Origin of the sequence: Methyloversatilis universalis FAM5 (assembly GCF_000214035.2) — a bacterium.
Classification (GTDB): domain Bacteria; phylum Pseudomonadota; class Gammaproteobacteria; order Burkholderiales; family Rhodocyclaceae; genus Methyloversatilis; species Methyloversatilis universalis.
This window is the reverse complement of sequence record NZ_AFHG01000028.1, coordinates 57,077-113,850: the sequence shown is the minus strand read 5'-3', so window position 1 is coordinate 113,850 and position 56,774 is coordinate 57,077. Positions and strand designations below refer to the sequence as shown.

At 68.5% G+C, this 56,774-nt stretch carries 54 protein-coding genes (2 of these 54 running past the window's edge); 35 read left to right on the top strand and 19 right to left on the bottom strand.

Going from position 1 to position 56,774, the window contains the following annotated elements; genetic code table 11:
* The 8 genes from murG to METUNV1_RS00640 form a co-directional block, all read left to right on the top strand.
* Positions 1-922: the 3' portion of an undecaprenyldiphospho-muramoylpentapeptide beta-N-acetylglucosaminyltransferase gene (murG, locus tag METUNV1_RS00675; RefSeq protein ID WP_008057826.1), read on the top strand. The gene continues 149 nt to the left of window position 1, outside the view; 922 of the gene's 1,071 nt are visible here — the last part of the coding sequence; its start codon lies off the left edge, out of view; its stop codon occupies positions 920-922.
* Positions 919-2,316, top strand: a complete 1,398-nt coding sequence (gene murC, locus METUNV1_RS00670) for a UDP-N-acetylmuramate--L-alanine ligase (protein WP_008057824.1) — start codon at positions 919-921, stop codon at positions 2,314-2,316. Before murG ends, murC begins: the two co-directional genes overlap by 4 nt.
* A complete protein-coding gene (locus tag METUNV1_RS00665; protein ID WP_008057822.1) occupies positions 2,313-3,239 on the top strand; it encodes a D-alanine--D-alanine ligase in 927 nt (308 codons plus the stop codon). Before murC ends, METUNV1_RS00665 begins: the two co-directional genes overlap by 4 nt.
* A complete protein-coding gene (locus METUNV1_RS00660; RefSeq protein ID WP_008057820.1) occupies positions 3,232-4,029 on the top strand; it encodes a cell division protein FtsQ/DivIB in 798 nt (265 codons plus the stop codon). Before METUNV1_RS00665 ends, METUNV1_RS00660 begins: the two co-directional genes overlap by 8 nt.
* Positions 4,026-5,255 (top strand): cell division protein FtsA, encoded by a 1,230-nt coding sequence (gene ftsA, locus METUNV1_RS00655; RefSeq protein ID WP_008057817.1) that lies wholly within the window; start codon positions 4,026-4,028, stop codon positions 5,253-5,255. Before METUNV1_RS00660 ends, ftsA begins: the two co-directional genes overlap by 4 nt.
* Positions 5,256-5,406: 151 nt before the next feature.
* Positions 5,407-6,570: a cell division protein FtsZ gene (gene ftsZ, locus METUNV1_RS00650; protein WP_008057815.1), complete on the top strand. Its 1,164-nt coding sequence runs from the start codon at positions 5,407-5,409 to the stop codon at positions 6,568-6,570.
* Positions 6,571-6,689: 119 nt separating this feature from the next.
* On the top strand, positions 6,690-7,634 hold the full coding sequence (gene lpxC, locus METUNV1_RS00645; protein WP_008057813.1) for a UDP-3-O-acyl-N-acetylglucosamine deacetylase: 945 nt from the start codon (positions 6,690-6,692) through the stop codon (positions 7,632-7,634).
* Positions 7,635-7,643: 9 nt separating this feature from the next.
* Positions 7,644-7,826, top strand: coding sequence for a hypothetical protein (locus tag METUNV1_RS00640; RefSeq protein WP_008057811.1), 183 nt, complete (start codon positions 7,644-7,646; stop codon positions 7,824-7,826).
* 27 nt (positions 7,827-7,853) lie between these two features.
* Here METUNV1_RS00640 and METUNV1_RS00635 read toward each other — a convergent pair whose 3' ends face one another.
* Positions 7,854-8,291: a DciA family protein gene (locus METUNV1_RS00635; RefSeq protein ID WP_008057810.1), complete on the bottom strand. Its 438-nt coding sequence runs from the start codon at positions 8,289-8,291 to the stop codon at positions 7,854-7,856.
* Positions 8,292-8,313: 22 nt separating this feature from the next.
* On the opposite strand from METUNV1_RS00635, the gene METUNV1_RS00630 reads away from it, so the two are divergent.
* From METUNV1_RS00630 to METUNV1_RS00620, 3 genes are all read left to right on the top strand, one after another.
* Positions 8,314-9,279, top strand: a complete 966-nt coding sequence (locus METUNV1_RS00630; RefSeq protein ID WP_008057807.1) for a M23 family metallopeptidase — start codon at positions 8,314-8,316, stop codon at positions 9,277-9,279.
* Between the two features lie 193 nt (positions 9,280-9,472).
* Entirely contained in the window at positions 9,473-12,202 is a 2,730-nt protein-coding gene (gene secA / locus METUNV1_RS00625) for a preprotein translocase subunit SecA (protein ID WP_008057804.1), read from the top strand.
* A gap of 79 nt (positions 12,203-12,281) precedes the next feature.
* Complete coding sequence (locus tag METUNV1_RS00620; RefSeq protein ID WP_008057802.1) at positions 12,282-13,490, top strand: aminotransferase class I/II-fold pyridoxal phosphate-dependent enzyme; 1,209 nt, start codon at positions 12,282-12,284, stop codon at positions 13,488-13,490.
* 10 nt (positions 13,491-13,500) lie between these two features.
* Here the strand turns inward: METUNV1_RS00620 and METUNV1_RS00615 are convergent, their stop codons facing one another.
* The 4 genes from METUNV1_RS00615 to rsmI form a co-directional block, all read right to left on the bottom strand.
* Positions 13,501-14,196 carry a DUF3025 domain-containing protein gene (locus tag METUNV1_RS00615; RefSeq protein WP_008057798.1) on the bottom strand — a complete coding sequence of 232 codons (696 nt, stop codon included), beginning with the start codon at positions 14,194-14,196 and terminating at the stop codon, positions 13,501-13,503.
* Positions 14,197-14,291: 95 nt separating this feature from the next.
* Complete coding sequence (locus METUNV1_RS00610; RefSeq protein WP_008057796.1) at positions 14,292-14,723, bottom strand: hypothetical protein; 432 nt, start codon at positions 14,721-14,723, stop codon at positions 14,292-14,294.
* Positions 14,724-14,739: 16 nt separating this feature from the next.
* A complete protein-coding gene (pyrC, locus tag METUNV1_RS00605; RefSeq protein WP_008057793.1) occupies positions 14,740-15,783 on the bottom strand; it encodes a dihydroorotase in 1,044 nt (347 codons plus the stop codon).
* Between the two features lie 106 nt (positions 15,784-15,889).
* Positions 15,890-16,735, bottom strand: coding sequence for a 16S rRNA (cytidine(1402)-2'-O)-methyltransferase (rsmI, locus tag METUNV1_RS00600; protein ID WP_008057791.1), 846 nt, complete (start codon positions 16,733-16,735; stop codon positions 15,890-15,892).
* A 128-nt stretch (positions 16,736-16,863) separates the two neighbouring features.
* On the opposite strand from rsmI, the gene METUNV1_RS00595 reads away from it, so the two are divergent.
* The 4 genes from METUNV1_RS00595 (at position 16,864) to METUNV1_RS00580 (ending at position 18,999) form a co-directional block, all read left to right on the top strand.
* Complete coding sequence (locus METUNV1_RS00595) at positions 16,864-17,238, top strand: YraN family protein (protein WP_008057789.1); 375 nt, start codon at positions 16,864-16,866, stop codon at positions 17,236-17,238.
* The gene (locus tag METUNV1_RS00590) at positions 17,222-17,596 is read left to right on the top strand and encodes an HIRAN domain-containing protein (RefSeq protein WP_008057787.1); all 375 of its coding nucleotides are present in this window, start codon (positions 17,222-17,224) and stop codon (positions 17,594-17,596) included. Before METUNV1_RS00595 ends, METUNV1_RS00590 begins: the two co-directional genes overlap by 17 nt.
* A gap of 159 nt (positions 17,597-17,755) precedes the next feature.
* Positions 17,756-18,346, top strand: coding sequence for a phosphoheptose isomerase (locus METUNV1_RS00585; protein WP_008057784.1), 591 nt, complete (start codon positions 17,756-17,758; stop codon positions 18,344-18,346).
* The gene (locus METUNV1_RS00580) at positions 18,343-18,999 is read left to right on the top strand and encodes a BON domain-containing protein (RefSeq protein WP_085983280.1); all 657 of its coding nucleotides are present in this window, start codon (positions 18,343-18,345) and stop codon (positions 18,997-18,999) included. Before METUNV1_RS00585 ends, METUNV1_RS00580 begins: the two co-directional genes overlap by 4 nt.
* 11 nt (positions 19,000-19,010) lie before the next feature.
* On the opposite strand, the gene METUNV1_RS00575 is transcribed toward METUNV1_RS00580, so the two are convergent.
* From METUNV1_RS00575 to crcB, 4 genes are all read right to left on the bottom strand, one after another.
* The gene (locus METUNV1_RS00575) at positions 19,011-19,436 is read right to left on the bottom strand and encodes a nuclear transport factor 2 family protein (RefSeq protein WP_008057780.1); all 426 of its coding nucleotides are present in this window, start codon (positions 19,434-19,436) and stop codon (positions 19,011-19,013) included.
* Positions 19,437-19,542: 106 nt separating this feature from the next.
* Complete coding sequence (locus METUNV1_RS20070; protein WP_008057778.1) at positions 19,543-21,156, bottom strand: calcium-binding protein; 1,614 nt, start codon at positions 21,154-21,156, stop codon at positions 19,543-19,545.
* Between the two features lie 149 nt (positions 21,157-21,305).
* On the bottom strand, positions 21,306-25,460 hold the full coding sequence (gene hrpA / locus METUNV1_RS00565; protein ID WP_008057776.1) for an ATP-dependent RNA helicase HrpA: 4,155 nt from the start codon (positions 25,458-25,460) through the stop codon (positions 21,306-21,308).
* 121 nt (positions 25,461-25,581) lie between these two features.
* A complete protein-coding gene (gene crcB, locus METUNV1_RS00560; RefSeq protein ID WP_008057774.1) occupies positions 25,582-25,959 on the bottom strand; it encodes a fluoride efflux transporter CrcB in 378 nt (125 codons plus the stop codon).
* A gap of 269 nt (positions 25,960-26,228) precedes the next feature.
* On the opposite strand from crcB, the gene METUNV1_RS00555 reads away from it, so the two are divergent.
* The 10 genes from METUNV1_RS00555 (at position 26,229) to METUNV1_RS00510 (ending at position 35,195) form a co-directional block, all read left to right on the top strand.
* Positions 26,229-26,738, top strand: coding sequence for a sigma-70 family RNA polymerase sigma factor (locus METUNV1_RS00555; RefSeq protein WP_008057772.1), 510 nt, complete (start codon positions 26,229-26,231; stop codon positions 26,736-26,738).
* On the top strand, positions 26,735-27,508 hold the full coding sequence (locus METUNV1_RS00550) for a DUF3379 family protein (protein WP_008057770.1): 774 nt from the start codon (positions 26,735-26,737) through the stop codon (positions 27,506-27,508). Before METUNV1_RS00555 ends, METUNV1_RS00550 begins: the two co-directional genes overlap by 4 nt.
* 92 nt (positions 27,509-27,600) lie before the next feature.
* On the top strand, positions 27,601-30,915 hold the full coding sequence (locus METUNV1_RS00545) for a DEAD/DEAH box helicase (RefSeq protein ID WP_008057769.1): 3,315 nt from the start codon (positions 27,601-27,603) through the stop codon (positions 30,913-30,915).
* A gap of 272 nt (positions 30,916-31,187) precedes the next feature.
* A complete protein-coding gene (locus tag METUNV1_RS00540) occupies positions 31,188-31,856 on the top strand; it encodes a hypothetical protein (protein ID WP_232416283.1) in 669 nt (222 codons plus the stop codon).
* 147 nt (positions 31,857-32,003) lie between these two features.
* The gene (locus METUNV1_RS00535) at positions 32,004-32,639 is read left to right on the top strand and encodes an FMN-dependent NADH-azoreductase (RefSeq protein ID WP_008057765.1); all 636 of its coding nucleotides are present in this window, start codon (positions 32,004-32,006) and stop codon (positions 32,637-32,639) included.
* A gap of 105 nt (positions 32,640-32,744) precedes the next feature.
* Positions 32,745-33,152 (top strand): VOC family protein, encoded by a 408-nt coding sequence (locus METUNV1_RS00530; RefSeq protein ID WP_008057762.1) that lies wholly within the window; start codon positions 32,745-32,747, stop codon positions 33,150-33,152.
* Positions 33,153-33,259: 107 nt separating this feature from the next.
* Complete coding sequence (locus METUNV1_RS00525) at positions 33,260-33,832, top strand: hypothetical protein (protein WP_008057760.1); 573 nt, start codon at positions 33,260-33,262, stop codon at positions 33,830-33,832.
* A 27-nt stretch (positions 33,833-33,859) separates the two neighbouring features.
* A complete protein-coding gene (locus METUNV1_RS00520; RefSeq protein WP_008057758.1) occupies positions 33,860-34,207 on the top strand; it encodes a GFA family protein in 348 nt (115 codons plus the stop codon).
* Between the two features lie 2 nt (positions 34,208-34,209).
* Complete coding sequence (locus tag METUNV1_RS00515) at positions 34,210-34,632, top strand: VOC family protein (protein WP_008057756.1); 423 nt, start codon at positions 34,210-34,212, stop codon at positions 34,630-34,632.
* Positions 34,629-35,195 carry a peroxiredoxin gene (locus METUNV1_RS00510; protein ID WP_008057755.1) on the top strand — a complete coding sequence of 189 codons (567 nt, stop codon included), beginning with the start codon at positions 34,629-34,631 and terminating at the stop codon, positions 35,193-35,195. Before METUNV1_RS00515 ends, METUNV1_RS00510 begins: the two co-directional genes overlap by 4 nt.
* Before the next feature lie 12 nt (positions 35,196-35,207).
* On the opposite strand, the gene METUNV1_RS00505 is transcribed toward METUNV1_RS00510, so the two are convergent.
* Positions 35,208-36,959 (bottom strand): histidine kinase, encoded by a 1,752-nt coding sequence (locus tag METUNV1_RS00505; RefSeq protein ID WP_008057753.1) that lies wholly within the window; start codon positions 36,957-36,959, stop codon positions 35,208-35,210.
* A 242-nt stretch (positions 36,960-37,201) separates the two neighbouring features.
* Between METUNV1_RS00505 and METUNV1_RS00500 the strand changes: the two genes are divergently transcribed.
* Entirely contained in the window at positions 37,202-37,906 is a 705-nt protein-coding gene (locus tag METUNV1_RS00500; RefSeq protein ID WP_008057751.1) for a prepilin-type N-terminal cleavage/methylation domain-containing protein, read from the top strand.
* A gap of 54 nt (positions 37,907-37,960) precedes the next feature.
* Here METUNV1_RS00500 and METUNV1_RS00495 read toward each other — a convergent pair whose 3' ends face one another.
* The gene (locus METUNV1_RS00495; RefSeq protein ID WP_008057742.1) at positions 37,961-39,955 is read right to left on the bottom strand and encodes a monovalent cation:proton antiporter family protein; all 1,995 of its coding nucleotides are present in this window, start codon (positions 39,953-39,955) and stop codon (positions 37,961-37,963) included.
* A gap of 180 nt (positions 39,956-40,135) precedes the next feature.
* Between METUNV1_RS00495 and METUNV1_RS00490 the strand changes: the two genes are divergently transcribed.
* The 6 genes from METUNV1_RS00490 (at position 40,136) to METUNV1_RS00465 (ending at position 44,320) form a co-directional block, all read left to right on the top strand.
* Complete coding sequence (locus tag METUNV1_RS00490; protein ID WP_008057740.1) at positions 40,136-41,125, top strand: KpsF/GutQ family sugar-phosphate isomerase; 990 nt, start codon at positions 40,136-40,138, stop codon at positions 41,123-41,125.
* The gene (locus METUNV1_RS00485) at positions 41,122-41,652 is read left to right on the top strand and encodes a KdsC family phosphatase (RefSeq protein ID WP_008057739.1); all 531 of its coding nucleotides are present in this window, start codon (positions 41,122-41,124) and stop codon (positions 41,650-41,652) included. The genes METUNV1_RS00490 and METUNV1_RS00485 overlap by 4 nt, the downstream gene beginning before the upstream one ends.
* Positions 41,649-42,230: an LPS export ABC transporter periplasmic protein LptC gene (lptC, locus tag METUNV1_RS00480; RefSeq protein ID WP_008057737.1), complete on the top strand. Its 582-nt coding sequence runs from the start codon at positions 41,649-41,651 to the stop codon at positions 42,228-42,230. Before METUNV1_RS00485 ends, lptC begins: the two co-directional genes overlap by 4 nt.
* The gene (lptA, locus tag METUNV1_RS00475; RefSeq protein WP_008057735.1) at positions 42,227-42,784 is read left to right on the top strand and encodes a lipopolysaccharide transport periplasmic protein LptA; all 558 of its coding nucleotides are present in this window, start codon (positions 42,227-42,229) and stop codon (positions 42,782-42,784) included. The genes lptC and lptA overlap by 4 nt, the downstream gene beginning before the upstream one ends.
* 136 nt (positions 42,785-42,920) lie before the next feature.
* Positions 42,921-42,995, top strand: a complete 75-nt coding sequence (pqqA, locus tag METUNV1_RS00470; RefSeq protein ID WP_008060142.1) for a pyrroloquinoline quinone precursor peptide PqqA — start codon at positions 42,921-42,923, stop codon at positions 42,993-42,995.
* A 182-nt stretch (positions 42,996-43,177) separates the two neighbouring features.
* The gene (locus METUNV1_RS00465; RefSeq protein ID WP_008057733.1) at positions 43,178-44,320 is read left to right on the top strand and encodes a response regulator; all 1,143 of its coding nucleotides are present in this window, start codon (positions 43,178-43,180) and stop codon (positions 44,318-44,320) included.
* Positions 44,321-44,327: 7 nt separating this feature from the next.
* Here METUNV1_RS00465 and METUNV1_RS00460 read toward each other — a convergent pair whose 3' ends face one another.
* The gene (locus METUNV1_RS00460) at positions 44,328-48,344 is read right to left on the bottom strand and encodes a response regulator (protein WP_008057732.1); all 4,017 of its coding nucleotides are present in this window, start codon (positions 48,342-48,344) and stop codon (positions 44,328-44,330) included.
* 180 nt (positions 48,345-48,524) lie between these two features.
* Between METUNV1_RS00460 and METUNV1_RS00455 the strand changes: the two genes are divergently transcribed.
* Both METUNV1_RS00455 and METUNV1_RS00450 read left to right on the top strand, forming a co-directional pair.
* Positions 48,525-49,394: an MBL fold metallo-hydrolase gene (locus METUNV1_RS00455; protein ID WP_008057731.1), complete on the top strand. Its 870-nt coding sequence runs from the start codon at positions 48,525-48,527 to the stop codon at positions 49,392-49,394.
* A 20-nt stretch (positions 49,395-49,414) separates the two neighbouring features.
* Positions 49,415-51,160, top strand: coding sequence for a SulP family inorganic anion transporter (locus tag METUNV1_RS00450; RefSeq protein ID WP_008057729.1), 1,746 nt, complete (start codon positions 49,415-49,417; stop codon positions 51,158-51,160).
* On the opposite strand, the gene METUNV1_RS00445 is transcribed toward METUNV1_RS00450, so the two are convergent.
* Positions 51,120-52,205, bottom strand: a complete 1,086-nt coding sequence (locus tag METUNV1_RS00445; RefSeq protein WP_008057727.1) for an ankyrin repeat domain-containing protein — start codon at positions 52,203-52,205, stop codon at positions 51,120-51,122. The two genes, METUNV1_RS00450 and METUNV1_RS00445, sit on opposite strands and share 41 nt — an antisense overlap.
* A gap of 179 nt (positions 52,206-52,384) precedes the next feature.
* Here METUNV1_RS00445 and METUNV1_RS00440 point away from each other — a divergent pair, with 179 nt between their 5' ends.
* On the top strand, positions 52,385-52,909 hold the full coding sequence (locus tag METUNV1_RS00440; RefSeq protein WP_008057725.1) for an energy transducer TonB: 525 nt from the start codon (positions 52,385-52,387) through the stop codon (positions 52,907-52,909).
* Positions 52,910-52,932: 23 nt separating this feature from the next.
* Here the strand turns inward: METUNV1_RS00440 and METUNV1_RS00435 are convergent, their stop codons facing one another.
* The 6 genes from METUNV1_RS00435 to METUNV1_RS00410 all read right to left on the bottom strand — a co-directional run.
* On the bottom strand, positions 52,933-53,103 hold the full coding sequence (locus tag METUNV1_RS00435) for a DNA gyrase inhibitor YacG (protein ID WP_008057723.1): 171 nt from the start codon (positions 53,101-53,103) through the stop codon (positions 52,933-52,935).
* Positions 53,104-53,129: 26 nt separating this feature from the next.
* Positions 53,130-53,885 (bottom strand): cell division protein ZapD, encoded by a 756-nt coding sequence (gene zapD, locus METUNV1_RS00430; RefSeq protein WP_008057722.1) that lies wholly within the window; start codon positions 53,883-53,885, stop codon positions 53,130-53,132.
* Positions 53,886-54,015: 130 nt separating this feature from the next.
* Positions 54,016-54,627: a dephospho-CoA kinase gene (gene coaE / locus METUNV1_RS00425; protein WP_008057720.1), complete on the bottom strand. Its 612-nt coding sequence runs from the start codon at positions 54,625-54,627 to the stop codon at positions 54,016-54,018.
* On the bottom strand, positions 54,624-55,301 hold the full coding sequence (locus METUNV1_RS00420; protein ID WP_008057718.1) for an SPOR domain-containing protein: 678 nt from the start codon (positions 55,299-55,301) through the stop codon (positions 54,624-54,626). The genes coaE and METUNV1_RS00420 overlap by 4 nt, the downstream gene beginning before the upstream one ends.
* A gap of 44 nt (positions 55,302-55,345) precedes the next feature.
* Positions 55,346-56,059 (bottom strand): type III pantothenate kinase, encoded by a 714-nt coding sequence (locus tag METUNV1_RS00415; protein ID WP_008057716.1) that lies wholly within the window; start codon positions 56,057-56,059, stop codon positions 55,346-55,348.
* 1 nt (position 56,060) lies between these two features.
* Positions 56,061-56,774 carry the 3' portion of a biotin--[acetyl-CoA-carboxylase] ligase gene (locus tag METUNV1_RS00410; RefSeq protein WP_008057715.1) on the bottom strand. It continues 90 nt past the right edge of the window, so only the last 714 of its 804 coding nucleotides appear in the window; the start codon falls outside the window, past its right edge — the gene reads right to left on this strand; it ends in the stop codon at positions 56,061-56,063.

Sequence of the window (56,774 nt, the reverse complement as noted above, 5' to 3'; positions counted from 1 at the left end):
CTACGAGCTGCAGTCCATCCGCTTCGGCGCACTGCGCGGCAAGGGGCTGCTGCGCAAGCTCATGCTGCCGCTCAATCTGCTGCGCGGCTTCTGGCAGGCGCTGGGCGTACTCGGCCGCGTCAGGCCGGACGTGGTGCTGGGTCTGGGTGGTTATGTCACCTTCCCCGGCGGCATGATGGCCGCGCTGCGCGGCACCCCGCTGGTGCTGCACGAACAGAACTCGATCGCCGGTCTCGCCAATCGCGTGCTGGCCGGCGTGGCCGACCGGGTGCTCGGCGGCTTCCCGGACGCGCTGCCGAAAGCGCACTGGACCGGCAACCCGGTACGCGCCGACATCGCCGCACTGCCCGATCCGGCTGTGCGCCTTGCCGGACGCAACGGCCCGCTGCGCATTCTGGTGGTGGGCGGCAGCTTGGGCGCGCAGGTGCTGAACGACACGGTGCCGCAGGCCCTGGCACGGATTCCGGAAGGCGAGCGCCCGCAGGTGATCCACCAGGCCGGCGAACGCAATATGCCGGCGCTGCAGGCGGCCTATGCCGCCGCCGGCGTGGACGGCACGCTGCAGCCCTTCATCCAGGACATGGCCGGCGCGTATGCGCAGGCGGATCTGGTCATCTGCCGGGCCGGCGCGCTGACCGTGGCCGAACTGGCCGCCGCCGGCGTCGCCTCGGTGCTGGTGCCGCTGCCGCACGCGGTCGACGACCACCAGACCGGCAACGCGCGCTTCCTGTCCGACGCCAGCGCCGCGGTGCTGATGCCGCAGTCGTCGCTGAACGCGGACGCGCTGGCCACCCTCATCCGCTCGCTCGACCGCACCCGCCTGCTCGACATGGCACAGCGTGCCCGTGCGCTGGCCCGCCCCGGCGCAACCGCCGAAGTGGCCGACATCTGCGCAGCTCTCGCGCGAGGAAAACAGACATGAAGCACAAGATCAGCCACATCCATTTCATCGGTATCGGCGGCGCCGGCATGAGCGGCATCGCCGAAGTGCTGCTGAACCAGGGCTACGTGGTCAGCGGCTCCGATCTCGCGGACAACGCGGTCACCCGCCGGCTGGCCGCACTCGGCGCACGCGTGGTGCAGGGCCACAGCGCCGACAACATCGCCGACGCCGACGCGGTGGTCACCTCGACCGCGGTGAGCGCCGACAACCCGGAAGTGGTGCGTGCGCGCGAACGGCGCATCCCCATCGTGCCGCGCGCCCAGATGCTGGCCGAACTGATGCGCATCAAGCAGGGCGTCGCGGTGGCTGGCACCCACGGCAAGACCACCACCACCTCGCTGATCGCCAGCTGCCTGGCGGAAGGAGGGCTGGATCCGACCTTCGTGATCGGCGGCCGGCTCAATTCGGCCGGCGCCAACGCGCGGCTGGGCAGCGGCGAATTCCTGGTGGCGGAGGCGGACGAATCGGACGCGTCCTTCCTGTTCCTGTCGCCGGTGGTGTCGGTGGTGACCAATATCGACGCCGACCACATGGACACCTATGGCCATGATTTCGGCAAGCTCAAGCAGGCCTTCGTCGACTTCCTGAACCGCCTGCCCTTCTACGGCGTGGCGGTGCTGTGTACCGACGACGCCAACGTGCGGGAGATCATGCCGCAGGTACCGAAGCAGATCATCCGCTACGGCCTGAATGCCGATGCCCAGGTGCGCGCCGAGAATGTGCGGCCGGACGGCACCCGCATGCTGTTCGACGCGGTGCGCGTGAACGGCACCACCACCCGCATCCCGGTCGAACTGAACCTGCCCGGCCTGCACAACGTGCGCAACGCGCTGGCCGCCATCGCGGTGGCCAACGAAGTCGGCGTGCCGGACGACGCCATCGTGCGCGCACTGGCCGAATTCAAGGGCGTGGGCCGCCGCTTCACCCGGCACGGCGACATCGCGCTGCCTGCCGGCGGCCACTTCACGCTGGTCGACGACTACGGCCACCACCCGGTCGAAATGGCCGCCACGCTGGACGCGGCCCGCGGCGCCTACCCCGGCCGCCGCATCGTGCTGGCCTTTCAGCCGCACCGGTACACGCGCACCCGCGACTGCTTCGAGGATTTCGTACGCGTGCTGTCGGGTGCCGACGCCGTGGTGCTGACCGAGGTCTATGCCGCTGGCGAAGCGCCCATCGTCGCGGCCGACGGCCGAGCGCTGGCGCGCGCGCTGCGCGTGGCCGGCAAGGTTGAACCGGTGTTCGTAGAGGATATCGGCGACCTGCCGCAGACCCTGCTCGACACGGTGCGCGACGGTGACGTCGTGCTCGGCATGGGTGCCGGTTCCATCGGGCAGCTGCCCTCCAAATTCGCACAGGACATCCAGAAATGAGTACCCACGATACCGCCGCACTCGGCAAGGTCGCCGTGCTGTTCGGCGGTGCTTCCGCCGAACGCGAAATTTCCATCATGTCCGGCAGCGCGGTACTCGCCGCGCTGAAGGAACAGGGCGTCGACGCCCACGCCTTCGATCCGGCCGAACGCGATCTGTGGGAACTGAAGCGCGACGGCTACGACCGCGCCTTCATCGCACTGCACGGCCGCGGCGGCGAGGACGGCACGCTGCAGGGTGCGCTCGAATGCATGGGCATTCCCTACACCGGCAGCGGCGTGATGGCGTCGGCCATCGGCATGGACAAGTGGCGCACCAAGATGGTCTGGCTGTCCGCTGGTCTGCCGACCCCGCGCTACAAGCTGCTGCATGCCGGCAGCGATTTCGCCGCCGTGGCGAACGATCTGGGCCTGCCGCTGTTCGTGAAGCCCGCCCGCGAAGGATCCAGCGTCGGTGCGACCAAGGTCACCCGCGCCGAAGATCTCGCGGCCGCCTACGAAAAGGCCGCCCGCTGCGATCCGCTTGTGCTGGCCGAACAGTTCATCGCCGGCCGCGAACTGACCGCGCCCTTCCTCGGCGACATGGCACTGCCGCTGATCCGCATCGAAGCGCCCCAGGGCAACTACGACTACCAGAACAAGTACTTCACCGACGATGTGAAGTACCACTGCCCGAGCGGTCTGGACGCAGACCTCGAACAGGAGATACAGGAACTGGTCATGCGCGCCGCGCGCCTGATCGACTGTCGTGGCTGGGGCCGCGCAGACCTGATGCTGGACGACGCCGGACGCCCCTGGCTGCTGGAAATCAACACCTCGCCCGGCATGACTTCGCACTCGCTGGTGCCGATGGCCGCACGCGCGGTCGGCATCGAATTCGGCGAACTGTGCCTGCGCATCCTGGAGTCGGCCCGCCTTGGCTAAACGCCCGTCAGCCCGCAACAAGGCTACGCAGCGCCGTGAAGACGGCCTGTGGGACAGCCCGCGCGCGCTGAACATGATCGCCGACGCCATCCTGCTGCTGGCGAGCGGTGCCATCGGCTACGCCCTGGTCATCCTGTTCACCCGGATGCCGGTGCTGCCGCTGCAGGCCATCACGCTCACCCACGCGCCGGCCAACCTGAGCAGTGCCCAGATCGAGGACGCCGCGCGCCGCGCGGTGACCGGCAGTTTCCTGACCACCGACATCGAACGCGCCCGCACCGTGTTCGAAGGCCTTCCCTGGGTGCGTCACGCCACGGTGCGCCGGGTGTGGCCCGGTTCGCTCGAGATCGAACTGGAGGAGCACGTCGCGGTGGCGCGCTGGTGGGCGCCGGAGAACGCGCCGGCGCGCATGGTGAATGCGCAGGGCGAACTGTTCCTGGCCGATCACCAGAATGCACTGCCGCTGTTCGTCGGGCCGGACGAAAGCGCCGCCACCATGCTGTCGCGCCACCTGGAATGGAGCGATCTGCTCGCACCCACCGGCCGCCAGATACAGAAGATGGTGCTGTCGCGCCGCGAAGCCTGGCAGCTGGTGCTGGACGACGGCACCCGGCTCGAACTGGGCCGCGAGGACGACAAGCAGCCAATCACCGGGCGTCTCGCCCGCTACGTGAATACCCAGCCGGAAGTGATGCGGCGCGGCGTGCAGAAGCTGATCTACGCCGACCTCCGCTACCCCAACGGCTACGCAATACGCATGAGCAGCACTGAACACCAGGACAAACCATGACCAGAGACAGCAAGGACCTCATCGTCGGCCTCGACATCGGCACGTCAAAGATTTCCGCGGTCGTCGCCCAGCTCACGCCGGAGGGCCGGCTCGACATCCTCGGCCTCGCGGCGCAGGAGTCGCAGGGTCTGAAGAAGGGCGTGGTGGTCAATATCGACGCCACCGTGGATTCGATCTCGCGCGTGATCCAGGAAGTCGAGCTGATGGCCAACTGCAAGGTGCACGAAGTGTTCACCGGCATCGCCGGCAGCCACATCCGCAGCTTCAACTCGAATGGCGTCGTCGCGATCAAAGACAAGGAGGTCACCCGGCTCGACCTCGAACGCGTGGTCGAAACCGCGCGTGCCATGCCCATCCCGGCCGATCAGGAAATCCTGCATACGCTGACCCAGGAATTCATCATCGACGGCCAGGACGGCGTGCGCGAACCGATAGGCATGAGCGGCAAGCGGCTCGAAGTGCGCGTGCACATCGTGACCGGTGCGGTGTCGGCAGCACAGAACATCATCAAGTGCGTGCGCCGCTGCGGGCTTGAAGTGGTCGACCTCGTGCTGCAGCCGCTGGCATCCAGCCAGGCAACGCTGTCCGAGGACGAGAAGGATCTGGGCGTCTGCCTGATCGACATCGGCGGCGGCACCACCGACATCGCCATCTTCACCCAGGGCGCGATCCGTCACACCGCGGTCATCCCGATCGCCGGCGACCAGATCACCAACGACATCGCGATGGCGCTGCGCACGCCGACCGCCGAGGCGGAAGACATCAAGCTGCGCTACGGCGTGGCGATGTCCGCGCTGGCCGACGCCGAGGACATGATCGAAGTGCCCGGCATCGGCGATCGCGGCCCGCGCCGCATGTCACGCCAGGCGCTGGCCGACGTGATCGAGCCGCGCGTGTCCGAACTGTTCGAGCTGGTGCAGGCCGAACTGCGCCGCAGCGGCTACGAGGAACTGCTGTCGTCCGGCGTGGTGCTGACCGGTGGCAGCGCCATCATGCGCGGCATGGCGGATCTGGCGGAAGACGTGTTCCACCTGCCCTCGCGCGTAGGCCTGCCCGACTACAGCGGAAACCTCTCGGATGTGGTGCGTCACCCGCGTTACGCGACCTCCATCGGCCTGATCATGGAAGGCGCCGCGCAACGTCGCCGGGGCCAGGTGGCACGCGAAACCCGCAACGTCCGTCAGGTGCTCGCCAACATGAGGTCGTGGTTCGAAAGAAATTTCTGATTTTCAGGACGCAAACAGCATCAACGGCATGCGTTGCACTAAGTTTAGTCGTATACTTGCGCGCGATCACTAAATCTAGTGGTGGCGCGCGTTTTGTAGCCGCAGGGGCTCTCGGGCCCCGAGGCGTTCGTGGAAAACAGGAGGGCGGGTAATGTTCGAGATTCTCGACAAGGAGCCGGTGGGCGCAGTGATCAAGGTGATCGGCGTCGGCGGGGCCGGTGGCAATGCGGTCGATCACATGATCCGTGAAGGTGTGAACGGCGTCGAATTCATCGCCGCCAACACCGACGGCATGGCGCTGAACCGCAATCTCGCTCCGGTCAAGATCCAGCTCGGCAAGAACGGCCGTGGCGCTGGCGCCAAGCCGGAAGTGGGTCGCACCGCCGCCGAGGAATACCGCGAACACCTGGCCGACCAGATGCGCGGCGCGGAAATGGTGTTCATCACCGCCGGCATGGGCGGCGGCACCGGCACCGGTGCAGCCCCCATCGTCGCCGAAGTGGCCAAGGAAATGGGCATCCTGACCGTGGCCGTGGTGACCAAGCCCTTCGACTACGAAAACCGCATGCGCGCCGCCGAAGCCGGCATCGAGGAACTCGCCCGCCACGTCGATTCCCTGATTGTCGTGCTGAACGAGAAACTGATGGAAGTGCTGGGCGAGGACGCCAGCCTGGAAGACGGTTTCAAGGCCGCAGACAACGTGCTGCGCAACGCGGTGGGCGGCATTGCCGAAATCATCAACATCCCGGGTCTGGTGAACGTCGACTTCCAGGACGTGCGCACCGTGATGGGTGAAATGGGCCGTGCCATGATGGGTTCGGCCGAAGCCGCCGGCATGGACCGCGCCCGCATCGCCGCTGAACAGGCCGTCGCCAGCCCGCTGCTCGAAGGCGTGGAACTGTCCGGCGCGCGTGGCGTGCTGGTGAATATCACCGCCAGCCGCTCGCTGAAGATGAAGGAAGTGAAGGACGCGATGGAAACCGTGCGCGCCTTCGCCGCCGAAGGCGCCCACGTCATCTTCGGCACCGTGTTCGACGATTCGATGGAAGACCGTCTGCGCGTCACCGTGGTCGCCACCGGCCTCGGCGCACCGCGCGCGATGAGCAGCAAGCCGCCGATGACCATCATCCGTACCGGCACCGACGACGTCGCGATGCCGGCGGCCGCCACCGGTACCGACTACTCGCATCTGGACATCCCGGCGGTCATGCGCGGCCGCGGTGGCCGTACCGCCTCCTCCGCGGTCGAAGCCATGCGCGCCAATGGCGTCGAAACGCTGGACATCCCGGCCTTCCTGCGCAAGCAGGCAGACTGAGCACGCTCTGCAGCATCCGTCCGGTCACCCCGCCCGACCGGACGGATACGCCCTGTTACACGGGCATGACGCGAAGGTGAGATAATCGTGAATATCCGCTTTCAGCCGTCGTTCCAGCCATGATCCGGCAACGCACCCTCCGCTCCATCGTCCGCGCCACCGGCGTCGGTCTTCATTCCGGCCTCAAGGTCAATCTCGAACTGCGCCCCGCGCCGGTCGATACCGGCATCGTGTTCCGTCGCGTGGACCTGACGCCGCCGGTCGAACTGCGCGCGGATGCCCATGCGGTCGGTGACACCCGCCTCGCCTCCTGCATTGGCCGAGAAGGCGCCACCATTTCCACGGTCGAGCATCTGATGTCGGCACTGGCAGGCCTGGGCGTGGATAACGTGTTCGTCGATGTCGACGCCCCCGAGCTGCCCATCATGGACGGCTCGGCGTCGACCTTCGTCTATCTGATCCAGCAGGCCGGCATCGTCGAACAGCAGGCCGCCAAGAAATTCGTGCGCGTGCTGAAGACGGTCGAGGTGAAGGACGGCGACAAGTGGGCGCGGCTCGACCCGTACGAAGGGTTCAGCCTCGAGTTCTCGATCGAGTTCCGCCACCCGGCGATCGAACGCACCGGCACCCGGGTGAAGGTGGATTTCGCGCACCAGTCCTATATCGACGACGTGGCGCGCGCACGCACCTTCGGGTTCATGCACGAGGTCGAGTACCTGCGCCAGAACGGGCTGGCCCAGGGCGGCAGCCTGGACAACGCCATCGTGATGGACGAGTACCGCGTGCTCAACAGCGACGGCCTGCGCTACGCGGATGAATTCGTGAAGCACAAGGTGCTGGATGCCATCGGCGACCTCTACATCCTCGGCCACCCGCTGCTGGCGGCCTTCACCGCGCACAAGTCGGGCCACGCGCTGAACAATGCGCTGCTGCACGCACTGCTGGCCGAACAGGGTGCGTGGGAGTGGGCCAGTTTCGATCAACCGGCCGCGACGCCATCGGCGGTATCGCACCAGTACCAGCCGCTGATCGACGACAGCGGGTCTGCACCTGCGTTCGCCTGAGCACCGCGCGTGCTAATCGTCCGGCTGATCGGGGTACTGCTGATCATCGCGGTCGGCGCCTGCTTCCTCGCCTTCGTGCTGACCGGTGACCGCCGCTATCTGGCGTTCGCCTGGCGGCTGATCCGCTACGCGGTGATCGCGGTGCTCGGCTTCTTCGCCCTGCTGGCGCTCGAACGCGTCATCGTCCTCTAGCGCGTCCGCGCACCCGCCTCGCGCCGCTCACACCTTCTTCGCGCGCTCGATCAGATGTTCGATCGCCTGCCTGAGCGCGCTGTCCGCCTGCAGGGATGACAGCCCCGCCTGCAGACCGCGACGGGCCTGCTCGCTCACCGGTCTGGCCACCACCGGCGCAGGAACCCGTGGCGGATCAAACGCTTGCACCTTCACCCTGACTTCGGTAACCTCCCCCGCACTTTCCTGCAGCGCGATCCGGGCGCTGGGCAGCAACTGCTTCAGCCGGTGAGCAACAGCGCCCGACGAGGCGCTGACCACCACAACACCCTGCTTCACATTGATCACTCGACTGACTTTCGTCAGCTCGGGCGGCAGAAATTTTTCATACGCCCTCTGCACGCGGGCAATCAGCCTCACATGTGCAGACAGGGTAGCCAGTGCGTCCTGCGCGTCGAGATGATGGTGCAGCGGGCGTGCGGACATAAGAAGATTCTTGGGAGCGGATGTGCAGATTATTCTGGTTTCCGACCGCCTGACAACGGCCAAGGCCATCACGATACGGCCCTGGCACCTGTTCGGCGCACTGTTTGCCTTCACAACGCTGGTCCTGCTGCTCGCATCGGCCTTTTCCTTCATCACGCTGAAGCACGCCAGCAGCCTGCGTCTGCCGGTGATCGACGAAATGATCACCGCCGCCCGGGTGCAGGAAACCGAGCGCAGCGAACAGTTCGTCCGTGAAAACCTGAACACGATGGCGATCAAGCTGGGCCAGATGCAGGCGCAGCTGATACAGCTGGACACCCTGGGCAGCCGGCTGGCCAAGCTGGCCGGCGTGAAGCCACCCGAACCGGTCACAGACCGCCCGCTGCCCGGACGCGGCGGCCCGCTGATCACGCCGGAAACGCTTTCGGCCACCGAGCTGGAAGCGCAGATGAAACACTTCTCTGACCTGCTGGCCCAGCAGGACGACTATCTGGGCGTGATCGAGTCGGAACTGCTGCTGGACCAGGCCACGCTGTCGCTGGTGCCGTCCACGCTGCCGGTCACCGGCGGCACCTGGAACGCATCCGGCTTCGGCTGGCGCATCGACCCCTTCAACGGTTCACGCGCAATGCATGAAGGCGTGGATTTCGTCGCTGACGTCGGCACCCCCATCATCGCCGCCGCCGCGGGCGTGGTGATCGATGCCAGTTTCCACCCCCAGTACGGCAATGTGGTCGAGATCGACCACGGCCGCGAACTGACCACCCGCTACGCGCACGCCAGCAAGCTGCACGTGAAGCCGGGCATGGTGGTACGCCGCGGCCAGAAGATTGCCGAAGTGGGCAGCACCGGCCGGTCGACCGGCCCACACCTGCATTTCGAAGTGCGGGTCAAGGACGTCGCCCAGAACCCAAACCGCTTCCTCGAACTGGCCCGCAAGGCGCTGCCGCCGGGCGCCCGCACCGAAACCGCCAGCCGTCAGCCCTGACGGGGCGGGTGCCGTCCGCAGGCCGCCCGGCCGGGAACCCGGGCCGCCGCCTCCAGTCCTTTCCTGCAGCCGGCGACTTCGTCACGCAACACCGCCGGCGCAAGCTGGTCACCGGACCGGGCCGCTCCGGCCCGCATGCTAGAATCCGCGACTTTTCCGCCATCGGTTCGCCCGCCACAGGCCTCTGTCTTCGATGATTGCTTCCCTGTTCACCAAGATCTTCGGCAGCCGTAACGACCGCCTGCTGAAAAAGTATCGTCCGGTCATCGCGCGCATCAACGCGCTGGAATCCGAACTGTCCGGACTGAGCGATGAAGCGCTGGCCGGCAAGACCGCGGAATTCAGGCAGCGCCTGGCCAACGGCCAGACGCTGGACGACCTGCTGCCGGAAGCGTTCGCCGTCGTACGCGAAGCGAGCAAGCGGGTGCATGGCATGCGTCACTTCGACGTGCAGCTGGTGGGCGGCATCATGCTGCACACCGGCAAGATCGCGGAGATGCGCACCGGCGAAGGCAAGACGCTGACCGCGACGCTGCCGGTCTACCTGAACGCGCTGGCCGGCAAGGGCGTGCATGTGGTGACGGTGAACGACTACCTCGCCAGCCGCGACGCCGAACAGATGGGCAAGCTGTACGGCTTCCTCGGCATGAGCACCGGCGTGAACCTGTCGCGCATGCCGCACGACGAAAAGCAGGCCGCCTACGCCGCCGACATCACCTACGGCACCAACAACGAATTCGGCTTCGACTACCTGCGCGACAACATGGTCTATTCGACCGGTGAGCGGGTGCAGCGCGGCCAGCACTACGCCATCGTCGACGAGGTGGACTCCATCCTGATCGACGAGGCGCGCACGCCGCTCATCATTTCCGGCCAGGCGGACGATCACACCGATCTGTACGTGAAGCTCAACGCGGTCGCGCCCCTGCTCACCCGCTGCGAGAAGGAAGACGGTCCGGGCGACTACTGGGTGGACGAAAAGGCGCACACCGTGCTGCTGACCGAAGCCGGTCACGAGCACGCGGAAGAGATTCTGGTCCAGCACGGCCTGCTCGAAGCCGGCCGCAGCCTGTACGAGCCGGCCAACATCACGCTGGTGCACTTCCTGTACGCCAGCCTGCGTGCGCACAACCTGTATTTCCGCGACCAGCAGTACGTGGTGCAGAACGGCGAAATCATCATCGTCGACGAATTCACCGGCCGCTTGATGCCGGGCCGCCGCTGGTCCGACGGCCTGCACCAGGCGGTGGAGGCGAAGGAAGGCGTGCAGATCCAGGCCGAGAACCAGACCTTGGCCTCGATCACCTTCCAGAACTACTTCCGCATGTACGGCAAGCTGGCCGGCATGACCGGTACGGCCGATACCGAAGCCTACGAATTCCACCAGATCTACGGTCTGGAAACCGTAGTGATCCCGACCCACCGGCCCATGGTGCGGAAGGACAACAACGATCTGGTCTATCGCACCGCGAAGGAAAAGTACGCCGCGGTCATCGCCGACATCAAGGACTGCCACGAGCGCGGACAGCCGGTGCTGGTGGGCACCACCTCGATCGAGAGCTCGGAGCTGCTGTCCAATCTGCTGAACCAGGAAAAGCTGCCGCACCAGGTGCTGAACGCCAAGCAGCATGAACGCGAGGCGGACATCGTCGCACAGGCCGGACGGCCGGGCGTCATCACCATTGCCACCAACATGGCCGGCCGCGGCACCGACATCGTACTCGGCGGCAACGTCGAGAAGCAGGTGCAGGCGCTGGAACGCGACGACAGCATGGGCGAGGCGGACCGCGCCGCGCGCATCGAGAAGCTGCGCAGCGAATGGTCCTCGCTGCACGAACAGGTGGTGAAGGCCGGCGGCCTGCACATCATCGGTACCGAACGCCACGAGTCGCGCCGCATCGACAACCAGCTGCGCGGCCGTTCCGGCCGTCAGGGCGACCCGGGTTCGTCGCGCTTCTACCTGTCGCTGGAAGATCCGCTGATGCGCATCTTCGGTGGCGAGCGCCTGAACGCCATCATGATCCGTCTCAAGATGCCGGAAGGCGAGGCGATCGAGCACGCGATGGTGAACCGCTCGCTGGAGTCGGCGCAGCGCAAGGTCGAACAGCGCAACTTCGACATCCGCAAGCAGCTGCTCGAGTACGACGACGTCGCCAACGACCAGCGCAAGGTGATCTACGAACAGCGCAACGCGCTGCTCGAAGCCGAAAACATTTCGGAAACCATCAGCGCGATGCGCCACAGCGTGCTGGAAGACACCTTCCGCCAGTACGTGCCGGCGGAAAGCGTCGAGGAACAGTGGGACCTGGCCGGTGCGCAAGCCGCCTTCATGTCCGAGTTCCGCATCGACACGCCGTTCGCTGAATGGATCGCGGCCGAGCCCAACCTCGCCGACGACGATCTGCTGAAGCGCGCGCAGGACCTGTCGGACGACCAGTACGCGGTCAAGGTGGCGCTGGTCGGTGCTGAATCCTTCGGCCAGTTCGAGCGCAACGTGATGCTGCAGAGCCTGGACAGCCACTGGCGCGAGCACCTGGCTGCGCTGGACCACCTGCGTCAGGGCATCCACCTGCGCGGCTACGCACAGAAGAACCCGAAGCAGGAGTACAAGCGCGAAGCCTTCGAACTGTTCGAAGGCCTGCTCGATCAGGTGCGCATCGAGGTCACCCGCGTGCTGGTGAATGTCGAGATCCGTTCGCAGGAGCAGATCGAGGAAAGCGAACCGACGCCGCCGCAGCTCGACAACATGCGTTTCACCCACGCCGATTTCGATCCGTCCATGGCACGCGACGACGTGGATCCGCTGGCGCCGCCGGCGGGCGACAACGCTCCGGCGCAGAGCGGTCCCAAGGTCGGCCGCAACGACCCCTGCCCCTGCGGCTCGGGCAAGAAGTACAAGCAGTGCCACGGCCGCCTCGCCTGAGGCAGTCCTGCACTTCGGGGCGGCCTCAGGGCCGCCCTTGTTGTTTCCGCCGCCCGTACGGCCACAGGAGCCTTCCGACATGAGTACCGGCCAGCCTGCGCCCCTCTCCTTTGCGGTGTCCCGGCGCGCCCGCGACGTCGCGCCCTTTTTCGCGATGGAAATCGGCAAGCAGGCGGCCGCGCTCGACGCGCAGGGTCAGCGGGTGATCCGGCTCAATATCGGCGAACCGGACGAAGGTGCGCCGCCGGCGGCGCTGGCCGCGCTGCGCGCGCAGCTGGACGGCCAGGCGCTGCCCTACACCGACGCGCTCGGCCTGCCCGCCCTGCGCGGCGCCATCGCCGGCTTCTACCGGCAGATGCACGGCGTCGAGCTCGATCCGGGCCGGGTGGTGGTGACTGCGGGCGCCTCGGCCGCGCTGCTGCTGCTCACCGCAGCGCTGGTCGATCCGGGTGACGAAGTCATCGTGGGCGACCCCTCCTACCCCTGCAACCGCCAGTTCCTGACCAGCTTCGGCGCCGACATCCGGCTGGTACCCACCGACGCGGCCAGCCGCTTCCAGCTCGACGCCGCCGCGGTGGCCGCGCACTGGAGCCCACGCACCCGCGGCGTCATGCTGGCCACGCCGTCCAACCCGACCGGTACCTCGATCGCGCCGGCGGAACTGGACGCGATCTGCGCGCTCACCCGCGCCCGCGGCGCCTGGTGCATCGCCGACGAGATCTACCTCAACCTGCAGCAGGACGACGCGCAGGGCCGCGCGCCGCAGACCGCGCTGGCGCGCAATGCCGAGGTCTGCGTGATCAACAGCTTCTCGAAGTATTTCGGCATGACCGGCTGGCGGCTGGGCTGGTCCGTGCTGCCGGAGGCGCTGGTGCCGGCGGTCGAGCGGCTGGCGCAGAACTACTACATCTGTCCGCCGACCACTGCCCAGATTGCCGCGCTGGCCTGTTTCACGCCGGAATCGCTGGCGGTGTGCGAACAGCGCCGCGCCGGCTTCGCGCAGCGCCGGGCGTGGGTCACCCGCGGCCTGACCGACATCGGCCTGCCGCCGGCGGTCGCGCCGGACGGCGCCTTCTACGCCTGGTTCGACGTGAGCGAGACCGGCCTGTCCGCATGGGACTTCTGCCAGCAGGCGCTGCAGCAGGTTCAGGTCGCCCTCACCCCCGGCCGCGACTTCAGCGTGCTGGAGCCGGAGCGCTATGTCCGCCTGTCCTGCGCCGCCTCAGTCGAGGATCTGGATGAAGGGCTGGCGCGGCTGGGCCGCTTCGTCGCCGGCCTGCACGGCTGAAACCGGGCGCTCAGGCGCGCGCCGGGCGGAACTGCCGGGTATCGTCGAAATAGGCGGGATCGAGATTGTCCGGCGTCATGCCGGGCAGGCCCAGCACCGGCAGCGGCTTCAGATCGCGCGGTGTGGCTGGCCACTGTCCGGCTTCGATGCGGGACGCCAGCCAGCGGTCGAAGGCCGCGACATTGGCGAGCACATCGGCGGCGCCGCCCGGCAGCTCGTCCACGTGCAGATGGAGCACCTTGGCGCACAGACCGACGTGCGGCGCACGCGCCTTGTCCATCAGCGCATGCCCGATCACGTGCAGCCGGGCCCGTTCGAGCGCGGCGCGACGCTGATGCATGGCTTCCCGCCAGCGGTGGCCACGCAAAGCATCGATCAGCGCCGCATCGTCGCTCACCAGCACCAGACCGTCCTCATCGAACTGGGTCAGCGCGTCGCGCACCGGGCCGCGCTCGCCGGCCGGGCGCAGCGCGATCTCGGCGCAGTGGCGGGCATTCATCGCTGCCTTGATGCGCGGGTAGCGCAGCCATACCAGCGCGTTGAACAGGTCGTGCCAGCAGGCGTCGCGGGTGGGCACCCGCCCGAAGGCGGCGATGCGCGCCTCGTAGCCGCCGGGCTCGCCCGGCGCATCGGCGGTGAAGGTGAGCGGGATGCCGGCAGGGTTCAGCGGCCGGCCCACGGTCGCGGCCAGCCGGTCGATGCACACCGCGTCGGGCGGACCGTCCGCCGGCAGGCGCTGCAGCAGGGCATGGACACCCTCATGCAGCGGGCTGGTGCCGACGAGGTCGGCGAGCGACGGCGTCAGGATGGGTCGGCGTCCTTCTTGACCGGCACGAAGGTGAATTCTTCGCCCTTCTTGCGGAAGGTGCCGATCGGCGCCGGCTCGGTGGCCGGCTTTTCGATCACCGCGAACACGCAGTCATTGGTATTCACCGCATACCAGCGGCTCGACCCCTGACGCAGCACGTAGCGGTTCGGCTCACCGCCGTCGAATACGGTCACCACCGCGGTATTCAGGCGCGCCGGCTTCATGTCGAAACGGCGCTGGCAGGTCGGCATGCGCGACACCACCACCGCCATCTCGTACTGGTCGCTCCAGAAATACGGCCTTTCGCGGTTGATGATGAGGGCGTGTTCCTTGCCCTCGATCATCCAGGCGGCGGTATCGATCTCGCAGCCCGCCAGCAGGGCGGCGAGCGGCAGCAGAAGCAGCTTGCGCAGGTGTCGTGTCATGGGTGGACGGCCGGAGTCATTCGAGGCGCCAGGCCACGCGCTCACCTGCGCGCAGCGGCACCAGCACATCACCATCGGCAAATTCCTGTTCCGCCTTGACCTCCCACGACTCGCGCACCAGCGTGATCTGCGACGCATTGCGCGGCAGGCCGTACCAGTCCGGGCCGTTGAAGCTGGCGAACGCTTCCAGCCGGTCGAGCGCACCTGCGGCATCGAACGCTTCGGCATACAGCTCGATGCCGGCGTGCGAGGTGTAGCAGCCGGCGCAGCCGCAGGCGGCTTCCTTGGCGCCCTTGGCGTGCGGCGCCGAATCGGTGCCGAGGAAGAAGCGGCGGTTGCCCGACGTGACCGCGGCCACCAGCGCCTGGCGATGCACTTCGCGCTTGAGCACCGGCAGGCAGTAGTGATGCGGCCGCACGCCGCCGGCGAAGATGGCATTGCGGTTCATCAGCAGGTGATGGGCGGTGACGGTGGCGGCGATGTTGTCACCGGCCGCGGCGACGAATTCGGCGGCGTCCTGGGTCGTGATGTGCTCGAACACCACGCGCAGCGCCGGGTGACGGGCCAGCAGCGGGCGCAGCACCCGTTCGATGAACACCGCCTCGCGGTCGAACACATCGACGTCGCCGTCGGTCACTTCACCGTGAATGAGCAGCGGCAGGCCACGCTCGGCCATGCGGGCGATGGTGGCGTCGCAGCGCGCGACGTCGGTCACGCCGGAATCGGAATTGGTGGTGGCGCCGGCCGGATAGAGCTTCACCGCTTTCACGAAACCGGATTCGATCGCGCGGTCGATCTCGTCCGGCGCGGTATTGTCGGTCAGGTAAAGCGTCATCAGCGGCTCGAAGGCCGGCAGGCCCGGCGTGGCGGCGTGGGCCGCCAGGATGCGGTCGCGGTAGGCGGCGGCCAGCGCCACCGTGGTGACCGGCGGCCGCAGATTCGGCATCACGATGGCGCGCGCGAAGCGGCGCGCGGTGTCCGGCAGCACCGCTGCGAGCGCGGCGCCATCACGCAGATGCAGGTGCCAGTCGTCGGGGCGGGTGAGGGTCAGTCGGTTCAAGGGCGTTCCAATCCAGTCATCAAGGCAGGCCGGCAGCGCGCCGGCGGATGCAGCCGCTGATTATCCCGCATAGTCGGCCGCCCGCCCAACCGGGCCGCCGTCCGGATCAGTCGTCGTCCTCGTCCTGTGGCGCATCGACCGCGTGTGCCATCGCGTGGTCGTACAGCAGCTTGCGCGGCGCCCCGGTGATCGCCTGGGCCAGCTTCACCGCGCGGCTGGGCGGCAATTCATCCAGCAGCAGATCCAGGGTGCGGCGCGCCTCCGCGTCCAGCCCCTCCTCCGGCTGCGCGCCGGCCAGCAGCAGCACGAACTCGCCGCGCTGACGGTTGGTATCGGCCGCCAGCCAGGCCGGCGCCTCGGCCACCGGCAGGCGCACGATCTGTTCGAACAGCTTGGTCAGTTCGCGCGCAATCACCAGCTCGCGCTCGGGCTGCATGACCGCGGCGATGTCGGCCACGCAGTCGACGATGCGGTGCGGCGCTTCGTAGAACACCAGCGCGCAGTCCTCGCCGCGCAGCGCTTCCAGCGTCTTGCGGCGGGCGGCGGACTTGACCGGCAGGAAGCCGACGAAGCGGAACTGGGCATCCAGCAGGCCGCTGGCCGACAGCGCCACCACCGCAGCACTCGGGCCGCTGATCGGTACCACGCGATAGCCGGCCTCCTGCACCGCGCGCACCACGCGGGCGCCCGGGTCGGACACCGCCGGCGTACCCGCATCCGACACCAGCGCCACCCGCTTGCCGTCGGCCAGCGCGGCGATCAGCCGCTCTGCGCCGGCGCGTTCGTTGTGCTCATGCACCGCCACCAGTTGCGCGCCGAGACCGAGATGGCTGGCCAGACGCGCGGTTTCGCGGGTGTCCTCGCAGGCGATCAGATCAGCGGCACGCAAGGCCGCGATGGCACGCGACGACAGCTCTCCCAGGTGACCGATGGGCGTGCCGACGACATACAATGACATTGTCTTGAACTCTGACCGGGAATCTTCATGACCGGAAGCGGAAGGGGCGTGCGTGCTCATCGTCGTGCGGGCTGCGGGCGGGCCGTCATTCTGAGCGCCGCAGCCCGCGGCCACAAGCCGGCATGAAAGCGGCGACCGATCCCAGAGCCGCCCGCGGTGCGGCCGCCGAGGCGCTGGCCGCCCGCTTCCTGCAGGCACAGGGCCTGACCGTGATCGGCCGCAACCTGCGCTGGAAGGACGGCGAACTCGATCTGGTGTGCGAGCACGGCGACACGCTGGTGTTCGTCGAGGTACGCATGCGCGGCAACGACCGCTACGGCGGCGCGGCCGCAAGCGTGGGGGCGGCCAAGCAGGCACGGGTGATCCGCGCCGCGCAGCACTGGCTGGCCGCGCAGGGGCGGCGCATGCAGGCCCGGCCTGCGCGTTTCGACGTGATCGCGATGCGCACGCTGGACGCGCAGGGCATCGAATGGATACGCGATGCGTTCGGTCTGTAGCGTCTGCGCCCTGCTGCTCCTGTGCGCGGGCGCGCAGGCGGACGGCCTGCGCATGCTGGCCCAGCGCTCGCCGCTGGCCGGCGCACAGTTCCACCGGCTGGCCGAGGTGTGGCCGCAGCTGTCGGTCGGCGACCCGCTGACGCTGGAGCGCGAGCCGGACAACCGGCACGACCGCCGGGCCGTGAAGGTGCTGTGGCGCGGCATCATGATCGGCTACCTGCCGCGGGCCGCAAACTTCGAGGCGGCCGACGAGATGGATGCCGGCGCGCGCCTCAGTGCGCGCATCGGCCGGCTGGCGCCCGACCCGGACCCGTGGAAGCGGCTGCGGGTGGATGTCTGGGTGGAGCTGGCGCGCTGAGCGCGCGGGGAGCGGGGCTCGCGAGCCCCGGGTGCAGCCAGCGCTTCCCGGGCGCGTCAATTGCAAGCGCAGGTATCCGTCTGCAAGCAGTCTTCACAAAACCGGCCCGCGCAGCCGATCTTGGTACACTGCCGGCCACAGACAACGCTGCGAGCGCCCATGAATCTGGTTTCACGCATTTCAGAACATTTCATCGACAGCGCGCAGACCAAGCTTTCATCCACCGAAGTGCTCGCCGCGCCGATCGCCGACGCGGTCGAGGCCATGGTTGAAAGCCTGATGGCGACCGGCAAGATCCTGGCCTGCGGCAATGGCGGCTCGGCCGCCGATGCCCAGCACTTCGCGGCCGAACTGGTCGGGCGCTACGAGCGCGAGCGGCCTGAACTGGCGGCCATTGCGCTCACCGTCGACAGTTCCATCCTGACCGCGATCGCCAACGACTACGCCTTCGAACAGGTATTCGCCAAGCAGGTGCGCGCGCTGGGCCAGCCGCAGGACGTGCTGCTCGCCATTTCCACCTCCGGCAACTCCGCCAACGTGATCGCCGCGGTCAATGCCGCGCACGAGCGCGAAATGCGGGTGGTGGCACTGACCGGCCGTGGCGGTGGCCGCATTGCGGAACTGCTGACCGATCGCGACATCCACATCTGCGTACCGGCCGAGCGCACTGCGCGCATCCAGGAAGTCCACCTGCTGACGCTGCACTGCCTGTGCGACGGCATCGATTGCATGCTACTGGGAACCGAATGATGACCAAAACCCGCAAGAGCCCCGCCCTCACCCGCCCGCTGCTGATCGCCGCACTGATCGGCCTCACCGTCCCCGCGCTGCAGGGCTGTTTCCCGGTGGTGGCCGCCGGCGCCGGCACCGCGGTCATGTCGGCGCTGGATCGCCGCACCAGCGGCACCCAGGTCGAGGACGAAGGCATAGAACTGCGCGCCGGCAATCGCCTGCGCGAAAAGCTCGGCAGTCGCGCCAACGTGAGCGTGACCAGCTACAACCGCAACGTGCTGCTGACCGGTCAGGTCGCCGACGAGGCCACCCGTGCGGAAGCGGCGGCCATCGTGGCCGAGGTGCCGAACGTGCGGGGCATCAGCAATGAAACCGAGATCGCCGGCGTGTCCTCGCTGACCCAGCGTTCCAACGACGCGCTGATCACCTCCAAGGTGAAGGCGCGCATCCTCGATTCGCAGCGGGTCAAGGCCAACCATGTCAAGGTGGTGACCGAAATGAGCAAGGTCTATCTGATGGGCCTGCTGACCGAGACCGAGGCGAAGGCCGCGAAGGAAGTCACCGCTTCGACCTCCGGCGTGCGCAAGGTGGTGGCGATCTTCGAAATCGTCAGCCCGGAAGAAGCGCGCCGTCTGGACGCCGCCAGCGGCAACAACAGCCCGAAGCAGTAATCCGGCCCACGCTATCCGGCGGCCAGACGCCGCCGGATAGCGCGCAGCACGCTGCCGATAAGCGGCAGCTTCTCGTACAGTTCCTGCGCCGCATCCCAGTAGTCCCGGTGGTCGGTCACGCGGCCCTGGGCATCGAACAGCAGACGGGTCGCGCCGACGATGGCCTGCGGCCGCCCCCGCATCTCGAAGTGCATCACCCATTCCAGCCAGGCGGTGTCCGCCACGCACTGCGAGGACGTGACCTCGAAGCGCGGCGCGTCGACCTGGCTGTACATGTGGCTGAAGATGCGCGCCACGGCGGCACGCCCGCGCACGTCATTGAACGGGTCGCGGAAGCGCGCGTCGTCTGCGTAGAGCGCAGCCAGATCCGGCACGCGCGCGGGTTCCAGCGAGGTGTATGCCTCGATCAGCCTGTCCAGCGCCGCCTGTGCCGCCATGTCCTGTCCCGTCCGTTGGATGCCGGCCCGCAGCATACGTGCGCGCCATGAAAAAAGGCGACCCGCGGAACGGGTCGCCCTTCGGACCGGCCGGACGCGGTCGGGTTCAGAGCACCATATCGGTCTCGCTCAGTGTGGTCACGCCCACCAGTTCGATCTGGAACTCGGCATCCACGTCGGCATCGCTGCTCAGGTAGAGCGAACCGTTCGAGAACCACGCCGTACCCGTCTGGTCGCCGGCCAGCGGCACATCGGTCAGGAAGGTGAACGCCTGATCGCCGTCGAGCGCATTGCCGTTTGCGTCGATGGCCGACAGGTCAATGCGGTCCAGTGACAGTCTGCTGAAATCGAAAATCTGGTCGCGACCGGCACCGAGACCGAGGTCATCAAAGCTTTCGAACGCGAAAGTGTCCGCGCCGCGCCCGCCGTAGAGGTCATCCGCCCCCACACCGCCGATCAGCCGGTCATTGCCGAGCCCGCCGTTCAGCACGTCATTGCCCAGGCCGCCATCGAGCACGTTGGAGCCGCGACCGCCGACCAGCACGTCGTTGCCGCTGCCGCCGATGGCGTTCTCGATGTTCTTCAGTTCGTCCTTGCCGATGTCCGCACCGGCTGCGACGTTCTTCAGCAGATTCACCGACACCGCGGAAACGGCCGCCGAATAATCCACCGTATCGATGCCCGCACCGCCGTCGTAGACATCCTTGCTGACGCCGACATCGACGATCACGTCGTCGCCGTTGCCGCCATACACCGCATCCTTGCCGTAGCCGGAGTAAAGGACGTCGTTACCGTCGCCACCGGTCACCTTGTCGTTGCCGTTACCGTCGTAAATGGTGTCGTCGCCAGCGCCGCCGTCGATCACGTCGTTGCCGTCCTGGCCTTCGATGCGATCGTTGCCTGCACCGCCGACCAGACGATCGTTACCGGCACCGCCGAACAGCAGGTCATCGCCGTCACCGCCGAAGAGCGCGTCGTTGCCCAGCCCCCCGTACAGGTCGTCATTGCCTGCCCCACCCTCGACCACGTCATTGCCCTCAAGCCCTTCCAGATGGTCGTTGCCGTCATCTCCGATCACCCGGTCGTTGCCGAGGCCTCCGTACAGCCGGTCATCCCCCTGTCCGCCGCTGAGGTAGTCATTGCCGGCATCGCCGAAGAAGGCGTCGTCTCCGGACGTGCCGTAGAAGTTGTCGCGATATACCCCGCCACTCTGGATCGGGCCGCCGGTGGCCGGACCATAGGTCTCTGACACCTTGGCATAGAAGCCGTCGCCGTCGAGATCGGCGAATACCGTGGTTTCGACGCGACCGTTCTCGACCTCGGTCTTCACCACCTGCCCGTTCACCACCGAATACTGTTCGTTGGCGTCTATCGATTTCTGGCGCAGCACGCCACGTTCGAGTTCGAACACCGCGGTCACGTCGCTACCGACGACGGTGAACTGGTACTGGCCGGTGCTGATGGCCGGACCGCTGCCCGCAGCGCGGGCATAGGTTTCGGAAATCCGGCTGAAGAATCCGTCGCCATCCGCATCGGCGAACACCTTGGTTTCAGTGATGCCGCGGGAGGTTTCGACCTTGGTCACCTGATGGGTGAGCGCGTTGTAGGTCCAGGTCTCGTTGGCATCCATCCGTTCAAGTTCGAGCCGGCCGTTGCGCGCGACTTCATAAACGCGGGTGACCGCGCCGTTCTCGATGACGAATTTGTACTGGTCGCTCATGCAGGTTTTCTCCGCTGGTTATGAACCGGGGCCGTGCCGTCCCGGTATGCACTACACGCTGCGGAGAATACCTGAGCAGAGCTCTTTTTGTGGAAATTTTTCCCACAAACTGAATCTGAATGTTGCCGAGTGCACGGCGCCCCTGGCGATCAGCCGGTCTGCCGCGAAGCCCACACTTTCTGCAGCCGCTTGACCGACACCGGCACCGGTGTGCGCAGTTCCTGCGCGAACAGGTTCACCCGCAGTTCTTCGAGCAGCCAGCGGAATTCGTCGAGGAAGGGATCGGTCACGCCCGCACGCGCGCGGGCGATGCGTTCGCGTTCCCAGGGCGTGGCCAGTGACTGCCAGTCGGCCATCGCGCGGGCGTCGCGCGCGGGGTCGCTGCGCAGCTTGTCGATGCGCAGCCCCATCGCCTTCAGGTAGCGCGGAAAATGGGTGAGCCGCTCGAACGGCGTCCGTTCGACGAAATGCCGGGTCACCAGCGCATCGAGCTGGGCGCGCATGTCGGCGCCCGCATCCGGATGGGCCTTCAGCGCGACCAGCCGCTTGTTCAGCGCGCTGTATTCGGCCAGCACGCTGCCCGCGAGACGGCCGATTTCCTGCGCCACCAGCGAAATGCGCGGGCGCGCCTCGTCGCGCCGCGCCGCGAAGCTCGCGGCATCAGCCGGCCACGGCTCCATCATGCAGCAGCGCTCTATCGTGGCGGCCACCAGCTGGGTGCGCAGTTCGGCTTCGGTACCGAGATGCATGAATTGCATGGCCATGTCGCGCAGGCCGGGCAGGCTTTTCTCGATGAACTTGACCTGCTCCCGCAGTTCCAGCACGAACAGTCGGCGCAGGCCGCGGCGATGCACTTCGTGCGCGGCTTCCGGCGTGTCGAACACGCGCACGCTGACCGCGTCGCCGTCGTCCTGCAGTGCCGGGAAACCGATCACCATGCGGCCGGCCACCTCGACTTCCATCAGTTCCGGCAGTTCGCCGAACGCCCAGCTGGTGTAGCGGCCCTCGCCGCCCGATGCCTTTTCGGCAGAGGCGGCCGGCAGATCAGCCGCAGCCGGGGCGGGCCCGGCCTTGGCCTTCCTGCCGCCGCGCTCGGGCACCGGCGACTTCGCGACCGCGTCGCGCGCGCCGAGGGCGGCCAGGGCATCGGCCATGCTGCCGCGGGCGGCGCGCGCGTCCGGCGCGACCTTTGCTGCCGGCGTGGGGATCGGCGCCGGCGTGGCCGCCTTCACCGGCTCAGCCCCCGGCGCCCTCGCTGCCGGAGGCTGCGCGGCGGGCAGCGCGATGCGCGCCTGTTCGAAGCGGCGCGCCACCTCGTCCTTGAGCCGGGTGCGCAGTTCGGCCAGATTGCGCGACTGGCCGAGCACGCGGCCGTGCTCGTCGATCACCCGCACATTCATGATCAGGTGAGCCGGCAGGTTCTCGGCACGTATCGCGTCCGGCGGCAGCTTGAGACCGACATACACCTCGATCGCCCGCGCCAGCGCCTTCACCAGCGGCTCGGCATGGTCGTGTTCCTGGCCCAGGAATTCCTCGACGAAACCGCTGATCGGCTGGATGCGGTGGCGCAGCTTGGGCGGAATCGTCTTCGCCAGCTGCACCACCTTTTCCTCGATCAGTCCGGGCACCAGCCAGTCCAGCCGCGCGACCGGAATCTGGTTCAGCAGGGTGAGCGGCACGGTGAGCGTGACGCCGTCGTCCGCGGCATTCGGTTCATGCCGGTACTCCAGCTTCAGCTTCTGCCCCAGCAGGTCCATCTTCGCCGGGAAGCGTTCGCTGCTGACCCCGGCCGCCTCATGCCGCATCAGCTGCTCGCGCGTCAGGTACAGCCGCTTCGGGTTCTCGCGCTCGGCGTCGCGGCGCCAGCGTTCCAGGCTGCGCAGGTCGATCACGTCGGCCGGCAGGATGGAATCGTAGAAGGCCTCGATCAGCGATTCGTCAACCAGCAGATCCTGCCGCCGCTGCTTTTCCTCCAGCCGCTCGATCTGCGCGACCAGATCGAGGTTGTGCTGCAGGAACTTCATCTGCTTCAGCGCGATGTCGCTGACGTCGCCATTGACCAGCGCCTCGCGGATCAGCAGCTGGCGCGCCAGCGCCGGGTCGGTGCGGCCGTACTGCACCGCGCGCTTGGCGTACAGCGTGATACCGTGGATGACGCCGCGCTCCCAGGCCACGGTTTCGCCGCGGCTCTTCGACCAGTGCGGTTCATAGGTCGAGCGACGGATCAGATGGGCGCCCACCTCCTCCACCCACTCCGGCTCGATGCGGGCGAGGCAGCGTGCGAACAGCCGCGTCGTCTCGACCAGTTCGCCGCACATGATCCACTTCGCGCTCTTCTTCGCCAGCGACGAGCCCGGGTGCGGCCAGAACTTGATGCCGCGCGCGCCCAGATAGGGCGGTTCGCCGGCGCGTGCGTCCTCGATGCGCTGGCCCAGATTGCCGAGCAGGCCAGTGAGCAGCGCACGGTGCAGCGCCTCGACCGCGGCCGGCTGTTCGTTCTCCTTCCAGTCGTGCTCGGCACACAGCGTGTGCAGCTGGGTATGCACGTCGCGCCACTCGCGCATGCGCATCCAGTTCAGGAAGTTGTCGCGGCACCAGGCACGCTGCTTGGCCTGCGACTGGTGATGCCACACCTCGTCGAAGGCCGACCACGCCTTCAGGTACCACAGGAATTCGCTGCGCTCGTCGGCGAACTTCGCGTGCGCCTGGTCGGCGGTACCGGCCCGCTCTTCCGGTCGTTCGCGCGGATCCTGCACCGACAGGCCGGCGGTGATGATGAGCACTTCCTTCAGCGCCGAATGGTTGCGGGCTGCCAGAATCATGCGACCGATGCGCGGGTCCAGCGGCAGCCTGGCCAGTTCGCGGCCCAGCGTGGTGAGCCGGCGCTCCTCGTCTACCGCGCCCAGCTCCTGCAGCAGCTGGTAGCCGTCGGCAATCGCGCGCGGTGCCGGCTTGTCGATGAAGGGAAATTCCTCGACGTCGGTCAGCCCCAGCGCCTTCATACGCAGGATGACGCCGGCCAGCGACGAACGCAGGATTTCCGGGTCGGTGTGCGCGGTGCGCTGGTTGAAGTCGTCTTCGTCGTACAGCCGGAAGCACACGCCGCTGGACACCCGGCCGCAGCGGCCGGCGCGCTGTTTCGCCGCGGACTGTGCGACCGGTTCGACCTGCAGCTGTTCGACCTTGTTGCGGTAGCTGTAGCGCTTGACCCGCGCCAGACCGGTGTCGACCACGTAGCGGATGCCGGGCACCGTCAGCGAGGTTTCGGCGACGTTGGTCGACAGGATGACCCGGCGCCCGTTCGAGCCCTGGAACACGCGCGACTGTTCCTGCGCCGACTGGCGCGCGAACAGCGTCAGGATGTCCGGCTTCACGCCGGGCAGCCGGGTGTGGTGCTTGCGCAGCGTTTCCGCGCACTCGCGGATTTCCCGCTCGCCCGGCAGGAACACCAGCACGTCGCCCGGTCCGCAGGAGAAGGCTTCATCGACCGCATCGGCCACCGCGTCGTACAGGTCGCGTTCCTTGTTGGCGTCGAACGGCCGCCAGCGCATCTCGATCGGATACAGCCGGCCGCTCACCTCGATCACCGGCGCCGCCCTGCCGTTCTGCGCGAAGTGGTTCGCGAAGCGTTCGGCGTCCAGCGTTGCCGACGTGACGATCACCTTGAGGTCGGGCCGGCGCGGCAGCAGCTGGCGCAGGTAACCGAGCAGGAAATCGATGTTCAGGCTGCGTTCGTGCGCCTCATCGATGATGAGCGTGTCGTAGGCCGACAGCCAGCGGTCGTGCTGCGTCTCCGCCAGCAGGATGCCGTCGGTCATCAGCTTGATGCGGCTGTCTTCCGAGGTGCGGTCGGTGAAGCGGATGGCGAAGCCCACTTCACGGCCCAGCGGCACGTTCAGTTCCTTCGCCACGCGGTCGGCGGTGGCGCGCGCGGCGATGCGTCGCGGCTGGGTGTGACCGATCAGCCCGCGCGCACCGCGCCCCAGTTCCAGACACAGCTTGGGCAGCTGCGTTGTCTTGCCGGAGCCGGTTTCGCCGCACACGATGACCACCTGATGCGCCTGCAGCGCCGCGGCGATCTCGTCGCGCCGCGCCGACACCGGCAGTTCTTCCGGATAGTCGACCTTGGGCGCCGACGCACGGCGCGCCGACACCCGGGCCTGCGACGCCGCGATGCGTTCAGCCAGCTTCGCCGGCCACTTGTCCGGCGCCCGCATGCCGGGCGCCAGATCGCGCAGCGCGCGCGCAATGCCGCCGGCTTCGCGGCTCATGCAGGTTTCGAGAAGGGAATCGATGTCGGTCATGGGGAAGATGCAGGGACAGACGCAGGATGCAGGACACAAGCCGCAAGGAATGTCCTCGCCAGCCTCACCTGCACCCGGCTTTGAATCTTGTCGCTTGTAACGTGAATCTCGCCCGGTGGCCTCAGCCCGCCAGACGGTGCCAGGCCCACCAGCCGAGCGCAGTCAGCGCCAGCGAGCCGAGCACGTGGATCGCCACCGTCACCAGCGCCCAGCCGGTGTCGCCGCGTTCGAACAGCGCGAACACCTCGCCGGAAAAGCTGGAAAAGGTGGTCAGCCCGCCAAGGAAGCCGGTGGTGGCCAGCAGCCGCAGATGCACCGGCAGGTCCGGCACGGTCTGCATCAGCCCCAGCGCCACGCCCATCAGCAGGCCGCCGATCAGGTTGGCCGCCAGCGTGCCGAGCGGAAAACCGGCAAACAGCGGGTTGAGCGCCAGCGACAGGCCCCAGCGCAGCCAGGCACCGATGGCCGCACCGACGCCGACCGCGATGAAGTTCTGCATGTCGCGCCACCGAATTCGTTCGAGGCCCGCATTGTAGTGGCAGAGCGGCGCGGCGACAGGGTGACCAGGGCGGATGTGGCGGTGTCCGGCGACCGGATCAGGCCCACGTCAGACCCGGGCCCGGCGCGGCGAGGTCGCCGCGGCCACACCTGGCGTCCGGCCCGGTAAGCGGCTCGGCGGCAGGAAAGACACGCCGGCGGCTTCGCCAATGTAAGGTTGGAGCCCCTCCCCCGGTCTGAAGGGGTGTCAGCGCTCAAACGGGAAAACCGGTGATCCTCGGATTCAATGCACGCAGGAGTTTCGAACAGGCGGTACGGGCCTTCAGCCCGGACCTGTACCGTTTCGCCTGGTGGCTGTGCCGCGACCGCTTCGTCGCCGAAGACCTGGTGCAGGAGGCCTTCGCCCGCGCCTGGAAGTCGTGGGACAACCTGAAGGACGCCGGCGCCACCAAGAGCTGGCTCATCACCATCGTGCGGCGCGAACACGCCCGCCTGTACGAACGCAAGCAGTTCGATTTCGTCGATGCCGAACTGGAAGACCTGCAGATCGCAGCCGAGCACGCGCCGATCGAACTGTTCGAAATGGAAAACCTGCTCGACAGCCTGCCACTCACGCTGCGCGAGCCGCTGGTGCTGCAGGCGCTGGGCGGCTTTTCATGCGCCGAAATCGCCGACATGCTGGACACCACCGAAGGCGCGGTCATGACCCGCCTCACCCGCGCGCGCCAGACGCTGCGCGGAGCGCTGACCGCCCAACCGGCCCGGAGAGCCGAATCATGAGCCGCCCCGAACACCCCGCTGCCGCGTTCAACTGCATCGACTTCCGCCGGGAAAAGCTGGCCGACCCGCGCCGCCTGTCGGAAGCGGCCGAAGAGCACCTGATCGGCTGCGCGGCCTGCCAGGCCTTCTCGCGCCGGATCAATGCCGGCGAACGCACGCTGCAGCAGGCCGTGGCGGTCGAGGTGCCGGAGGGGCTGGCTGACCGCATCCTGGCCGGCAGCCGCAGCCGGGTCGCGCAGCCGCTCAAGCTGTGGGCGCTGGCCGCCAGCGTGGTCGCGAGCGTGGGCATCGGCGTGCAGTACGCCTACCGCACGCCGGGCCAGCAGAACATCGAACTGGCGGTCGAACACGTGATGCACGAGCCGGAGGCGCTGATGAGCAGCCGCCAGATCGAGCCGCAGCGCGTGGCCCAGGTGCTGGAAAGCTTCGGTGCAGAGGTGAAGCTGCCGCTGACCGCGGTGCGCTACGTGAAGCTGTGCCCGGTGCCCGGCGGCACCGGCTGGCACATCGTGTTCGACACCGGCCACGGTCCGGCCACGCTGCTGCTGATGCCGCAGAGCCGCGAACGCGCGGCGGCCACCCGCATCATCACCGCCTCCTACCGCAATATGGGCGTGCACGTGGAACCGGGCGGCCAGGGCGTGTTCGCGGTGGTGGCAGCGGACGAAACGCGTGCGCGCGCCGCTGCCGACATGCTGCACCGGCACGTGAGCTGGGGACCGGCCGCCGCGCTGGCCGACGAAGAACACGTTCGGCCGCCGCGCAGCTGATCCACAGCGGCGCCGGCGCATCGTCACGGCAGCACCGGGACGCAGGGTTTACAATCCTGCGTCCGTTTTTTGCCCGCCGTGCACCACCGACGATGGAACTGACCCGCCTGCTGTCCCAGCTCGACACCCGCATGCTGGGCGAGCTGTTTTCCGAGGACACGCTGGCCAGCGGCAACCAGTACGTATCGCGGGTAGGCGAAATCGAGGTGCAGGGTCCGACGCTGCGCGCGCAGGTGCGCGGATCGCGGCCCCAGCCCTATCAGGTCAGCGTGCGGCTGGAGCGGCGCGAATACTTCGGCGAACGCACGCTGGAAATCGCCAGCCGCTGCTCCTGCCCGGTCGGCAACCGCTGCAAGCACGCAGTCGGGCTGCTGCTGGCGGCCAAGAAGCAGGGCGAACTGATCGAGCGCCCGCGGCCGGACGTGCTGCGCTGGGCGCAGGGCCTGCAGAAGCGGCTGGCCGAACAGGCGAACAGCGCACCGCGCCGCCGCGCGGCACCGAAGGAGGAAATCGCCTATCTGGTCACCCCGCGCGGCACCCAGCCGGCCGACCTGCGGCTGCTCAAGGCACGGCCGAGCCGCGACGGCACGCCGGGCGCGGACAGCCAGCCCTGGTTCAACTTCGAACAGGCGCTGCTCAAGCCGCCCGCCTTCGTGCAGGACAGCGATCTGCCGGTGTTCCGCACGCTGCGCGATGCGATACGCAAGCGCGCGGTGAGCGCCTTCGTGCCGTTCGAACTGCGCGGCGCGGAAGGGCTCGCGGTGCTGAGGGCGGCGCTCGACAGCGGCCGCTGCTTCGTGCGCGCCGACGACAGCCACGATCAGGCCCGCGCGCTGAAAACCGGTGAGCCGCGTGCCGGCCAGCTGGAATGGCAGACCGAAAAGCTGGGCGTACGTGCCCTGCTCGCCTGCACGCCGCCGGCCGACTGGACGCTGCCGACCGACCCGCCCTGGTATCTCGACGTGAGCCGCGGTCAGGCCGGCGAAATCACCCACCCGGCGCGCGAGGCGGTGCAGGCGGTGCTCGAACTGCCGCTGCTCAACAGCGCCGAACTGCCGCTGGTGGCCGAGGCACTGTCGCAGGCTGCCCCGGCCCTGCCCTCGCCGCTGGGCCGCGACGCCGCCAGCCTGCCGCTGGTCGAGGACACGCTGCGACCGGTGCTGCGTCTGGCCAGCCTGCCGGTGTGGCACGTGAAGCCGCACCGCCGCTACGACAAGGCGCTCGGCCACGCGCTGTACGACATCGCCACCGTCACGCTGCAGTACGGCCAGGCGAAATTCGCCGCCACCGACAGCTCTGACCTCGCCACGCTGCCCAACGGTCGCGCGGTGCGGGTGAAACGCGACGTCGCGGCAGAACAGGCGGCGCTGGCATTGCTCGGCGAAGTCGGCTTCGCGCCGGTGCAGGCGCGCTGGCTGCAGATGTACGAATCGCTGCCGGTGGGCGCGCTCGGGCTGGAAAGCGAAGAGGCCTGGGCACGCTTCTTCGGCGACGCCGCCGGCCGGCTCACCCGCGCCGGCTGGCAGATCGACTGCCCGCCGGACTTCCGCCACCGCGTGCTGGTGGTGGATGAGTGGCACGCCGAACTGGACGAGAACGAGAACGGCTGGCTGGATCTGTCGCTGGGCATCGAGGTCGGCGGCCGCCGGCTCGATCTGGCGCCGCTGCTGCATGCGCTGTTCAAGCGCGACGGCCGCTGGCTGGACCCGGTCGCGCTCGACCGCATGCGCGACGAGGACACCACCGATCTGTTCACCGCCGACGGCGAGCGCATCCTGGTGCAGACCGGCCGCATCAAGCCGCTCGCGCGCACCCTGGTCGACCTGTTCGACCAGCCGGAAGGCGGCCCGCTGAAGGTGTCGCGCATGGACGCGCCGCGTCTGGCCGACACGCTGGACGCGAAATGGACGCGCGCCGGCTTCCGCTCGATCGAACAGTGGGTGGACCGGCTGCGCGGCATGCAGCAGGTGCAGCCGGTCGAGCCGCCGGCGGGCTTCGGCATCGAACTGCGCCCTTACCAGCGCGAAGGCCTGGCCTGGCTGCAGCATCTGCGCGCGCACGACCTCGGCGGCATCCTGGCCGACGACATGGGCCTGGGCAAGACCGCGCAGACCCTGGCCCATCTGCTGACCGAGAAACGCGCCGGCCGTCTGGACCGCCCGGCGCTGGTGGTGCTGCCGACCTCGCTGGTGTTCAACTGGCAGCGCGAAGCCGCCCGCTTCGCCCCCGAGCTGCGGGTGCTCAAGCTGCACGGACCGGATCGCGCCAAACTGTTCGAGCGCATCTCTGAGCACGACGTCTGCCTCACCACCTATCCGCTGCTGTGGCGCGACCACGAAAAGCTGGCCGCGCACGACTACCACCTGCTCATCCTCGACGAGGCGCAGACGGTGAAGAACGCGGGCAGTCAGGCGGCGCGCGCGGTGCGCCTGCTGCGCGCCCGCCACCGGCTGTGCCTGACCGGCACGCCGCTGGAAAACCATCTGGGCGAACTGTGGGCGCAGTTCGACTTCCTGCTGCCCGGCTTTCTCGGCGAACAGAAGGAGTTCACCCGCGGCTGGCGCACGCCGATCGAGAAGCACGGCGACCCGATCCGCCGCGAACTGCTGGCGCGCCGCGTGGCGCCTTTCATCCTGCGCCGGCGCAAGGACGACGTCGCCGCCGATCTGCCGCCGAAGACCGAGGTGGTGCGTACGGTCGAACTGACCGGCCGCCAGCGCGACCTGTACGAAACGGTGCGGGTGGCGATGGACAAGCGGGTGCGCGAAGAGATCGCGAACCGCGGTTTCGCACGCGCGCGCATCGTCATCCTCGACGCCCTGCTCAAGCTGCGTCAGGTGTGCTGCGACCCGCGCCTGCTCAAGACCGATGCCGCCGCCCGCGTGAAGGAACGCGCCAAGCTCGAACTGCTGATGGACATGCTGGAAAGCCTGCTGGCCGAAGGCCGCAAGGTGCTGGTGTTCTCGCAGTTCACCGGCATGCTCGACCTGATCCACGAACAGCTGGTCGAAGCCGGCATCGGCTGCGTCATGCTCACCGGCGACACGCAGAACCGCGAGGCCGTCGTGCGCCGCTTCCAGGAAGGCACGGTGCCGGTGTTCCTGATCAGCCTGAAAGCCGGCGGCGTCGGCCTCAACCTCACCGCCGCCGACACCGTCATCCACTACGACCCCTGGTGGAACCCCGCCGCCGAAAACCAGGCCAGCGACCGCGCCCACCGCATCGGTCAGGACAAGCCGGTATTCGTCTACAAGCTCATCGTCGCCGGCAGCATCGAAGAACGCATCGTCGCCCTGCAGGAAAAGAAGGCCGCCCTGGCCGAAGGCATCCTCGGCAACGACGAAGCCGCGCTGGAGAAATTCGGCGAGAACGATCTGGCGGCGCTGCTGGAGCCGCTGGCGGAGTAGGTCTCCGAAAGTTCAGCGCTGTGACCTCCCGGTTCATGCGTACGGAGTACGATCGACCGGAAGGTAAAACAGCGCGCATCCCATTATTTACAGGACGCGCGGGCCAGGCTTCCGGGCAGCCCAGGAGGTCATCCGGATACCCACGCTGGACCATCGCTGCACGGATGCCTTGAGCATGACTGCTCGGACAAACGGCTGATGGCGACAGCCCGGTCGATATCCGATCATGCGGCGCCATTCATATGACATACCTTCGAACGATCCTTGCGCGGATGCACGAATCCGCAAGTCCTGATTCGTTCCATCGCACCTTGATGTTCGGACGCCAGCATTCTCCTGTCACGCCCCAGAAAGGATTGGGATTGAAAAAAACTCTCTATGCCGCTCTCCTGTTACTGGCCTCATCCAGCGTGAGCGCAGCGCCGGTCAGGTGGGAACTCGTGGATTTCCGGTTCAGTGACGCGGCGACGGCCTATGGGTCGTTCACGTACGACAGCGACACCGATACCTTTCACGACATCGACATCTTCACCAGCGATGGTCCGACACAGGCCGGACGTCACTATGTGTCCACGGCAGGCACATGGGGCCTGCATGCGTCCAAGGGCACCCTGGCTTTCAGCGACAGCACCGGGCCGGATTTCACCGGTGCAGGCTGGTTCCGGATGGAGATCTACGTTCACTTCAACGCGTTGCCGGGGACCATCGCCGAACAGTGGTTTCCAGTCGGCGCCGAGAGCTTCTGCATGAACGAGTCGTGCTGGTCGGCAGCAAGTGAAGACATCGCTCCGGGCAAATCACGCCGGCTTACGGCGGGCTACCTGGTCGCGGCAGCGCCCGTCCCGGAGCCTGCGCCATTCGTACTCGGCGCTGCGGGCCTACTGGTCATCGCCGCGCGTGTCGCTTCGCGCAGGCGGCGCATCCAGCCCTGCCAGCCTTGACCGGCCTGTTGCGAAAAAGCGGCTGGCCGTTCGATCGGCCAGCGCTGCCCGGAGCAGCCGTGCGCCCGAAGCGCGCCAGGCACCGGCCGTCTTTGAACCGCTACACTCGGGCTCCCCGACCTGTGGTCATCCCGTCCGGAGCCCTCCATGCCCCACCTCCTCCACATCGAATCCTCCCCACGCAAGCAGCGCTCGGCCTCGATCGAGGTTGCGCACGCCTTCATCGACGCCTGGCAGGCGGCGCATCCGGACGGCACGGTGGATGTGCTGGACGTGTGGTCCGAACCTCTGCCCGAATTCGACGGCGCCGCGCTGGACGCGAAGTACGCCGGCCTGGCCGGCACGCCGCTGACCGACGCGCAGGCGACGGCGTGGGCGCAGATCCGCGCGCTGGCGGCGCGCATCCAGAAGGCGGACCGGCTGCTGATCAGCGCGCCGATGTGGAACTACTCGATTCCCTACAAGCTGAAACAACTGATCGACGTGGTGTCGCAGAAGGACCTGCTGTTCACCTTCGACGAGCGCGGCCAGCTCGGCACGCTCGGCCACTGCAAAGCGGTGCTGGTGCTGGCGCGCGGCGTGGAGGTGGGCGACGCGCCGGACGCGCTGAAGTCGTCGGAGTGGGACCTGCAGCGCCAGTATCTCGACCTGTGGCTGCGCATGGTGGGCATCACCGAGGTCGAACATGTGATCGTGCAGAAGACGCTGTACGGCCCCGAGGTGGACGCCGGCTCGCGCGCCGAGGCAGCGGCCCGGGCACGGGCGCTGGCCGCCCACTACTGAGCTGCCGGGGCGGACCGCGACAGCGCACTGTCGATCCAACGCCGCCTGCTTCGTCGTGCACGCAGCGCGGCGGATGTACCGCCGCCCCTTGCGAGGAGACACCCCGTGCCACAGCAGATCTACATCAACCTTCCGGTCAAGGACCTCGCACGCGCGAGGGCCTTCTACAGCGCGCTCGGCTTCACGCTGAACCCGCAGTTCTCGAACGACGACGCGATCTGCATGGTGGTGTCGGACACCATCCATCTGATGCTGCTGACCGAGCCCTTCTTCGCCGGCTTCACCGGCAAGCCGATCGCCGACGCCACCAAAACCACCGAAGTGCTGCTCTGCCTGTCGCGCGACAGCCGCGCGGCGGTGGATGAGCTGGTGGCCAAGGCCCGGGCGGCCGGCGGCGCGGTGCCACGACCGCCGCAGGACTACGGCTTCATGTACGGCCACGGCTTCGAAGACCCGGACGGCCACATCTGGGAACTGTCGTTCATGGACATGAGCGCCGCGCCGCCTCACTGAGCGCGCGCGCCGGACGCGAACTGGACGGTACAGACCGGCCGCCGCATGACATGCGGGACCGCTACACTGGGCGCTTCTCCGCCGCAAGGCGGATTCCGGACACCTCCATGCGCACGCTCCGCCTGACCGGCCGCCTCCTGTTCATCTGTCTGTTCGCCACGCTGCTGGCCGGCCGGGCCGACGCCGCACCGCCCGGCGCCAGCCCCGAAGAACTGACCCGCGCCTATTTCAACGCGCTGAAGCTGATGGGCTTCGGCGCGATCGCGCCCTACACCCATCCGGTCGAGCGCTCGCGCTTCAAGGCCATGATGCTGCCCTTCTACGTGGAAGAGGCGCGGGCCGGCCAGGTCGAGCTGCTGCACATGACCTTCGGGCAGGACGCCACGCTGGGCGAGGTGCAGGCAGCCGACCCCTACGTGTTCATGAACAACTTCTTCCGTTCGCTCGAACAGCGCATGCCCGCCAACGTGCAGTTCGAGCGCATCGAGGTGCTGGGGACGGTGGCCGAAGGCGAAACGGTGCATGTACTGGCCCGCGTGACCGTCGCCACCGACGGCGTCACCTTCACCAAGCTTGAAGTGCTGTCGCTGCGCCGCTACGAGGGCGAGTGGATGGTGATGCTGGCTGCGCAGTACGAAGGGCTGGCGCAGGCGCTGGGCGCCCGCCGCAACGCGCGCTGAGGCGCGACCCAACAGGAGGAACACACGATGACATCCACCGGAAGCTGCCACTGCGGCCGCATCGCCTTCGAGGTCGAGGGCGCGCCCGACGCGCTGACCGCCTGCAACTGTTCGATCTGTCGCCGCAAGGGCACGCTCATGTGGTTCGTGCCGCGCGACGCGCTCAGGCTGAAGACGCCGGCCGCCGACATGGCGACCTACACCTTCAACAAGCACGTAATCCGCCACCACTTCTGCCCGGTGTGCGGCATCCACCCGTTCGGCGAGGGCCGTCTGCCCAACGGCGCCGAAATGGCCGCGATCAATGTGCGCTGTCTCGACGGCGTGGACATCGACGCGCTGCCGGTGCGGCATTACGACGGACAGGCGCTGTAGCGGTGAAACCCTGCGTTTCGCTCATCACGCTGGGCGTGGACGATCTGCAACGCGCGCTGGCCTTCTATCGTGACGGGCTGGGCTGGCCGACCGAAGGCATCGTCGGCCGCGAATTCGAGCACGGCGCGGTCGCCTTCTTCGATCTGCAGCCGGGGCTTCGGCTGGCGCTGTGGCCTCGCGCAAGCCTCGGCCACGACATCGGTGTCACGCCGGGCGCGCCGGACCCGACCGGCTTTTCGCTGGCGCACAACCTGGGCTCGAAGACCGCGGTGGACGCGGTGATGGCGCAGGCCCTGGCCGCCGGCGCCCGGATCGTGAAACCCGCCGCCGACACTTTCTGGGGTGGCTATGCCGGCTGTTTTGCCGACCCGGACGGCCACCTGTGGGAAGTGGCGTGGAACCCGGCATGGAACACGACCCCATGAACACGCTCCTGACCGCGCTGCCGGCCGACCTGCCGATGCCGGTGGACGACGGCGCCGCCGCCCATCTTGAGGGCCTCGCCCTGCCGGCTGTCGATCTGCCGGCGACCGACGGCCGTACCGTAAGGCTGTCGGCACTGCCCGGGCTGCAGGTGATCTATATCTACCCGATGACCGGCCGCCCGGGCCTGCCGCTGCCCGAGGGCTGGGACGCCCTGCCGGGGGCGCGCGGCTGCACGCCTCAGTCCTGCGCCTTCCGCGACCACCACGCGGAACTCGCCGCGCTGGATGCCGGCGTGTTCGGACTGAGTACCCAGGACAGCGCCTGGCAGAGCGAAGCGGCAGAGCGCCTGCATCTGCCCTTCCCGCTGCTCAGCGACCGCCCGCTGGCACTGCGCGATGCGCTTGCGCTGCCGGTGTTCGAGGCGGGCGGGCAGGTGCTTTACCGCCGCCTCACGCTGATCGTCGAGGACGGTCGCATCGTGAAGGTGTTCTACCCGGTGTTTCCGCCTGACCGCAATGCGGGCGACGTGATCGCCTGGCTGCATGCTGCCGGCCGCGGCTGAGCGCGGCCCACATCAGTGCTGTGCGTCGCTGCGCCGGGCGCTTGCGGCGGCCGGCACCAGCGCGAAACGCACGCAGCCCACCCGGTTCAGGTCCAGCGCCAGCAGGTAGCCGGCCGCCTCAGCGAGCCGGGCGGACTGGTAGAGGCCCACGCCGAGACCGGTGGCGGAGGCCACCGGTTCGCGCAGCAGACGGGCTTCGAGTTCCGGCGGCACCGGACTGCCGTCGTCCTCGACCGACAGCCGCTCGCCGCCCAGACGCAGCACGATGGCGATGTCCGGCTCGGTCAGCCGCTTCTGCAGCGCGTTCGCGATCAGGTTTTCCGCCACCGCGGTGTACAGCGCGCCGGGCAGCCACTGATCCGGATCGGTCGCACCCTCGACCGCCACGCCCTGGCCGGCGAAGCGGGCGGACATGGCGAGCAGCCATTCGGGCGCCGGCATCCACTCACCGTCGGCCGGCGTCGGCCGGCGCAGCTTGTCCAGCGTCGCTTCCAGCCGTGCGGTGATGACCGGCAGCTGACGGGACAGCAGCGCATTGGCGCGCGCCGCGTCCTCCGGGCCGTCGGCTTCCTGCAGCGCGTAGCACAGGGTGTTCAGCGACTGCAGCAGGTTCTTCACGTCATGAGTCAGTCGGGCACCGGTGTCGTGGATGGCCGACAGATAGCTCAGCCGGCGCAGTTCCTCGGCGCGCAGCCGCGCCTGATAGAACTGACCGAGCAGCTGAACCAGCAGGTTGAAGTGCCACACCAGCCCGCCGGACAGCGGGCGCTCGGTGTACAGCGCCAGCGCCAGCAGCGGATGTTCGAACTCATAGCGCTGGGTGCCGCGCTCGCCGAAGTGGCCTTCGTGCGTCGGGCCGTCACCGCCACGGGTGCGCCATTCGCCCCCGGCCACCAGCGGCAGCGCCAGCAGACGGTTGGCAGCGCGGGCGACGAAATCCTCCGGCCGGCCGTCGCGCTCGGACAGCGCGGCCAGACTTTCCAGCCAGCGCTCGTAGGGCAGCGCGAGCGACAGCACATAGCGGGTGAAGGCCACGCCCAGCCCGCCGAAACCGCCACGCGGATTCCACGCCCAGCTGAGCAGCAGCAGCATGGCGGCCAGCACGCCCAGGGTGCCGAGCAGCGCCCGCAGGTAGTCGACGCCGGACAGCAGCATGGCGGCCAGCGTGCCGAGCGCCAGCACCGCCAGCAGCAGCAGCACGAACAGCCCGGACACGAAATCGAGCACGTCGCGGTCACGGTCGGCGCGTTCGTGGCCGGACACACCCAGCATGACGGTCAGCGCCAGCGGCGACAGCCACAGGCCCAGCGGATCGATGCCCGCCGGCACCGACAGGCCGGGCGGCAGCGCGCGCGGCAGCGCCACGGTGAACAGTGCGGTAATCAGGTAGGCCAGCGCGCCCAGGTAATAGACACGCGGCCCGCGCGAGGTGGAGTAGAACACCTTGCCGCCGATCAGCCCGGCCAGCAGCAGCATCCACAGACTGAGCACGCGCGGCCCGTAGAACACCAGCAGCGCCAGCACCACCACGGCCAGCGCGGCCAGCCCGCGCGCTTCGACGCGGCTCTGGGCACCCACCAGCGGCTGCCACATGAGCAGCAGGCCGACATGGACCAGCAGCAGCACGCGGCCGAAGCTCACGTCTTCGCCCACCCACAGCAGGGCATGCAGGCTGGCCAGCACCGCCAGCAGCAGCCAGGGGCGCACCGCGCTCAGCCAGTTCAGCAGCCGGGTCAGACGGGCTGAGGTGATCGGAACGTTCATGCGGCGCCCCCGACCGGGCGGGCCGCGCTATGCAGATGACCGGATCGTGACAAAGCTGTCGAAAAGCGGTCACACCGGGACGGCGACGCCGGACCCGGTGTCGGCCTATGACCAAGGTCATAGGCCATGACCGCCTCCAGCATGGAAAAAAATCGTTTCCGATTCAGCAAGATGCGCGGCACCGGTCAAAAGCGCCCAAAACCGGCACGGAACATGCAGGTAAAGCGGCAAGGAGACTATTCATGAAATCCACGCAACAAGGCTTCACCCTGGTCGAAATCGCCATCGTATTGGTCATTATCGGTCTGCTGCTCGGCGGCGTGCTCAAGGGCCAGGAACTGATCAACAGTGCCAAGGCGAAAAGTCTGGTGAACGACTTCCGCACCATTTCCACTGCGATCTACGCCTATCAGGACCGCTTCCGCTTCATGCCCGGCGACGATCCTTCGGCCGGCCAGCACGTGGGCGGCAGCAACGCCAGTAGCCCGGACACCGAAGCGCGCGGCAACGGCCGCATCGGCGGCAGCTGGAATTCGACCACCGCCACCGACGAATCCTTTCTGGTGTGGCAGCACCTGCGCATGGCCAATCTGCTGACCGGCACCACCAGCACCAGCGACACCACCAATTACTTTCCGCGCAATGCGGACAACGGCCGCATCGGCATCACCGGCGCGGCACCGATCACGCCGGCCACCGGCTCCGCCACCTCCAACCCGTCGGCCTCGCTGCCGATGACCGGCGCCTTCTTCATCTGTTCGGACGGCATTTCTGCCCGTCTGGCGCGCCAGGTCGATTCGACCATGGACGATGGCGCCACCAATACCGGCAACGTGCGTGCGATGTCGCAGACAGACGGCGCGGGTGCGGCCACCGGCACCGCCGTCGAAATCACACCTGCCCTGGAAGCCGAAGGCCGTCTCTACACGGTCTGCGTCGCGTTCTGATCGACGCCTGACCGCAGGCGGGGCGCACAGCCGCCCCGCCGGTGTTTCCTTCCCTTACCCCCGCTTCAGCAGCCCCGCCTCGCCTTTCAGCAGCCGCGACTCCGCCTTCGCCAGTTCGGCCGGTTCGCCCAGCAGCACCACCACATCGCCGCTTTCGAACGCCAGATCGGAACTGGGCTCCAGCGCCCGGATGCCGCGCCGGCGGATCGCGCTCACCTCGACCCGCACGTCCTCGAAGCGGAATTCGTCGATGCGGTGACCGATGGCCCAGGCGCCGGGCGCCAGCGGGACCGAGTGCAGCCGCTTGTGCTGCGCTTCGCTGACCGCCTCTTCCGCCAGATGCTCGGCGCCGCGATACAGGCCGCGCAGCAGGTGATAGCGGTCACCGCGGAGCTGGCGGATGCGCTTGAGCACCCGGTTCAGCGGCACGCCCAGCAGCACCAGCGCGTGGGTGGCCAGCATCAGCGACGACTCCAGCGATTCCGGCACCACCTCGGTGGCGCCGGCGGTCGACAGCTTGTCGTAGTCGCGCTCGTCGAAGGTCCGCACCACCACCGGCACGTCCGGCCGGAGATCGTTGGCGAGGTGGATCACCCGCATCGCCGCGTCGGTATCGACAAAGGTGACCACCACGATGGACGCGCGCGCGATGCCGGCAGCGATCAGCGTTTCGCGCTTGCCGGCGTCGCCGAACACCACGGTTTCACCGGCCGCCGCCGCCTCGCGCACCCGTTCGGGGTCCAGGTCGAGTGCGATGAAGGTGATGCCCTCGTTCTCCAGGAAACGGCCGAGGTACTGGCCGTTGCGGCCGTAGCCGCACACGATGGCGTGGCTGTCGGTGGCCAGGGTCTGGGCGGCGATCGAGGTGAGCTGCATCGAACGCAGCAGCCATTCGGACGGCACCAGCCGCAGCACGATGCGGTCGGCGTAGTGGGCGATGATGGGCGCGGTCAGCAGCGTGAGCAGCAGCGCGGCCAGCACGATCTGCAGGATGCGGTCCGGAATCAGGTTGGCGGCGTCGGCCAGCGCGATCAGCACGAAGCCGAACTCGCCGCCGGCGCACAGCCAAAGCCCCACCCGCAGCGCATTGCCGGGCGACGATCCGAACAGCCGCGACGCGCCGGCCGCGACCACGAACTTGCCGATCAGGATGAACAGCACGGTCACCAGCACGAAGAACAGGTCGGAAAACACCAGGGCCAGATCCAGCTTCATGCCGATGGTGACGAAGAACAGCCCGAGCAGCACGTCGCGGAAGGGCTTGATGTCCTCTTCCACCTGGTAGCGGTACTGGGTTTCCGAAATGAGCATGCCGGCGAGGAAGGCGCCGAGCGCCAGCGACAGCCCGGCCAGTTCGGTCGCGAACGCCATGCCCAGCGTCACCAGCAGCACGTTGAGCATGAACAGTTCGGGCGACTTGCGCATGGCCACGATGTGGAACCAGCGCTGCATCAGCCGCGGGCCGAGGTAGAGGATGACGGTGAGCGCGACTGTGGCCTTGACCGCCGCCAGCGCCAGCGCCTCCATGCTTTCTTCCGCGCCCAGCGCCAGCACCGGAATGACCACCAGGAAGGGCACCACCGCCAGATCCTGGAACAGCAGCACGCCCACCACCTGCCGGCCGTGGGCGGAATCCAGCTCGAGCCGCTCGACCAGCAGCTTGATCAGCACCGCTGTGGACGACATCGCGATCGCCCCGCCCACCGCGACCGCCCCCTTGAAGCCAAGGCCGAACAGCCAGGCGAAACTGACCACGCCGAGCACGGTGAAGGCGACCTGGGCAGCGCCAAGGCCGAACACCAGCCGCTTCATCGAGAACAGCTTGGGCAGCGAGAACTCCAGCCCGATCGAGAACATCAGGAACACGATGCCGTATTCGGCAAAGTGGCGCGCCTCGTCGGTGTCCGGGATGAAAGCCAGTGCGTGCGGCCCGGCGAGCGCGCCGACCAGCAGGTAACCGAGAATGGGAGGCAGCCCGACGCTGCGGAACAGGCCGACCACCAGCACCGAAGCGGTAAGCAGAAGAAGAACCAGCTCGAGGGCAGACATGGTGGCTTTGGGTTCGGTCCGGCCCCGCATCCCGGAGCGGCCGCCTGTCGGAGCAGGTTGTTATAATCCGGGCCGATCATAACCGATCGCCCCTGCGCCCGTAGTACGGGCGACTGACGGCGCCCGACCATTCCCGCCAGCGCGCACGCTGCCTTTCATCCCGACCTCCCCGCCCCGCGCATGACACACGCCGCCCCGACCGACAGCCCCACCCTGCTTGCCAGCGCCCGCCGCGTGCTCGATATCGAGGCGCGCGCACTCGACACGCTGTCGGCGCGGCTGGGCGAGGAATTCGCCCGCGCGGTGCGCCTCATTCTGGACAGTCCCGGCCGGGTCGTGGTGACCGGGCTGGGCAAGTCCGGCCACATCGCGCGCAAGATCGCGGCCACCATGGCCAGCACCGGCACGCCGGCCTATTTCGTCCATGCGGCCGAAGCGCTGCACGGCGACCTCGGCATGATCCACCGCGACGACGTGGTGATCGCGCTGTCGAATTCGGGTGAAACCGCCGAGCTGCTGGCGGTGGTCCCGCTGGTGCGCCGCCAGGGTGGCAGCACCATCGCGATGACCGGCAAGCCGGCCTCCACGCTGGCCACGCTGGCCGACGTGCATCTGGACGCCGGTGTCGAGTTCGAGGCCTGTTCGCTCAATCTCGCGCCGACCGCCAGCACCACCTGCGCGCTCGCGCTGGGCGACGCGCTGGCCGTGGCGCTGCTGGAGGCGCGCGGCTTCCGCGAAGACGACTTCGCCCGCAGCCACCCGGGCGGCGCGCTCGGCCGCCGCCTGCTCACCCATGTGCGCGACGTGATGCGGCCGCGCGAGGCGGTACCTGCCGTGACCGCCGCCTCCACCGTGACCGAGGCGCTGCTGCAGGTCACCCGTGGCGGCATGGGCATGACCGTGGTGCTCGACGCGAACGGCGCGGTGGCCGGCGTGTTCACCGACGGTGACCTGCGCCGCGCGATCGACCGGCTGGGCGACGTGCGCGCGGTGCCGGTGGCCGACGTGATGAGCCGCCATCCGAAATCGATACCGGCCCACAGGCTGGCCGCCGAGGCGGCCGACCTGATGGAAACCCAGCGCGTCAGCCAGCTGCTGGTGACCGACGAACACGGCGCGCTGGCCGGCGCGCTGACCATGCACGACCTGATGCAGGCCAAGGTGATATGAGCGAAAGCACGGTACTGGAGGCCGCCCGCAGGGTGCGCCTGATGGGATTCGACGTCGACGGCGTGATGACTGACGGCACCATCTGGTTCGGGCCCGAGGGCGATTCGCTCAAGGGCTTCAATACGCTGGACGGCCACGGCCTGAAGATGCTGGCCGGCGCCGGTGTCGAGGTGGTCATCATTTCCGGCCGCTCGTCGCCGGCGGTGCGCCACCGTGCCGCCAACCTCGGCATCACCACCGCGCTGCTCGGCGTCGAGAACAAGCGCGAGGCGATGCGCGAACTGGCCGCAGCCCGCGGGCTGGACATGGACGAATGCGGCTACATGGGCGACGACATCGTCGACCTGCAGGTGCTGCGCGCCTGCGGCTTCTCGGCCGCGCCCGCCAACGGCCACTTCTTCGTGCGCCAGCATGTCGCCTGGGTGGCCGAAGCCGACGGTGGCCGCGGCGCGGTGCGCGAGGTGTGCGAGTACCTGCTCGACGCCCGCGGCGCGCTCGACGACCTGCTGCAGGACTGCCTGCGTTGAACCTTCAGCGTCATGTGCAGCAGGCGCTGCCGCTGCTCATCCTCATCCTGCTGGCCGGCCTGACCGTATGGCTGGAGCGCGCCACGCGCGTGGAAGACAGGCCGTCGTCCGGCAAGCTCAGGCACGACCCGGACGTGATCGTCGACAACTTCACGCTGCGCCGCTTCGACGAGAAGGGCGAAGTGCAGCACACGCTGAACGGCACGCAGCTGCGTCACTTTCCGGACGACGACAGCACCGAGCTGGACGCCCCCAGCCTGGTGTATCGCGGCAAGGTGTCACCGACCCGGATCACGGCCGACCGCGCGCTGCTGACCAAGGACGGCAAGGAAGCCATCCTGCGCGACAATGTGCGGGTGCGGCGCGAAGCCGGCCCGTCCAACCCGGAAATGACGCTGGACACCACGCTGCTCTATGTCTACCCGGATGACGAGATCGCGAAGACCGACCAGCCGGTGAAGATGACCCATGGAAAATCGGTGGCGAACGGCGTCGGCCTGTTCGCCGACCGCGTCAAACAGACCTACGTGCTCGAATCGCGCGTCAAAGCCACCATCGAAAGAAGCCGCCGCCCATGACCCCGCGCACCGCACTGAAGGGCCTCTGCGCCCTGCACCTTCTGGCCGCTGCCGCCCTCCCGCTGCCGGCGCTGGCCGAGCGCGCCGACCGCGAAAAACCGGTCAACCTCGAAGCCGACAAGGTGACGGTCGATGACCGCACGCGCACCCACGTGTTCGAGGGCAATGTGGTGTTCACCCAGGGCACGCTCACGATCAAGGCGAACAAGGTGGTGGTGACCCAGGACGCGACCGGCTACCAGAAGGGCGTGGCCACCGGCGGCGAAGGCGGCCTGGCACGCTTCCGCCAGAAGCGCGAGGGCATCAACGAGTGGATGGAAGGCGAGGCCGAACGCATCGAGCACGACGCCAAGACCGAAATCACCCGCTTCTTCGTGCGTTCGCACGTGAAGAGCGGTGGCGACGAGGTGCGCGGCCAGTACATCGAATACAACTCGCTGACCGAGAACTACACGGTGACCAATTCCTCCGACGCGAAATCGGTGCCGTCGGCCGGCGACCAGTCAAAGCGGGTGCGCGCCATCATCCAGCCCAAGACCGCGCCGAAGGAGTAAGCGGCGCCGGGTCATGATTTTCATGACCCGCTTTTCAGCAGTGGCACGAAGCCGGCAGCGGTCACCCTTCCCATACTTTCATCCAGGCAGCGCAGTCGCGCTGCCCTGTCAGAAACACAACATTCAGGAGAGAGATATGAGCTGGGAAACCCCGAAGGCCACCGACCTGCGTTTCGGCTTCGAAATCACCATGTACGTTGCCAACCGATGAGTCGGCGCGTATGAAAGAAACGGCGGCTTGTCCGCCGTTTTTTTTCGTCCGTTGAAAACTTCGGGGACGGTGCGCGCAGCCGTATGCGGAACGCTTGCTGCACAGCGGCGTCCACGTCGTGGTAAAACATCCCGCACCGGGTGAGGCGCTGCACGCCCCGGTCCTTACCCACAGGAGACCCCGTGCTGAATCAAGCGGAACCCGCCGCGCCGCGGCCCCCGAGGCAGACGGTGCTGGTGGCCGACGACACGCCGGAGAACATCGATCTGCTCAGCGGTCTGCTGCGGCAGGACTACCGGGTCAAGGTGGCCACCAATGGCGAGAAGGCGCTGGCCATCATCAATTCGGACGACCCGCCGGATCTCATCCTGCTCGACGTCATGATGCCGGGCATGAATGGCTACGACGTGTGCCGCCGCATCAAGGCCAACCCGGACCGCCGCGGCATTCCGGTCATCTTCGTCACCGCCATGACTTCGATCGAGGACGAGCGCCTCGGGCTGGAAGTCGGCGCGGTGGACTACATCACCAAGCCGATCAGCCCGCCCATCGTGTGCGCCCGGGTGCGCACGCATCTGGCGCTCTACGACCAGACCCGTGCGCTGGAAGAGCGGGTACGCGAACGCACCGCGGAGCTGCTCGCATCGCGCCAGCAGATCATCCGCCGGCTGGGTCGCGCCGCCGAGTTCCGCGACAACGAAACCGGCAACCACGTGATCCGCATGAGCTACTACGCGCGGCTGATCGGCGAGGCCAGCGGGCTGGAACAGGCGGCCGCAGAACTGCTGTTCAACACCGCGTCCATGCACGACATCGGCAAGATCGGCATTCCGGACGCGGTGCTGCTGAAACCGGGGCCGCTCAGCACCGCGGAATGGGCCGTCATGCGCCGGCACCCGGAAATCGGCGCCGAAATCATCGGCCGGCACGATGACGAGCTGCTGGACACCGCACGCACCATCGCGCTCACCCACCACGAACGTTTCGATGGCAGCGGCTATCCGCACGGGCTGATCGGCGAGGCCATTCCGCTGTTCGGCCGCATCGTGGCCATCGCCGACGTGTTCGACGCGCTGATGAACAAGCGTCCGTACAAGGACGCGATGGCGGTGAAGGACACGCTGCAGGTGATGGCGCGCAGCACCGGTACGCACTTCGATCCACGGCTGGTCGAGGCTTTCCGCCGCGCATTGCCGGACATGCTGCGCATCCACGACACCTATGCCGATACCCACGGCCCGATGACCGATGTCGATATGCCGCCGGAGGCCGCCCGCCCGTCGTCCGGGCCTGCTGCAGAGGCGGCGACCGGCGCGGACGACTGAGGGCGGCTCAGCGCGGCGTGCCGGCGCGCTCGCGCAGCGCTTCCAGCCAGCTGGCGGCGCGTTCGAAGTCGTAGCGCTTGAGCGCCTCGTGCAGCGAGGTGGCCAGCGATTCCAGCGGGGTGCCCGACAGCGTGCGCATCAGGTCCGCAGCCAGCGGTCGCGCTTCGGCGTCGCTGTCCGCGATCAGGCTCTGCAGCAGCGACAGCGGCTCGACCAGGGATGCCCGGTCAGGCGGGTCGCGCTCTTCACCGGCCGGGTCGGCCAGCCAGGCGTGCGCCTGCAGGGCGTCGAGCAGCGCGTTCAGTTCGCGCCCGGTCGCGCCCAGCGCATCGGCCACCTCTGCCGCCGGTGCGGCGGCACTGACCCGATCTTCCAGCCTGGAAGCCATGCGGTGCAGCGCGTCCGCGCCTATGGTGCCGGCCAGACCGCGCAGCGTATGCACCAGCCGGCCCTGCATCGCGGCGTCGTCCATCGCCCGCGCCAGATCGAACTGCTCGACGAAGTCGCGCTGGCTGCGCACGAAACCGCGCAGTACCCGCCGGTAGAGCGGTGTCTTGCCCATGCAGTGCGACAGGCCGGCGGCGGTATCCAGCCCGGGCAGCGGCGGCACCTCCGCGTCGCCGGCCGGTGCGGCCGCGGGCAGCGGCGCCGCACTGCCGCGCGGCTGCAGCCAGCGGGCCAGCGTGGCGAACATCTGCGGCACGTCCAGCGGCTTCGGGATGCAGTCGTTCATGCCGCAGGCGCGCATGCGCTCGCGGTCGGTTTCCAGCACGCTGGCGGTCATCGCGATCACCGGCAGCGCCTCCAGTCCGGGCAGCGCGCGCAGTTCGCGGGTGGCGGTATAGCCGTCCATGACCGGCATCTGGCAGTCCATCAGCACCGCATCGAAGCGGCTGTCGCCGGCCAGCATGTCCAGCGCCTGCCGCCCGTCACCGGCCACCTTCACCTCGATGCCGGCGCGTTCCAGCAGATCCACCGCCAGTTCCTGGTTCAGCTCGTTGTCCTCGACCAGCAGCACCCGGGCGCCGGCCAGCCCGGCGGCGGCCTCCGCACCGTTGTCGGCACCCGGATGGCGGGCGCTGTCCTGACGCCGGCCGTAAGCCTGGGACACGGCATCCAGCAGCGAGGACGGCGTGACCGGCTTGTGCAGCACCGCCTCGAACTGCCGGCCGGCCGACTGGGTGGCGACATCGTCTCGCCCCAGCGCGGTGACCAGGATGAGACGCACGCCGCGGCGCGGCCAGCGGCGGCGTATTTCCTCCGCCAGCTGCACGCCGTCCATGCCGGGCATCTTCCAGTCGATCAGCAGCAGGCCGTAGCGCGCGCCGTCGTGCTCCAGCCTTTCCAGCGCCTCGTCGGCACTGCCGGCGACGTCGGTGTCCAGCCCCATGCCGCGGCACAGCGTGGCCAGTACCTCGCGCGCACCGGCATGGTCATCCACCACCAGCACCCGGGTGCCGCTCGCTTCGCCGGCCAGCGCAGGCCATGACGGGGCGGCGCTCTGCTGCAGGCCGAAACGCGCAGTGAAATGGAAGACCGAACCGCGGCCGGGCGCGCTGTCCACCCAGATGCGCCCGCCCATCAGGTCCACCAGCTGGCGGCAGATGGTGAGGCCCAGACCGGTGCCGCCGTAACGCCGGGTGATCGAGCTGTCGGCCTGGGTAAAGGGCTGGAACAGACGGGCGATCTGCGCCTCGTCCATGCCGATGCCGGAATCGCTGACCGTGAAGTGCAGTTCGACCGTGCTGTCGTCTCTGGACTGCAGCGCCACCGCGATGGTCACGTCGCCCCGCTCGGTGAACTTGATCGCGTTGCTGGCCAGATTGATCAGCACCTGGCCCAGCCGCACCGGATCGCCGACCAGCGCGGTCGGAATGCCGGCTTCGGCGCTGAACAGCAGTTCGAGGTTCTTTTCCTCAGCCTTCACGCCGATCACATCAACCAGGTGATCGATCACCGCATCCAGCCTGAAGTCGATGCGTTCGATCTCCAGCCGGCCGGATTCGATCTTCGACAGGTCGAGGATGTCGTTCAGGATGGCCAGCAGGCCGCGCGCGGCGCGGTGCGCCTTCTCGACATAGTTGCGCTGGCGCGGCGTCATTTCATCGCGCAGGGCCAGATGGGTCATGCCGAGAATGGCGTTCATCGGCGTGCGGATTTCGTGCGACATGTTGGCGAGGAAGCTGGATTTCAGCTGCGCCGCCGCCTCGGCCGCATCGCGCGCCCGCGCCAGCGCCGCCTCCGCCTCCTTGCGCACCGTCACGTCATGCACCAGCAGACAGTAGAGCTGGCGTCCGTCCTGGGTGATCGGGATCACCGCCAGCTCGGCGGTGAAAGGATGGCCGTCGGCGTGCAGGAACTGCCATTCGCGCATCTGCGCCCGGCCCTCCTCGCGCGCCCGTGCCAGCAGCCGCTGCGCGGCCGCCTCGCTGTCCTCGCCACCCGGCTGCTGCGGCGGCGACATCGGCGCCAGCCACGGGCGACAAGAGTGCAGCGCCTGTTCCGACACCGCGCCGAACAGCTGCAGCGTGGCCGGATTGCAGCTTTCGATGCCGGCATCGCCGCTGACGAACAGATAACTGTCGAAGGAATGCTCGAACAGCGCGCGGAACTTGGCGTCGTTCAGCTTGCGTTCGGTGATGTCCAGCCAGTAGCCGTTGTACAGCGTGCCGCCCGCGCCGTCCGGCATCGGCGCACTGTCCAGCCGGAACCAGCGCGGGCCGCCCGGGGTGTCGATGCGCACTTCACGGAAGCCGACCGGCGGCTTGTCCTCGGCCAGTCCGGACGCCCGCCAGGCGAGCGAAGGCGCGCGCTCCAGTTCCGCCACCGAACGGCCGAACAACTGCTCGGCGCCGTGCGCAATGAAGGCGAAGCGGCCGGCCCGGCCCAGCGGCTGGTGATAGCGGAACACGGTCAGCGGCAAGGCGTTGGCCAGATCCAGCAGTTCTCCGCGGGCGCGCCGGATGTCCAGCCCCTGGCGTTCACGCCGCTGCCACAGCGCCAGCAGCGCGATGCCGAGCAGTGCGAACACCACGCCACCGCTCACGTGACGCTGCCAGAGGGCGGTTTCGTCACGCAGCGGCAGCAGCACCCACACCGTGTAGGGCGCGCCATCCATCGGCCGTCCGATCACCATGTGGCGCAGACCGTCGATCACCTGGAAGTGCAGCACGCTGCCGTCGGCAAGCGCCTCTTCGCTGCCCTGCCAGGTCAGGACGGGCGGCACCGCCTTGTAGGTTTCGCGCAGCGTGTCGTCGCTGACCGGTGCGCCGATGGCCGGGGTGAAGCGCCTGAGCACGACCCCGGCCGGTGATCCCAGCACCACCACGCCATTGCTGTCGGTCACCAGCGCAACCTGGTCATAGCCGCCGAACAGATGCTTCATCGATTCGGCTTCCTGCTTGATGGTGATCACGCCCGGCAGGCGGCCGGTCACGTCGACCCGGCCGGCGAAGAAGAAGCCGGGCCGGTTGCTCACCCGCCCCATCAGGTACTGCTGCGCAGCGCCGGTCTCCACCGCCTGCCGGACATAGGCGCGGTCAGAAAAGTCGGTGCCGAGCACGGCGCTGTCCAGATGGAAGCTGCTGTCGGCGATCGCGATGCCGTTCTCGTCCAGCAGGAAGATGAGGGACACGCTGAAATCGTGCGCCATCGCATTGAGCAGACTGCTCATGCCCAGCACTTCGCGACGGGTGAGCATCTGCGCCTTGCGCGCCTCGCCGGGCGGTGTGCGCTGTACGTCCGGATCGCCGGCGCGGTGCATCAGGTAGTCCTGCAGCGTGACCTGACGGGCCAGCGCCACCGGCAGCGCCGCCAGCTGACGGAAGGTGGTGCTCAGGGTTTCGTTGAGGCTGCCCAGGCGCAGCGCGGTGCGCGCACGCATGTCCTCGAGATAGTCGTTGTGCGCGACGTGCAGCGACCCGCCGGTGACCAGCGCACAGATCAGCAGCCAGCCGAGCAGCAGGGCGGCAAAGCGTCTGCGCAGGCGGACAAGGTCTTCTTCGAGTGAAGGCGGAACGGACATCGTGTCGTATATCGGCTGCCGGCCGGGCCGGCAGCGCGCTTCTCGGGCAGGATCAGGGCCATGGCGCACCGCAAGGTGCCTTCGGTGACGCAGGTTACCGAAGACCGGGCGCTCTCGGCTCACTATAACGGTCCTGAGCTTCCGATCTTGATCCGGACCGGCCTCACCCGGACATCGAACATGACCCCCAACGCCCCGCACATCGAATCCTTCTTCGACCCGGCCACCAGCACGGTGAGCCATCTGGTACTGGACCCGGACAGCCGCGCCTGCGCGGTGATCGACAGCGTGCTGGATTTCGATCCGAAATCCGGCCGCACATCGACCGCCTCGGCCGAGCGCATCGCGGCGCGCATCCGCGCGCTCGATGCCCGGGTCGAGTGGATACTGGAAACCCACGTCCATGCCGACCACCTGTCGGCCGCGCCCTGGCTGCAGCAGCAGTTCGGTGGCCGGCTGGGCATAGGCGAGCACATCGCCGCCGTGCAGGCGGTATTCGGCCGGCTGTTCAATGCCGGCAGCGATTTCGCGCGCGACGGCAGCCAGTTCGACCACCTGTTCCGCGACGGCGAGCGCTTCACCATCGGCAGCCTGCAGGCCGAGGCACTGCACACGCCCGGCCACACGCCGGCCTGCATGAGCTACCGCATCGGCGACGCGGTGTTCGTCGGTGACACGCTGTTCATGCCGGACTACGGCAGCGCCCGCTGCGACTTCCCGGGTGGCGACGCGCGCACGCTGTACCGCTCGGTGCAGCGCCTGCTCGCGCTGCCGCCGGATACCCGTCTGCTGCTGTGCCACGACTATTCGCCCGGCGGCCGCGAGCCGTGCTGGGAAACCACGGTGGGCGACCAGCGTGCGCACAACATCCATGTGCACGAAGGCGTATCGGAAGAGGATTTCGTCGCCATGCGCACCGCGCGCGACGCCACGCTGGACACGCCGGTGCTCATGCTGCCGTCGGTTCAGGTCAATATGCGCGCCGGCCATCTGCCGCCAGCCGAAGACAATGGCGTGCGCTACCTCAAGATTCCGCTCGATGCCCTCTGAACGACACCGATTCTGACCCGATGCTGACCGGCTCCACCTCACGCCTCGCCCGCTGGCTGCCGCTGCTGGCCTGGGCCCCGCGCTACGACCGCAACGCGCTGTCGGCCGACCTGCTGGCGGCCGCCATCGTCACGCTGATGCTGATTCCGCAGAGCCTGGCCTACGCCCAGCTCGCCGGGCTGCCGCCCCAGGTCGGGCTTTACGCGAGCATCGCGCCGCTGTGCGCCTATGCGCTGTTCGGCAGCAGCCATGCGCTGTCGGTCGGTCCGGTGGCCATCGTGTCGCTGATGACCGCGGCGGCGGTCGGCAGCCTGGGCCTGGTCGACCCGGCGCTGCGGCTGCAGGCGGCGCTGACGCTGGCTTTCCTGTCCGGTTTGATGCTGGTACTGATGGGCGCGCTGCGCCTCGGATTCCTGGCCAGCTTCCTGAGCCATCCGGTGGTGTCCGGCTTCGTCACCGCCTCATCGCTGCTGATCGCGCTGAGCCAGGTGAAGCACCTGCTGGGCATCGCCGGCGGCGGCGACACCCTGCCCGCGCTGCTGGGCAGTCTGGCCGCACACATTACCGACATCCACGGTCCCACCGCCGCGCTCGGACTGGGCGTGACCGTGCTGCTCCTGCTCGCGCGCAGACGGCTGCGTCCGCTGCTGATGCGCGCCGGACTGTCGCCGCGTACGGCCGACATCTGGACCCGCGCCGCGCCGGTGCTGGCGGTGCTCGCCAGCACGCTGCTGAGCTGGGCGGCCGGACTGGAAGCGGCCGGCGTACGTACCGTGGGCCTGATTCCGGCCGGCCTGCCGCCGCTCACGCTGCCGTCGGCCGACCCGGATCTGCTCGCCCGGCTGGCGCTGCCGGCGCTGCTGATCAGCGTGATCGGCTTCGTCGAATCGGTGTCGGTGGCGCAGACCTTCGCAGCCAAGCGGCGGCTGCGCATCGAGCCGGACCGCGAACTGGTCGGGCTGGGCGCAGCCAATGTGGCCGCAGCGGTGACCGGCGGCTATCCGGTGACCGGCGGTTTCGCCCGTTCGGTGGTCAATTTCGAGGCCGGCGCGGCGACGCCGGCGGCCGGCGCCTACACCGCGGCCGGCATCGCGCTGGCCACGCTCACGCTCACGCCGCTGCTGCGCCATCTGCCGCAGGCCACGCTGGCCGCCACCATCGTGGTCGCGGTCAGTTCGCTGATCGACACCACCACGCTGAGACGCACCTGGCGCAGCTCACCGGCGGACTGTGCGGCGCTGGTCACCACGCTTGCGGTGACGCTGTTCGCCGGGGTCGAGAGCGGCGTAGGTGCCGGCGTGGCGCTGTCGCTGCTCACGCTGCTGTGGCACGCCAGCCGGCCACACATGGCGGTGGTCGGCCGGGTGCCGGGCACCGAGCACTACCGCAATGTCGAACGGCACGCGGTGGACACCGACCCGTCGCTGATCGGGCTGCGCGTAGACGAAGGCCTGAACTTCATGAACGCCCGCCAGGTGGAAGACCGCATCCTGGCGCTGGTGGCCGCGCAGCCGGCGGTCCGTCACGTGGTGCTGCTGTGCTCGGCGGTCAATGACATCGACGCCAGCGCGCTGGAAATGCTGGAAAGCGTGGCGCACCGGCTGGCCGACATGGGCGTACTGCTGCACCTGTCGGAAGTGAAGGGACCGGTGATGGACAGGCTGGAGCGCACCGACCTGCTGGCCCATCTGGGCGGCCGGGTGTTCCTGTCACATCACGCGGCGGTCACTGCCCTGACGGCCGCATCCGATCCACCGCGGCCCTGAAGCGACGGCGCAGCTCTTCGGTCGGCTGACCCTTGGCCTGCGCCTCCTGCAGGGCGCGCAGGATGTCGATCGCACCCGCGTCGGCGGCCAGGGTCTGGGCGGCCGGCGTGGCGCCACCGGCCACCAGTTCGGCGCGTTCGCCACCGGCCTTGCTGCCGCGCTTCGCGGAAATGACCAGCGCCGACGGCGCGGCCTTCACCGTCTGCTTCGCCGACGCCTTGCGGTGTGACTCGACCGCCGCCATGAACTGGCGGCGCAGCGCCTCGGTCGGCTTGCCCTGGGCTTCGGCCTGGCGCAGCTTCTTCAGCAGTTCGCTCACCTCCGGCGGCGCCGGGATGGAGGCCTGCGGCGGTGGCGGCGCGGGCTGGGCCGGCAGCGCCGGCGCGCTGACCGCTTCCGCCACGTTTTCCGGCGGCGCCACCAGCGTGGCCATCTTCAGCCGGTTGTAGCGCAGCGCCCAGGCCAGTGCGTTCTCGCCGCGGTCGGACACCGCAGTGGTGCTGGCACCGGCATCGACCAGCGTTTTCGCGATGCCTTCGTGCCCCTCACGCACCGCCATCATCAGTGGCGTCGCCAGATTGGGCGCGCGCGCGTCGATCTTCGCGCCGCGCGCGACCAGCAGATCGACGATGCGTGGCTTGCCGGCGAAAGCCGCGTAGTGCAGCGCGCTCCAGGTCCGGTCCGGCGGGTCCAGCGACGCGCCCTGTTCAATCAGCCACTCGACCGCCTTCTGGTGTCCTTTCCAGGCAGCGAGCGCGATCGCCTGTTCGCCGATCCGGCTCACGTAATTGATATTGGCGCCGCGCTCGATGAACAGCTGCATCAGCGGGATATTGCCTTCGGCGGCGGCGATCATCAGGCCGCTGCCGGTCACGTCGGCCTCGAAATCGGGCGGCATGCCCTCGTCCAGCCAGCGGCGGGCGGAGCGGATGTCGCCCAGTTCGATCGCGCGGCCGAAGCCGGCGGGGTCAGGCAGTTCGGCCTGGGCCGAACTCAGGAAGAAAGCGGCGCTGACAGCGAGCAGCGCGCGTGCTGCGGAATTCAAATGCAGGATCCTCTGGAGCGTGGTTGAGTGCGGCGTCCGGCTGCACGGCCGGACGCGAGCAGCAGGGTACAGCGCGGGGCGCAGCATGCCGCATCATCGTTACCGGACACTTCGCGGGCGCCGTCCGGCGCGGCGACTGCGGCACAATGCGCGCAAGTGTACCCACCCCGCCTTACGGTTTGTCCCGCCTGAAACTTCCTTTCGCACTTGCGCTGTCCGCCCTGCTGCACGCCCTGCTGATGTTCTGGCCCGCACCGGTCGACCAGGCCGCCCCGGCACGCCCGGCACTGCAGGCCCGACTGCAGCCGCCGCAGCCGGTACCGGCACCGGAAGAAGCCGAGGCCTCGCCGCTGCTGAAGGACACCCGCGCCGAACAGCCGGTGGACGCGCCGCCCGCCCCGGCCGCAGTACAGGCTGCCCGCCCCTCGCCCGCCGCCAGCGCGCGGGCACGCGAACGCGCACAGCGTCAGCTGAACCGTCATGTGTTCTACCCGCAGGAGGCGGTAGACCGCGGTCTGGAAGGCGAGGTGAAACTGCGTCTGCTGCTCGACGAGCGCGGGCGGGTGATCGAGGCGGCGGTGCTGGCCGGCAGCGGTCACCCGCTGCTGGACCGCGCGGCGCTGGACGCCGCGCGCCAGATCGGCCGCGTGGACGCCGGCGGCGCGCGCGAACTGCTGCTGCCGGTGGTGTTCAGGCTGGAGTAGCCGTCCGCGGGCAGCCGGCGGCTTCAGATGGTTTCGTCGTCCTGCGGCCGTTCCGGCGTAGCGTCGGGCACGCGGTATTCCTCGTTCGCCCAGGCGCCGAAATCCACCTGCTTGCAGCGCGGACTGCAGAACGGACGCGAGGGGTTGGCGGGCGCGTAAAGCGCGGGCTGTCCGCAGCGCGGACAGGCGACCATGCGCCCTTCCGGATTCTTCGGGGTGCTCACAGATTGCAGAAGGTCAGTTCGAAGGCGACGTCAGCGTCGGCCACGCGCGGCCGGGCGTGACCGCCGGGGGCGATGAAGCGGATGTTGAGCGCGTACTTGTTGGCGCTGATCTCGGGCGTGAACGGTTCGTTCTGTTCGACCCGCAGACGCAGCATCTGCGCCGACTTGCCGCCCATCATCATCTGGAAGGCGCCGTTGCCGGCGATCTGCCGGTCCGGCCGGCCGCTGGCGCGCAGCAGGCGCAGCACGATGGTCAGGCCATCGCGTATCGGCAGCATCGGGTTGAGCCAGCCGGCCAGATCGGCCTGACGGGCCGACGCGTCGCGGTGACGCCAGTAGTGATAGGACGGCAGATCGAATTCGCACAGTCCGCCAGGGATGGCGGCGCGGCTCTTGATGCTCATGAGCCACTCGTTCTCGCGCAGGTACTGGCCGATCTTGCCGGCCATGGCCAGCAGCGCGGCGCTCGCCTGTTCGATTTCGTACAGCGCGCCGGACAGCGCCTCTTCGGAAATGTCCGGGTTGTTGCGGAAGGTCATCAGCGTCTGGCGCTGGCGCTCCAGTTCCTGCACCAGATCGACCTTGAGGTCGGCGCGCGACGCTACTTCCAGAATCTCGAACAGACTCACCAGCGCGACATGATGTTCGTGCGCGCCGTCGCTGCGCATGAAGTGCTGGGTACGCTCGAACAGGTCCTCCAGGCGCAGCAGGGTGCGGATGCGCTCGTTCAGAGGATATTCGTACGTGATCACAGAGGCTTGTCCGATGACAGTTCAAGCAAATTCTGACGATTTTGACCGAAAAGCCTCCCCGTCACAACGCGTTTCCGGAGATTCGGGCGGAGATTCCGCGTATGCAAGCCGTGTGAATACGGCCCACACCTCATGCGGGGCGGGCCGAGGCCAGTCCCAGGTAGTGCCGGTGCAGCGCATCGACCCGCTCATTCAGGGCCTGCAGGCCGCCGGTGTTGTCGATCACGTCGTCGGCCGCCGCCAGCCGCTGCGCGCGCGTGGCCTGGGCGGCGATGATGCGGTCCACCTCGTCCGCCGCCAGCCCGCTGCGCGCCATCACCCGGGCGCGCTGCACCTCGGGCGGACAGTCGACCACCAGCACCCGGTCGCAGCGCTGCGACCAGTCGCCGGACTCGATCAGCAGCGGCACCGCCAGCACGACGTAGGGCGCATCGCCGGCGTCGACCTGCCGCCTCGATTCGGCCCGGATGAGCGGATGCAGGATGGCTTCGAGCCGGCTGCGTTCGGCCGGGTCAGCAAACACCCGGGCACGCATGCGCGCGCGGTCGAGCGCACCGTCGGCGGTGGCAATGTCGTCGCCGAACGCGGCGCGCAACGCCGGCATCGCCGCGCCGCCGGCCGCGGTCAGCGCGTGCGCGATGGCGTCGGTGTCGACCAGCCGGGCGCCGCGCGCGACGAACAGATCGGCCACCGTGCTCTTGCCGCTGCCGATGCCGCCGGTCAGGCCGACCACGAAGGTCACGGGCAGTCCGCCGCGTCCACGCCGTCCGGCACGCCGCCCGCATCGGCCACGACCGCCTCGACATCGGCCGCCGCACCGCGCAGTTCGACGCGCAGTCGCGTCGCCTTCGCCTCGCGCTCGACGATGCGGGCGCTGCGCACGCCCTGCCCGGACAGCCGGGACAGCAGTTCGCGCGCCGACGCTTCGGTCTTGAACAGGCCCAGCGATATCGCGAACTTCTGGCCGTCGGCGTCCGGCATCAGCGCCATTTCGCGCACGCCGAGCGCCTTCAGTTCGGCCTGCTTGCGCTCCGCGAGCGGACGGGTCTGCAGATCCGGGATGTGCACCCACCAGGACGAGCTGCCCGGCTGTTCGCTCTCGCTCAGCTGTACCGGCGGCTGCCGGTCGCGGGCACGCGCGGCCAGCGCATCCGCCTGTTCGCGGGTCAGCCCGGTGAGCATGCGGCAGGCCGGCGCCTGCGGATCACGTTCATCTTCAGCGGCGACCGCTTCGGTGGTCCGCGCAGGCGCTGTGGCTGCCGCACCGTCCTCCGGCACGATGCGCAGGCGCTCAGGTTCGATCTGGCTGGTCAGGCGGAACGGCTCGGTCTGGCCGCCACCGAAGTGAACCAGGCCGGCGGTGAGCGGCCAGAGCGCGATATTGAGCAGCAGCAGGAGCAGGAAGACGAGACGCATGGGAAGTCAGCGGGCAGCGGATGCGGCGGTGCGGCAGTGATCCGTCATTTCAACACATCCGCCGCGAGCCGGGCCAGACCGCGCAGCACCAGATTGTCGGCACGGCGGAATTCACCTTCGATGTGCGGCGCCAGCGCATCGGCGCCACCGCCGCTCAGCAGCAGCGTGGCGCCGAAGCCCAGCCGGTCGCGCACCCGGCCGATCAGCGCGGCCTGGGCGCCGGCGCAGCCGTTCAGGATGGCGTCGTCGGTGTTGCGCGGCCAGTCCGACGGCGCACCCTGCGCGTGCGGCAGGTCGGCGGTGTTACGGGCCAACGACTCCAGCATGAGGTGCAGGCCGGGCAGGATGTAGCCGCCGAGAAAGCGGTCGGCGGCGTCCAGCGCATCCACCGTGGTGGCGGTGCCGGCGGTGGCGACCACCAGCGGGCCGGCCGCCAGCGTGCGAGCCCCGATCAGCGCCACCCAGCGGTCGGCGCCGAGCTGGGCCGGCCGTTCGTACAGATTGGTCAGTCCGGCCGCCTGATCGCCGGCGCGGATGCGGTGCACCGTGCAGCCGGCCGGCAGCGCCGCCCGCAGCGCCGCGTCGACCGCATCACCCGCCACGCAGGTGTAGAGCACGGCGCGGGCGCCGCGCCAGGCGGACGCCAGCGGCGCGCCATCGAGAGCCGCCACATCGATGCCGGCTTCGTCGCCCGGACGGCCGTCGCGCAGCCAGGCCCACTTGAGCCGGCTGTTGCCGGCATCGATCAGCAGCACCATGTCAGGACGCCTGCACCGCGCGCAGCGACACGTCGCCGGCCAGCACCCGTTCGATGCGGTCGCCGCAGTCCAGCCGCAGCGCGCCGTCGTGATCGACGCCCAGGCAGGTGCCGGACAGCGTGTGCAGGTCGCCCTGCACCTCGACCGGCAGGCCGGCGTGCAGGTTGAGCGCGTTCCAGCGATCGGCAAAAGCGGCGAAGCCCTGCGTCTCGAACCGGGTGAGCGCGGTCGCCAGCGCATCCAGCAGTGTGGCGGCGACGCGCAGCCAGTCTTCGCGCGGCGGCGTGGTGTCGAACAGCGCGACCGGCACATGGGTGTAGCGGCCAGCCGGCGGCGGCGCCAGATTCAGGCCGACGCCGATCACCGCGTCGGTGTGGGCGGCCGAGGACGACAGTTCGATCAGCACGCCGCCGAGCTTGCCGGCGCCGTGCCCGGCGTCGCGCATCAGGTCGTTCGGCCATTTCAGCGCCAGTCCGCCCACCCCCAGCCGTGACAGCGCCTCGGCCAGCGCGACGCCGACCGCGAGGCTGAGGCCGGACAGCCGGTCGGCACGCAGTGCGAAGCGCCAGCTCAGCGAAAAGGTGAGGCTGTCGCCCGGACGGGCGGCCCACTCGCGGCCGCGGCGGCCGCGACCGGCGGTCTGTTCCAGCGCGAACAGCGCGCGCGGCTGGCCGTCGCGCCATTCGAGCAGATCGGAATTCGTGCTGCCGGTGTG

What these genes read in the sequence shown, in the direction of transcription:
- METUNV1_RS00610 (WP_008057796.1), bottom strand. Translation starts at nt 14,723, where the DNA reads ATGACACGACACCTGCGCAAGCTGCTTCTGCTGCCGCTCGCCGCCCTG.
- METUNV1_RS00665 (WP_008057822.1), top strand. Translation starts at nt 2,313, where the DNA reads ATGAGTACCCACGATACCGCCGCACTCGGCAAGGTCGCCGTGCTGTTC.
- ftsZ (WP_008057815.1), top strand. Translation starts at nt 5,407, where the DNA reads ATGTTCGAGATTCTCGACAAGGAGCCGGTGGGCGCAGTGATCAAGGTG.
- lpxC (WP_008057813.1), top strand. Translation starts at nt 6,690, where the DNA reads ATGATCCGGCAACGCACCCTCCGCTCCATCGTCCGCGCCACCGGCGTC.
- METUNV1_RS00525 (WP_008057760.1), top strand. Translation starts at nt 33,260, where the DNA reads ATGCGCACGCTCCGCCTGACCGGCCGCCTCCTGTTCATCTGTCTGTTC.
- METUNV1_RS00575 (WP_008057780.1), bottom strand. Translation starts at nt 19,436, where the DNA reads ATGGCGGCACAGGCGGCGCTGGACAGGCTGATCGAGGCATACACCTCG.
- METUNV1_RS20070 (WP_008057778.1), bottom strand. Translation starts at nt 21,156, where the DNA reads ATGAGCGACCAGTACAAATTCGTCATCGAGAACGGCGCGGTCACCCGC.
- METUNV1_RS00415 (WP_008057716.1), bottom strand. Translation starts at nt 56,059, where the DNA reads ATGGTGCTGCTGATCGATGCCGGCAACAGCCGGCTCAAGTGGGCCTGG.
- METUNV1_RS00520 (WP_008057758.1), top strand. Translation starts at nt 33,860, where the DNA reads ATGACATCCACCGGAAGCTGCCACTGCGGCCGCATCGCCTTCGAGGTC.
- METUNV1_RS00455 (WP_008057731.1), top strand. Translation starts at nt 48,525, where the DNA reads ATGACCCCCAACGCCCCGCACATCGAATCCTTCTTCGACCCGGCCACC.
- METUNV1_RS00505 (WP_008057753.1), bottom strand. Translation starts at nt 36,959, where the DNA reads ATGAACGTTCCGATCACCTCAGCCCGTCTGACCCGGCTGCTGAACTGG.
- METUNV1_RS00485 (WP_008057739.1), top strand. Translation starts at nt 41,122, where the DNA reads ATGAGCGAAAGCACGGTACTGGAGGCCGCCCGCAGGGTGCGCCTGATG.
- METUNV1_RS00595 (WP_008057789.1), top strand. Translation starts at nt 16,864, where the DNA reads ATGAAAGCGGCGACCGATCCCAGAGCCGCCCGCGGTGCGGCCGCCGAG.
- METUNV1_RS00435 (WP_008057723.1), bottom strand. Translation starts at nt 53,103, where the DNA reads ATGGTCGCCTGTCCGCGCTGCGGACAGCCCGCGCTTTACGCGCCCGCC.
- METUNV1_RS00460 (WP_008057732.1), bottom strand. Translation starts at nt 48,344, where the DNA reads ATGTCCGTTCCGCCTTCACTCGAAGAAGACCTTGTCCGCCTGCGCAGA.
- secA (WP_008057804.1), top strand. Translation starts at nt 9,473, where the DNA reads ATGATTGCTTCCCTGTTCACCAAGATCTTCGGCAGCCGTAACGACCGC.
- METUNV1_RS00500 (WP_008057751.1), top strand. Translation starts at nt 37,202, where the DNA reads ATGAAATCCACGCAACAAGGCTTCACCCTGGTCGAAATCGCCATCGTA.
- METUNV1_RS00580 (WP_085983280.1), top strand. Translation starts at nt 18,343, where the DNA reads ATGATGACCAAAACCCGCAAGAGCCCCGCCCTCACCCGCCCGCTGCTG.
- crcB (WP_008057774.1), bottom strand. Translation starts at nt 25,959, where the DNA reads ATGCAGAACTTCATCGCGGTCGGCGTCGGTGCGGCCATCGGTGCCTGG.
- METUNV1_RS00550 (WP_008057770.1), top strand. Translation starts at nt 26,735, where the DNA reads ATGAGCCGCCCCGAACACCCCGCTGCCGCGTTCAACTGCATCGACTTC.
- METUNV1_RS00620 (WP_008057802.1), top strand. Translation starts at nt 12,282, where the DNA reads ATGAGTACCGGCCAGCCTGCGCCCCTCTCCTTTGCGGTGTCCCGGCGC.
- lptA (WP_008057735.1), top strand. Translation starts at nt 42,227, where the DNA reads ATGACCCCGCGCACCGCACTGAAGGGCCTCTGCGCCCTGCACCTTCTG.
- hrpA (WP_008057776.1), bottom strand. Translation starts at nt 25,460, where the DNA reads ATGACCGACATCGATTCCCTTCTCGAAACCTGCATGAGCCGCGAAGCC.
- murC (WP_008057824.1), top strand. Translation starts at nt 919, where the DNA reads ATGAAGCACAAGATCAGCCACATCCATTTCATCGGTATCGGCGGCGCC.
- ftsA (WP_008057817.1), top strand. Translation starts at nt 4,026, where the DNA reads ATGACCAGAGACAGCAAGGACCTCATCGTCGGCCTCGACATCGGCACG.
- METUNV1_RS00535 (WP_008057765.1), top strand. Translation starts at nt 32,004, where the DNA reads ATGCCCCACCTCCTCCACATCGAATCCTCCCCACGCAAGCAGCGCTCG.
- METUNV1_RS00585 (WP_008057784.1), top strand. Translation starts at nt 17,756, where the DNA reads ATGAATCTGGTTTCACGCATTTCAGAACATTTCATCGACAGCGCGCAG.
- METUNV1_RS00490 (WP_008057740.1), top strand. Translation starts at nt 40,136, where the DNA reads ATGACACACGCCGCCCCGACCGACAGCCCCACCCTGCTTGCCAGCGCC.
- METUNV1_RS00540 (WP_232416283.1), top strand. Translation starts at nt 31,188, where the DNA reads ATGCACGAATCCGCAAGTCCTGATTCGTTCCATCGCACCTTGATGTTC.
- METUNV1_RS00420 (WP_008057718.1), bottom strand. Translation starts at nt 55,301, where the DNA reads ATGCGTCTCGTCTTCCTGCTCCTGCTGCTGCTCAATATCGCGCTCTGG.
- METUNV1_RS00450 (WP_008057729.1), top strand. Translation starts at nt 49,415, where the DNA reads ATGCTGACCGGCTCCACCTCACGCCTCGCCCGCTGGCTGCCGCTGCTG.
- METUNV1_RS00495 (WP_008057742.1), bottom strand. Translation starts at nt 39,955, where the DNA reads ATGTCTGCCCTCGAGCTGGTTCTTCTTCTGCTTACCGCTTCGGTGCTG.
- METUNV1_RS00510 (WP_008057755.1), top strand. Translation starts at nt 34,629, where the DNA reads ATGAACACGCTCCTGACCGCGCTGCCGGCCGACCTGCCGATGCCGGTG.
- METUNV1_RS00545 (WP_008057769.1), top strand. Translation starts at nt 27,601, where the DNA reads ATGGAACTGACCCGCCTGCTGTCCCAGCTCGACACCCGCATGCTGGGC.
- METUNV1_RS00635 (WP_008057810.1), bottom strand. Translation starts at nt 8,291, where the DNA reads ATGTCCGCACGCCCGCTGCACCATCATCTCGACGCGCAGGACGCACTG.
- METUNV1_RS00590 (WP_008057787.1), top strand. Translation starts at nt 17,222, where the DNA reads ATGCGTTCGGTCTGTAGCGTCTGCGCCCTGCTGCTCCTGTGCGCGGGC.